This window comes from Mycobacterium sp. ITM-2016-00317, from assembly GCF_002968295.1.
Classification (GTDB): domain Bacteria; phylum Actinomycetota; class Actinomycetes; order Mycobacteriales; family Mycobacteriaceae; genus Mycobacterium.
Map to the genome: position 1 here is coordinate 346,030 of NZ_CP134399.1, position 57,296 is coordinate 403,325.

Sequence of the window (57,296 nt, forward strand, 5' to 3'; positions counted from 1 at the left end):
GCCGCGCCGGGATGCGTCCCGACGACACCGCGTTCACGTTCACCGACTACCTGCTCGACCCGGCCGGGGTCCCCGAGAGCCTGACGTGGTCGCAGCTGGCCCGTCGGACCATGGCCGTGGCCGCGCGGATCCGGCAGCACGGCAACGTCGGTGACCGCGCGGTGATCCTGGCCCCGCAGGGCCTGGAGTACATCCTGGCGTTCCTGGGCGCCATGCAGGCGGGGCTCGTGGCGGTGCCGTTGCCGTTGCCGCCCCGGGGTTCCGGATTGGACCGGCTCGCCCCGATCCTCGCCGACACCGAACCGGCCGTCGTGCTCACCACGTCGGCGGTCGCCGGGGACGTCGAGGACCACCTGGCCCGGTCCCACCTGGACACCACGCCGCAGATGATCGCGATCGACACCCTCGACCTGGACGCGCCGGGCACGGAAACGCTTGCCCCGGTGGATATCCCGGAGATCGCCTACCTGCAGTACAGCTCCGGCTCGACCCGCAGGCCGACCGGCGTGATGATCTCGCACCGCAATCTCACGGTGAACTTCGAACAGCTGATGCGCAGCTTCTTCGCCGAGTCCCCGCTGCCGCCGGAGGCCACGCTGGTGTCGTGGCTGCCCTTCTACCACGACATGGGCCTGGTGCTCGGCGTGTGCGCGCCGATCCTGTGCGGCAGGCGCGCGCAGCTGACCAGCCCGGTCGCGTTCCTGGAGCGGCCCGCTGGGTGCGCGCGCTGGCGGAGAACCCGCACGCGTGGTCGTCGGCGCCGAACTTCGCGTTCGACCTGGCCGCCCGGAAGACCAGCGACGACGATCTGGCCGGACTGGACCTCGGCGAGGTGGTGGGCATCATCAGCGGCGCCGAGCGGGTCGCGCCGGCCACCCTGCATCGCTTCGTGGATCGCTTCGCGCACTTCAACTTCCGCGACCACATGATGCGGCCCGCCTACGGTCTGGCCGAGGCGACGGTGTTCGTCGCGACGAGCACCTGGAACGAGGCCGAGCCTGCGGCCTACTTCGACGCCGCCGAACTGGGGGAGGGCCGGGTCCGGCCCTGCGCACCCGGGCGTGGTGTGGCCGCCGGGACGGTCACCGCGCTGGTCAGGTACCGGGTGCCGGACGCTCCGTCGCTGCGGATCGTCGACACCGCGACCTGCCGGGAGTGCCCGCCCGACGCGATCGGCGAGATCTGGGTGCACGGTGACAACGTCGCCGACGGCTACTGGCGGAAACCGCCTGCCGAGCAGCAGACCTTCGGCGCGACGCTGGCCGAGCCGTCACCCGGCACCGCGACCGGGCCTTGGCTGCGCACCGGGGATCTCGGTTTCGTGCACGACGGCGGGTTGTTCATCGTGGGCCGGATCAAGGACCTGCTGATCATCCGTGGACGCAACCACTACCCCGAGGACATCGAGGCCACCGTGCAGGCGATCACCCGCGGCCGGGTGGCCGCGATCGCGGTCCCGGTGCGCAGCACCGAGGAACTGGTCACGGTGATCGAGCTGAAACCACCGGGCGCCCCGGACGAGCACGCGACGCGCCGGTTCGGCGAGGTCAAGACCGAGGTGACCGCGGCGATATCGAACGCGCACGGCCTCAGCGTCGCCGATCTGGTGCTGGTGCCGTCAGGGTCGATCCCGACCACGACGAGCGGCAAGATCCGCCGCGCCGCCTGCGCAGAGCAGTACCGGCAGGACCAGTTCGTCCGGTTGGACGCCTGAGCCTTCCGGGCGCGGCCGCTACCGGTGCGCGGGTTCGGCTTTCACTCCGGCGGGCGGCCGAACGGGTAAGGTTCGCAGCAGTGCAGTCAAGCGGGCAGGGGAGAGCATGAAGCGGCTGGTCGCATTCGGCACTGCGCTGACGACACTGGGCGCCGCAGGCTGTCTCGGGTTCGGCGTCGCCGCCGCCGACGAGATCTCGCCGCCCGCACCGCCCCCGGCCGACACCGACGGTCCACCGATCGGCACGCCGGGCCGGGCCTACGCCCTCGGCGGCGCGCACGTGCTCGGCATCCCGTACGACGAATACATCATGCGCACCGGCGCGGACTGGTTCCCGGGACTGGACCGGCAGATCGTCGACTACCCGGCCGGGCAGGTACAAGGCCACACCCTGGAGCGGCTGTTCCCGGGCATCGGCAGGCTCGACGACTCGTTCCCCGGGCTCGGCATCGACGGGCCCAGCGTCGGCGAGTCGGTCGACGTCGGCTCCCCCGACACCATCACGGCGATCCGGCAGGGCGGGCCCGGCACCGCGATCGGCCTGTCCGAGGGCGCGATGGTGCTCAACGACGTCCAGGCCCGGCTGGCCTACGACCCGGCCGCCCCGCCGCCGGACCAGCTGAGCTTCGCGATGTACGGCGATCCGGTGGCCCGGCACGCGTTCGGCGAGAGCTTTCTGACCCAGGTGTTCCCGGTCGGCAGCGTGGTCCCGTCGCTGGACTACCGGATCCCGGCGCCGGTCGAAAGCCAGTACGACACCTACCAGTTCGTCTCCGCCTACGACAGCATCGCCGACTGGCCGGACCGGCCGGACAACTGGATCTCGGTCGCCAACGCGATCGTGGGGCTGGCCACCGGCCACACCGCGGTGGCGTTCACCGAGCCGAGCATGGTGCCGCCGCAGAACATCCGGACCACCGTGAACTCCAAGGGCGCGAAGACGACGACGTACCTGATCCCCGAGGAGCACCTTCCGCTGGTGCTGCCGTTCAAGTACCTCGGGGTGCCGCAGGAGACGCTGATCGAGCTCGACCGGGTGCTCAAACCGTATGTGGACGCGGGCTACTCGCGCCACGACGACCCGTTGACCGCGCCGATCACCGTCGACCCGGTGAACGGCTACGACCCGGCCGAGGTCACTGCGCCTGCCACCCAGGCCGCGTTCGGCGGCGACGCGGACCCGGTGTCGCAGTTGCTGTCCGGTTTGCAGTACGTGCTGAACAACCCGCCGTAACCCGATCCGTCACAGCCCGGCGAACCCGACCGTGAGCAGCACGCAGCCCACCGCGGCCAGCAGCAGCGACGCCCCGCGGCGGCCCTGCGCCCGCATCCACTCGTACAGCCCCGACAGCGCCGCGCGGGTGCGGTCCGGGGCCATCAGGTAGCACAGCAGTGGGATCTCCACCAGCGCGAACGCCACCACGTTGAACAGGATCAGCGCGCCGAACTGCACCCCGGCGGCGGCACCGGACGCGACGATCAGCGCCAGCGCGGCCAGGTAGTCCAGCGACGGCAACGCCAGGCCCAGGCCAGCGACGCCCGCCGTCCACAGCGACCGGCCGTCGAGCAGCCGCCGCGCCCGGCCCATCAGCGGGGCGAAGCGCGAGCCGGACACGCCGCCGCCCCCGAACCGGCCCGCGGCGATCAGCGCGGCGTTGAGCAGCACCAGCGCGCCGACCACGATCTGCACCCGCGGCAGCGTGAAGTGCGCCGAACCCAGCGCCGGGCGCAGCACGAACAGCGTCACCAACCCCACCGCCGTGCCCATCGCGAAGCCACCGGTCAGCAGCGCGAGCAGTTGCAGCGCCGGCCGCGGCCGGTTGACCATCAGCACGGTCATCCCGAGGCGAAACGGCTCCAGGCTGACGGCGACGGCCATCGCCAGGAGCGGGATCCACATGATGGGCGAAACGTTACCGCCGCGGCATCCGAAAACGACTTACGTTCACCATGATCGTGACCCCGGCCCGATCCGATCCTCCCGCTGAGCGGACAGAAACCATGGAAGAGCCGGCTGCGGGCCCACCCGGACGTGGCCGCGGTTCCACGGCACGTGCGAGGATGGGCACGATGAGCGGCGCAGAAACCCACGCGGAGGACAAGTTCGGGCCTACCTCGCTACGCGAGGCGTTCGGCCATTTCCCGTCCGGCGTCATCGCGATCGCGGCCGAGGTGGACGGGACCAGGGTCGGTCTAGCGGCCAGCACGTTCGTGCCGGTCTCCCTCGACCCGCCACTGGTGTCGTTCTGCGTGCAGAATTCGTCGACGACCTGGCCGAAGCTCGTGGACCTGCCCTACCTCGGTATCAGCCTGCTGGGTGAGGCCCACGACGCGGCCGCCCGCACGCTGGCCGCTAAGACCGGCGACCGGTTCGCCGGGTTGGAGACGGCGTCCTCGGAGCGCGGCGCGGTGTTCATCCACGGCACCAGCGTCTGGCTGGAGAGCAGCATCGAACAGCTGGTGCCCGCGGGGGATCACACCATCGTGGTGCTGCGCGTCAGTGACATCACGGTGCACCCGGACGTGGCGCCCATCGTCTTCCACCGCAGCACGTTCCGCCGGCTCGGCGCCTGACTCGAGACCGCGCGGGCGTCGTCAGGGACGTGCGGAGAGTTCGTCCCGGTAGCCCGTGACCCGCTGGTCGAGTTCGGCGGCGTCGGCGGACCGGCCCTCCTTGCGGGCCAACTCCGCGCGGACGCTGAGTTCACGGATCGCAGTGCGAATGTCGTTGATGCTGTACGGCTCGCGAAGCGACATCGGAGCTGCCTTTCCTCGTTGGTTGGCTGCTTATCCGAAGCGTACTCCCGGATTCTGGTTACGTACTGTGACTGCGGTGAGATCGTCTGTGCGGCGGCGGATACGCCCGTGCGGGGTGACGACCGCGAGGCCCTCCCTGGCCCAGTACTCGAATCCGCCGAGCAGTTCCCGCACCCGCCGATAGCCCATGTCGCTGAGTGCGTGGGCCGCCTTGGTGGCGCCGTTGCAGCCCGGCCCCCAGCAGTAGACGACGATGTCGGCGTCGAGGTCGGGCAGTTCGGTGCGGGCGCGGTCGCGCAGTTCGGCGTTGGGCAGGTGCCGCGCGGCGGGCAGATGGCCCTGGTCCCAGGCGTCCCTGGACCGGGTGTCCACGACGATCGGCGGGGTCGCGGTGGCGCGCGCCAGCACCAGGTCGGCGGCGTCGATCTCGTAGGCGAGGCGGGCGGCGAAGAATGCGCGGGCGGCCGAGGTGTCCGGGATGGGTGAGGTCTCCGGTGTGGGTGAGGTCTCCGGTGTGGGTGAGGTCATTGCTTCATCGAAGCGCGGCGGCGTCGCCGAGGGAACGGCACATCCACGGCGATTCCGCTGTGGCGCCGATGATCCGATGGAAGTATCGGCGATATGCCTGACGATCAGCGGATCACCTTGGACCGCACCGACGAAGCCATTCTGCAGGCACTGCAGACCGACGGTCGGATCAGCACCGCGGACCTCGCGCGCACGGTGTCGCTGTCGCCGAGCGCGACCGCCGACCGGGTGCGCAGGCTGGTCGATCTCGGCGTGATCACCGGCTATACCGCGACGGTGTCGGCGGGAGCGCTGGGGTACTCGATCACGGCGTTCGTGCGGCTGGCCTATCCGTCGGGCAACTACAAGCCGCTGCACGACCTGCTCGAGGTCACCCCCGAGGTGATCGAGGCACACCACGTGACGGGCAACGACTGCTTCATCCTCAAGGTGCTGGCGCGGTCGATGCCCGACCTGGAACGCATCACCGGCCGGATCGCGACGCTGGGCTCGATCACCACCAGCGTCGTCTACTCGAGCCCGCTCACCGGCCGCAGACTCAGCCCCGCCCAGTGAATCGGGCGCGCCCAGGCACCCTGGGTGTCGCATTCCGCGCCGGATTCACCGGTCAGGCGGCGTGCACGTCGCGCAGACCGACCGCGCCGTGCAGCCCCGAGCAGTTGATGCACCCCACGCAGGCGATGCAGTCCTCGCAGTCGACACATCCCACGCACGCCTTGCACCGCACGCACCCGATACACCCCAGGCACGCGAGGCATTTGGCGCACGCGATCGACAACACCACCAGGATGCAGTTGGCGACGGCCGCGCTGCCCGCCGTTGCGATCGACTGTGCGACGGCCGCGCTGCCCGCCGTCGCGATCGAACCCGCCACGGCGGCGCTACCCGCCGTCGCGATCGATCCTGCGACCGCGGCACTGCCCGCCGTCGCGATCGAACCCGCCACCGCGGCGCTGCCCTGCGTCGCCACCGACCCCGCGACGACGTAACTGTCCTCGGTGCGCAGGGAACGCACCACCGCGCGCGACGGGTCGTCGTCAGGCCCGCTCATGCGGATCACGTCATCGCCGCTTGTTTCCTCTTCGCGCAAGCGCTCATGCCGGTTATCTGCTCTTCGCGCAAGCGCTCATCGCCGGAACAGCTTGTCGCCCAGCCACACCAGCGGGTCGTACTTGCGGTCGGCGGCACGTTCCTTCATCGGGATCAACGCGTTGTCGGTGATCTTGATGTGTTCGGGGCACACCTCGGTGCAGCACTTGTTGATATTGCAGAAGCCCAGGCCGTTGTCCTCCTGCGCCTCCTCGGCGCGGTGGCCGTGCGTGTCGAGCGGATGCATGTCCAACTCGGCCTGGCGCATCAGATAGCGCGGACCGGAGTACGCGGCCTTGTTCTCCTCATGATCGCGGATCACGTGGCACACGTTCTGGCACAGGAAGCACTCGATGCACTTGCGGAACTCCTGCGAGCGGTTCACGTCCTCTTGGGCCATCCGGTACTCGCCCGGCTGCAGGTCCTTCGGCGGCATGAACGCCGGGATCTCCCTGGCCTTCTCGTAGTTGAACGACACGTCGGTCACCAGGTCGCGCATCACCGGGAAGGTGCGCAGAGGCGTGACGGTGACGACCTCGTCCTCGCCGAACGTCGACATCCGGGTCATGCACAGCAGCCGGGGCCTGCCGTTGATCTCCGCCGAACACGATCCGCACTTGCCGGCCTTGCAGTTCCACCGCACCGCCAGATCCGGCGTCTGAGTGGCCTGCAGCCGGTGGATGATGTCCAGCACGACCTCGCCGTCGTTGACCTCGACGGTGAAATCCTGGAGTCCGCCACCGGTGTCGTCGCCGCGCCAGACCCGCAGCTTTCCCTGATAGGCAGCCATTCTCAGCCCTTCCGTTGCGGGTGCTCGGCCAATTCCTCGGCCGTGTAGTACTTCTCCAGCTCGGACAGTTCGAACGTGGCGAGCAGATCGGGCCGCATCGGCGGCTGCGGCTCCACCTCGACCGAGATCTCCGGGATCACCGGGTCGCCCGGCTCGTCTCCACCGCCGACGGTCTTGCAGACCAGCAGCCTGTTGCGCCAGGTGTTGTCCATCTGCGGGTAGTCGTCGCGGGTGTGGCCGCCGCGGCTCTCGGTGCGCTGCAGCGCGGCCTTGGCCACGCACTCGCTGACCAGCAGCATGTTGCGCATGTCGATGGCCAGGTGCCAGCCCGGGTTGAAGATCCGACCGCCCTCGACGACGACGTTCTGGTAGCGCTTCTTCAGCTCGTCGATCTTGACCAGGACTTCCTGGAGTTCGTTCTCCTTGCGGATGATGCCGGCCAGCTCGTTCATCGACTCCTGAAGTTCGGAGTGCAGCGTGTACGGGTTCTCGGCGTTGTCCTTGACCTCGAACGGCGCCAGCGCCAGCTTCTCGGCCCGCTCCAGCGCCGCGTCCGACACCGCGGGGCGCTGCGGCAGCGAGCGCACGTAGTCGGCGGCGCCGAGCCCGGCGCGGCGGCCGAACACCAGCAGGTCGGACAGTGAGTTCCCGCCGAGCCGGTTGGAGCCGTGCATGCCGCCGGAGCACTCACCGGCGGCGAACAGGCCGGGAGTGGCCGCGCCGCCGCTGTCGGGGTCGACCTCGATACCGCCCATCACGTAATGGCAGGTCGGGCCGACCTCCATCTCGTCCTTGGTGATGTCGACCTCGGCCAGCTCGATGAACTGGTGGTACATCGAGGGCAGCCGGCGCTTGATCTCGTCGGCCGGCATCCGGGACGCGATGTCGAGATACACCCCGCCGTGCGGGGTGCCGCGACCGTTCTTCACCTCTTCGTTGATGGCGCGGGCCACCTCGTCGCGGGGCAGCAGGTCGGGGGTGCGGCGCGCGGAGTCGTTGTCCGCCAGCCACTTGTCTGCCTCTTCCTCGGTCTCGGCGTACTGGCCCTTGAAGACGTCGGGGATGTAGTCGAACATGAAGCGCTTGCCCTCGGAGTTCTTCAGCACCCCGCCGTCGCCGCGCACACCCTCGGTGACCAGGATGCCCTTCACCGACAGCGGCCAGACCATGCCGGTCGGGTGGAACTGGATGAACTCCATGTTGATCAGGCCTGAGCCGGCGCGCAGCGCGAGCGCATGCCCGTCGCCGGTGTACTCCCACGAGTTGGACGACACCTTGAACGACTTGCCGATGCCGCCGGTGGCCAGCACGATCGCGGGCGCCTCGAACAGCACGAATTTGCCGGTCTCGCGGTAGTACCCGAACGCACCGGCGACCCGCTCGCCGTCCTTGATGATCTCGGTGATCGAGCACTCGTGGAACACCCGGATCCGGGCGTCGTAGTCGCCGAGTTCCCTCTTGTCCTCCTGCTGCAGCGACACGATCTTCTGCTGCAGGGTGCGGATGATCTCCAGGCCGGTGCGGTCACCGACGTGGGCCAACCGCGGGTAGGTGTGCCCGCCGAAGTTGCGCTGGCTGATGCGGCCGTCCTTGGTGCGGTCGAACAGCGCGCCGTAGGTCTCCAGCTCCCAGACCCGGTCCGGGGCCTCCTGGGCGTGCAGTTCGGCCATCCGCCAGTTGTTGAGGAACTTGCCGCCGCGCATGGTGTCACCGAAGTGCACCTGCCACGAGTCCTTGGTGTTGACGTTGCGCATCGCCGCGGCGCAGCCGCCCTCGGCCATCACGGTGTGCGCCTTGCCGAACAGCGACTTGGTCACCACCGCGACCCGCAGACCCTGTTCCCGCGCCTCGATCACCGCACGCAGTCCTGCGCCACCGGCACCGATCACGACGACGTCGTAGGAATGCCGTTCCACGTCCTGGTCAGACATCAAACCTCGCTTGTCTCTTGATTAAGTTGTCAGCCAATGAATCTGAGGTCAGGGAACCATCCGGCCGACACGGCCATGACGTAGAAGTCCGTGAACATCAGCGTGCCCAGGGTGATCCAGGCATACGTCTTGTGCCGAACGTTGAGCCGGCTGATCTGGGTCCACAGCCAGTACCGCACAGGGTGTTTGGAGAAATGCCGGAGACGGCCGCCGGCGACGTGCCTGCAGGAGTGGCACGACACCGTGTAGGTCCACAACAGGATGACGTTGATCAGCAGCACGAGGTTGCCCAGGCCGAATCCGAATCCGCCGTCGGGCTTGTGGAACGCGATGATCGCGTCGTAGGTGTTGATCACCGAGATGATCGCGGCGATGTAGAAGAAGTAGCGGTGGGTGTTCTGGATGACCAGCGGGAGACGGGTCTCGCCGGTGTACTTGGCGTGCGGCTCGGCCACCGCGCAGGCGGTCGGCGACTGCCACACCGACCGGTAGTAGGCGCCGCGGTAGTAGTAACAGGTCAACCGGAACAGCAACAGGAACGGCAGCGACAGCGCCGCGTACGGCAGGATCGGCCAGTCCGGCAGGAACTGGCCGAAGTGGCTGGCCTCCGGGATGCACCCGGTCGACACGCACGGCGAGTAGAAGGGCGTCAGGTACCCGTATTCCTCGACGTAGTACCACTTCTGCATGAACGCCCGGACGGTCGCGTAGATGATGAACGCGGCGAAGCCCAGGTTGACGATCAGCGGTGACAGCCACCACCGGTCGGTCCGCAGCGTGCGCTGCGCGATCTGGGCACGGCCGGCCGAGAAGACGCCGGTCGCTTTGCGGTCGGCGGTGGGTGCGCTCACGGTTACCTTTCGATGAAGTTGTGCCCCGACGCGCGTGCCGCCCGGAGGCGGCACGCGTGGCTCAGTGGGTTCCGCCGAGGCCTTCGTCGTCGACGCCGCGCCAGAAATCGGTGTCGTACTGGGTGTCTGGGATGGGGATCCGCTCGGCGACGTGATGGTGCCGGCTGACCCCGCGGGCCAGTTCGAGCTCCTCGGCGTCGATGTCCAGGCGGTCGATGTCGTTGAGGATGCGTTCGGCGTCGTTGACGATCCGGCGGGTGGCCGGGCTGTCCCCGTAGCGTGAGGCCAGCGACGTGACGCAACGCCGCAGGCTTCCGATGAGTTCGTGGAGTTGGACCAGTTCGGTGGTGCTTGTGGTGGACAAACGACCTCCTTTGGCTGAAGGGTGTCATGGATCACAGTACGCAACCGATGCTAGCTAAATCACGGATGCTGGGCGTGAGACAAATCACTAATGAGGAGAAGTCGTGACCGATGAGGTGTTGAAAGGGCGGGCCGAGACGCTCCTGGCGCTGCACCGGCCGGGCCACCCGGTGGTGTTGCCGACGGTGTGGGACGCGTGGTCTGCGCGGCTGGCCACCGGCGCCGGCTTCGCGGCGCTGACCGTGGGCAGCCACCCCGTGGCCGACTCGGTCGGCAAGGCCGACAACGAGGGCATGAGCTTCGACGACCTGCTGACGCGCGTCGCCCAGATCACCGCCGCGGTGGACGTGCCGGTGTCGGTCGACATCGAATCCGGCTACGGCGAGCAGCGGCCCGGCTGATCGACGGGCTGCTGTCGGTCGGTGCGGTCGGGCTGAACATCGAGGACACCGTGCACGGCGACGGAGGCCGGCTGCGGTCGTCCGGCGAACACGCCGCACTGGTCGGCGCGCTGCGGGCGGCCGCGGACGACGCCGGGGTGCACGTGGTGGTCAATGCCAGGACCGATCTGTTCCTGCGCCAGGACGGCGACGAGTCCAACCGGGTGGACCGCGCGATCGCCCGGCTGCGGGAGGCCGCCGACGCGGGCGCCGACGTGCTGTACCCGGTGGGGGTCCATCCGCCGGAGGTGATGAAGAAGCTGACGTCGGAGTTGCCGTTGCCGGTGAACGCGATCGCCCGGCCGGAGGCCTCCGATCCGGCGTCGTACGGACCGCTCGGGGTGGCCCGGATCAGCTTCGGCCCGTTCTGGCAGGCGGCGCTGGCCGAGCGGTCCCGGGAGATCCTGGGCCGCTGGACGTAAAGGCCTAGAAGAACTGCCCGGCGACGAACCCGGCGACCAGCACGGCGGTGCCGCCGATCTCGCCGACGATCAGCGCTGCCATCGCGACCCGCAGCGTGCCGTCGATCTGTTCGAACTGGTTGGTGGTGTCGCGCCGAATCCCGTGGACCACATAGGCGGCGATGGCCAGTACGAAGAACGCGACCACCACGGCCGCCGCGGTCAGGTTCACCCACGTCGGCCAGGCGCTGAGTTCGACGAACACCGCCAGCAACATCGTCGCGAACGCGTACAGCAGCGCGGCGCGGTGGGCGATGTCGACGTAGGGATGGGCAAGGTGATCGGCGCTGGTCGCCATCTGCCGGTACTTCCAGACGCCCAGCGCCAGCGCCCACAGGAAGATCAGGCCGGCGGCGAGCACGGTCAGCGCGGTGTCCACGGGCAACGGTGTGCTCATGGAGAAAGCACAGTAGCGGTGGGAACCTGTGGTCCCCACCGCTACCGGTAGTTGTTGTCGTTCAGTTGCTCGCGATGGCGATGCGGTGCGGCTCGGCGCCCTTGTGGGCTCCGGCGACCCGGACCGTCAGCACGCCTGCGTCGTACGCGGCCGACACGGCCTCGCTGGTGACGTGGGCGGGCAGAGCGAACGAACGGCGAAACGATCCGTACCGGACCTCGCTGAACGTGCGCACCACGCCGTCGTCCTCGTGCTCCTCGGTCTTCTGGTCGCGGCGCTCACCGTGGATCACCAGCCGGCCCTTGTGGATCTCGACGTTGACGTCCTTCTCGACGTCGACACCGGGCAGGTCCACGCGGATCACCGCGTCGTCGCCGTCCTTGGTGACCTCGACGGCGGGGTTGACGCCCTTGGCCCACTCACCGGTGGTGACCGGGGCGAAGAACTCCCGGACGAGACGATCGGTGTTCCACGCCGGCCGCCTGCACATAGCTACGCTGCTCATCCTTCATCTCTCCTTGCTCGGGAACCGGTCGATTCCGGTTTCACATGAATAAACTTGAGTGGACCACGCTCATGTTCCCGGCCGGCGTTCGCGGTCGGCGAACGATTGCTCACAGCCGCGAGGCCGTTGCCGTGAGCACTCCGTGATGGCTGCTTCACACGGCGCGACACGACGGCAATATCGGCTTCCTAACGTTGCCGTCATGTCCCCCACCTCGCACGCCGTGGTCGTCGGCCACGGCATGGTCGGCCACCGCTTCGTCGAGGCCCTGCGGTCCCGCGACACCGCGAACACCTGGCGGGTGACTGTGCTGGCCGAGGAACGCGACCCGGCCTACGACCGGGTCGGGCTGACCGGCTACACCGACCATTGGGAGCGGGCCCGGTTGGCGCTGCCGGGCAATGACTACGCCGGCGATCCGCTGGTCGAGGTCCGGCTGGGCTGCCGGGTGACGGCGATCGACCCGGCGGCGCGGGCGGTGTCGACGGCCGACGGCGCCCGGATCTCCTACGACGCGCTGGTCCTGGCGACCGGCTCGTCCGCGTTCGTGCCGCCCGTGCCTGGCCACGAACTGCCCGTCTGCCACGTGTACCGCACCCTCGACGACCTGGACGCGATCCGCGCCGACGCGGGCCGCGCGCTGGCCGCCGCGGGCGCGGACGCCACGGGCGTGGTGATCGGCGGCGGGCTGCTCGGGCTCGAGGCCGCGAATGCGCTGCGCGGGTTCGGGGTGCGCGCGCACGTGGTCGAGATGGCGCCGCGGCTGATGGCCCAGCAACTCGACGAGGCGGGCGGTGCGCTGCTGGAACGGATGATCACCGAGCTGGGCATCGCCGTGCACACCGGGGTGGGCACCGAGCGGATCGACCCGACGCCCAGCGGTGCGCAGGTGACCCTCGGCGACGGCCGGACCATCGAGGCCGGGGTGGTGATCTTCGCCGCCGGTGTGCGCCCGCGCGACGAGCTGGCCCGTGACGCCGGCCTCGCGTTGGCCCCCCGCGGTGGGGTGCTCACCGACACCGCCTGCGCCACAGCCGAACCCGGAATCTATGCGATCGGCGAGGTGGCCGCGATCGAGGGTCGCTGCTACGGGCTGGTCGGGCCGGGCTATACCAGCGCCGAGGTGGTGGCCGACCGTCTGCTGGGCGGGGCCGCTGAGTTCGGCACGGCCGACATGTCGACCAAGCTCAAACTGCTCGGCGTCGACGTCGCCAGCTTCGGCGACGCGATGGGCGCCACGCCGGACTGCCTCGAGGTCGTGGTCAACGACGCGGTGAACCGGACCTACGCCAAGCTCGTCCTGTCCGACGACGCCACGACACTGCTCGGCGGCATCCTGGTCGGCGACGCCTCGGCCTACGGCCTGCTGCGCCCGATGGTCGGCGAACAGCTGCCAGGGGATCCGCTGGCGCTGCTGGCGCCCGCCGGATCAGCCAGCGGCACAGTGCAACTGGGCGTCGGGGCGCTGCCCGCAGGCGCGCAGATCTGCTCCTGCAACAACGTCACCAAGGGCGAGCTCACCGGCGCGATCGCGGGCGGGTGCCGCGACGTGCCCGCGCTGAAGGCCTGCACGCAGGCCGGACCTCGTGCGGCTCCTGCGTACCGCTGCTCAAGCAGCTGCTCGAGGCCGAGGGCGTCGAACAGTCGAAGGCGTTGTGCGAGCACTTCTCCCAGTCGCGCGCCGAACTGTTCGAGATCGTCGGCGCCACCGAGATCCGGACGTTCTCCGGGCTCGTCGCTCGGTTCGGCTCCGGAAAGGGTTGCGACATCTGCAAACCCGTGGTGGCCTCGATCCTGGCGTCGACGGGCTCGACGCACATCCTCGACGGCGAACAGGCCTCCCTGCAGGACACCAACGACCACTTCCTGGCCAACATCCAGCGCAACGGCAGCTACTCGGTGGTGCCGCGGGTGCCGGGTGGCGACATCACCCCCGAGCACCTGATCCTGATCGGCGAGATCGCACGGGATTTCGGCCTCTACACCAAGATCACCGGAGGCCAGCGCATCGACATGTTCGGTGCCCGGGTCGATCAGCTTCCCGACATCTGGCGCCGCCTCGTCGAGGGCGGCATGGAGTCCGGACACGCCTACGGCAAGTCGCTGCGCACGGTGAAGAGCTGCGTGGGCAGCGACTGGTGCCGGTACGGGCAGCAGGACTCGGTGCAGATGGCGATCGACCTGGAGCTGCGATACCGCGGGTTACGCGCCCCGCAGAAGATCAAGATGGGGGTGTCGGGCTGCGCTCGGGAATGCGCGGAGGCCCGCGGCAAGGACGTCGGCGTCATCGCTACCGAGACCGGTTGGAACCTCTACGTCGGCGGCAACGGCGGGATGACCCCGCGGCACGCCGAGCTGCTCGCCGGCGACCTCGACGACGAGACCCTGGTCCGCTACATCGACCGGTTCCTGATGTTCTACCTCCGCACCGCGGATCGGTTGCAGCGCACCGCGCCCTGGGTGGAGCAGGTCGGCCTGGAGCACCTGCGTGAGGTCGTCTGCGACGACTCGCTGGGTCTGGCCGAGGAGTTCGAGGCGGCGATGGCCCGCCACGTCGAGGGCTACGCATGTGAGTGGAAGGGCGTGCTGGAGGATCCGGACAAGCTGTCGCGGTTCGTGTCGTTCGTCAACGCCCCCGACGTGCCCGACCCGACGGTCACGTTCGAGCAGCGTGCCGGGCGGAAGGTGCCGATCGGCATGCCGAAGGTGGGAAGGTAGAGATGACGCTGCTCGATGACGCGCCCGGGCGAACCACGGTCTGGACCACGGCCTGCCGGTATGACTTCCTGATCCCCAACCGCGGCGTCGGCGTGCTGCTGCCAGGGGGCGAGCAGGCCGCGCTGTTCCGCCTCGACGACGGCAGCCTGCACGCGGTCGGCAACATCGACCCGTTCTCCGGCGCCGCGGTGATGTCGCGCGGCATCGTCGGCGACCGCGCCGGGCGCGCCACCGTGCAGTCGCCGATCAAGAAGCAGGCGTTCGCACTCGACGACGGCACCTGCCTCGATGATCCTGACCGCGCGCTGCCCGTCTACGAGACGCGGATCACCCCGGCCGGCGACGTCCAGATCGCCTGCTGAATCCCGCCGAAATTGCATTCCACGCGGCCTTTTCGGGATTCGGCCGCGCAGACCGCAATCTCGGCGTGACCCAACTAGGGACTTTCGGCCCCTGTCCTGCGGGCGCGGGTTTCCTAACCTCGACGGCATGACCTACGTGATCGGCAGCGCGTGTGTGGACATCGTCGACAAGTCCTGTGTGCAGGAGTGCCCGGCGGACTGCATCTACGAGGGCGATCGTGCGATGTACATCAACCCGAACGAGTGCGTGGACTGCGGCGCCTGCCGCATCGCGTGCCGGGTGGACGCCATCTACTACGAGACCGACCTGCCCGACGAGGAGATGGCCTTCCTCGAGGACAACGCCGCGTTCTTCGCGCTGACGCTGCCGGGGCGTGACGCGCCGCTGGGCGATCCCGGCGGCGCGTCCAAGCTCGGCCGGGTCGGCGCCGACACCCCGCTGGTCGCGGCGCTGCCGCCGTCGACCACGCCGCACCCCTGAGTGTCGAACCCGGCCCGCTGGAACCGGTTGGCGATCAACCGCGTCACCCCGGGGTGAGTGCCCAGCGGTTCGGTCACCACGTCGGCGCCGGCGGCGCGCAGCCGGTCCTGGAAAAGCCCGTCCGACAACAGGTATGACGCAACCACCACCCGCCTGCCGGTGTGGCGCGCCGCGGCGACCGCGTCGGTGATGCGGGGTCCCCCGGTCGCGGCGAACGCCAGTTCCACCCGGGTGCCCAGCGTCGCCGACAGCCACGTCGCGGTGGTGTGCAGATCGCGCATCGCCCCCGGATCGGACGTGCCCGCCGCCGCCAGGATCACAGAATCATCAGGGTGCCAACCGGATTCGACGAGCCGGTCCACCACCACCCGGATCAGCGCCGGATCGGGTCCCAACGCCCGGGTGACGACGACGTCGTCGTGACCGCCGGCCGCGACGTGGGCGGGGATGTCGACGCGGACGTGGTAGCCGCACGCCAGGAACGCCGGCACCAGCACGGTCGGCTGCCCGGGCGTGGCGGCGAGCACCTCGGCCGGGGTCGGGCCGAGGACGTCGACGAACGCGACCCGCACCGGCCGCTGCAGCGTCGCCGCCACCTGTGCGGCCAGGTCGGCGATCAGCGCCACCCCGCTCTGCTTGCGGGTGCCGTGGGCGACCAGCACCAGGTTCACGACGCGAACGCCTCGTCGACGGGAAGCCGGTAGCCGCGCTTGACCACGGTGGACACCATCTTCTTGTCGCCCAGCGCGGTACGCAGCCGCAGCACGGCCGTCTCGACGGCGTGGGTGTCGGTGCCGCTGCCCGGCAGTGCCCGCAGCAGGTCGGTGCGCGAGACCACCGCACCCGGCCGCAGCGACAGCGCGCGGATGGTGGCCATCGCCGCCGGCGACAGTGCCCTGACCGTGCCGTCGACCAGCACGCAGGTGCCGCGGATCTCCAGCAGGTGCCCGGCCACCCGCACGGTGCGCGCCTGCAGCAGCGGAAGTTCGTCGGTGATGTGACGGGCCAACGCGCCCAACCGCATCCGCTCCGGCGCCGACGTCGGCACCCCGAGCCGCACCAGCGGTCGCGCGGTGACGGGGCCGACGCACATCGCGTGCACGCCGGTGCGCAGCGCCGAGAGCACCTCGGCCTCCAGGCCCATCTCGGTGGCGCGCAACAACACCGACGCCACCGCCGGGGCCGAGGTGAAGCTGACCGCGTCGAACTTCTGCTCGGCGATGCCGGCCACCAGCTGGTCGAAGTCGCCGTCGCGCGGCGCCGGATGCCAGCGGTACACCCGGATCGGCACCACTTCGGCGCCTGCGGCGCGCAGCTCGTCGAGGAACTCCGGGAACGGGTCCCATTCGGCGGTGGCGCCGTGCAGCTGCACCGCGATCCGGGTGCCGGCGATACCGCCCTCGACCAGGTAGTGCAGCAGCTCGCGGGAGGACTCCGATTCCGGTGACCACTCCTCGGGCAGCCCGGCGGCGCGCAGTGCGCCGGTGGCCTTGGGGCCGCGGGACACGATCCGGGCCTTGCTCAGCGCTGTCGTCAGCTCGGTGGCCATGCCCCAGCCGTCGGCGGCGGCGATCCAGCCGCGCAGGCCGATGCCGGTGGTGGCGATCACGATGTCGGGCGGTGTCTCGATCAGCGCGCGGGTGTGCTGACGCAGTTCGTCGTCGTCGGGCAGCGGCACCATGTCGATCGCGGCGGCGCTGGTGACCGTCGCCCCGCGGCGCCGCAGTAGCGCACTCAACTCGTCGGCGCGCCGTGCGGAGGTGACCGCAACGCGGAAGCCGGTGAGCGGCGCCCAGTCCGGCTGACTCATGCCCGGCTCACTCATGTCCAATGTCTATGCAGGTGGTGTTTCGGCCGGATTAACCGGCTGTTGCGCAATGGTGTCGCGCCCGCTCGTGGGATGAAATTCCGTTCACCGCCGGTCGGGTGCCGCTGTGAGGTCGGCCGGACGTCACCACAGGTCCCCGTTGCGCCAGTCGCAGGCGATCGGCGCGGTGGGGTCCAGCGTCATCGACGGCGGCAGGGTCCCCGCCAGCACGTACAGCGATCCGTCGTCCTCGGGGGTGCGGGTCGGCCCGTCAGGGGCCAGCGCCGACGTCGGCCCGCGCCACGGCACCCAACCCCGGGCGGTGTACAGCGGCTCGCCGAGCTCCGTGGTGCTCAGCGCCCCGAGGTGGTAGGCGCCGCGCACCACCTGTTCGACGCCGTCCATCAGCGCATGACCGAGGCCCTGGCCGCGGTGGTCCTCCCGGACCGCGAGGCCCTCGACGTACCCGCAGCGCAGCGCGTCCTGGCCGACGTAGAGGCGGCGCTGGACGACGGCCGCGTGCCCGATCACCTCGCCGCGCTGGGCGATCACCGCGTGCATGCCGCCGAGCGCATGCTCCCAGTCGTCGTCGGCGAAGTCGCCGTCGAACGCGTCGATGACCATCCGGCGGGCGTCCTCGCGGGTCTCGTCGTCGAGGTCGGAGGTGTGGACCAGGCGTGCGCGCACACCTGTGGTTCTACCAGCGTTGCCGCGGCGGTGTCAGTCCCGCGACGGGCGCCGGGGCCGGGACCAGTGCAGTCGCACGGTCTGCCCGGGGCGCGCCTGGGCGATCTTGTCGATGTCGGTGTCGGTGACGACACCGATCACCGGGTAGCCGCCGGTGACGGGGTGGTCGGGGCCGAGGATCACCGGGAAGCCGTTGGGCGGGACCTGGATGGCGCCGCGGGTGGCGCCCTCGCTGGGCAGCTGACGGTCCGGCCACCGGTACTCCAGCGGCATGCCGACCAGCCGGATGCCGACCCGGTCGCTGCGGTTGGTCACCTGCCAGTTGGTGCGGACCAGCACGTCGGGGTCGACGAACCAGTCGTCGCGCGGGCCCGGCACCACCCGCAGCTCGAGGACGTCGCCGGCGATCGCCGCGACGGGGGCCTGCTCGAGTTCGGGGAAGTCGTCGGTGTGCGCCCCGACCTTCAGCGTGTCGCCGCGGCGCAGCGGCACCGGGCCGATCGTCGACATCACGTCGTAGCTGCGGGAGCCGAGCACGGGTTCGACGTCGATGCCGCCGCGGACCGCCAGATAGGAGCGCAGGCCGGTGCGCGGGGCGGCCAGCGAGATCACCTCGCCGTCGTGGACGTAGTGAATGCTGTTGGAGCCGAACGGGACTCCGTTGGCGGCCGGGTCGGTGTCGGCTCCGGTGACCGCGATCGCGACGCCTTCGCCGTTGCCGCCGTGCACTCGGGCGGTGAACCCGCCCATCGTCACCTCGACCGTCGCGCGGTCGTCGGGGTTGGCCACCAGCCGGTTGGCCAGCGTGTGCGCGCGCCGGTCCGCCGCGCCCGAGCGGGTGACGCCCAGGTGGGACATGCCGGGCCTGCCGAGGTCCTCGACGAGCGCGAGCGGGCCCGGCTGCAGGATCTCCAGGGTCACCGCGCTCATGAAACCGCCTCGAACCGCACCCACATCCCCGGCGTGAGCAGCGCGGGGTTCTCCCGGTCGACGTCCCACAGCACCGCGGAGGTGCGGCCGATCAGCTGCCAGCCGCCGGGGGATTCCCGGGGGTAGACGCCGCTGAACTCGCCGGCGAGCCCGACCGAGCCGACCGGCACCTTGGTGCGCGGTTCCGCCCGGCGGGGCACCGCGAGCCGTTCGTCGCCGCCCACCAGGTAGGCGAAACCGGGGGCGAAGCCGCTGAAGCCGACCCGCCACAGCCGCCCGGTGTGCGCCGCGACGACCTCGTCGCGGCTCAGCCCGGTCAGCCGGGCCACTTCGTCGAGATCTTCACCGTCGTAGACGACGTCGACGACGACGTCGGGGGTGTCCGGTGGCTCCGCCTCGGCCAGCGCCTGGTCGCTGGGCTGCACCGCGGCCAGCCGTTGCCGGGTGGGCGCCTGGTACCGGCCGCCTGCCAGCTTCACCAGCACTGTCCGCGCGGCGGGGACGACGTCCTCCACCCCCGGCAGCTCGGCCGCCCGGATGGCGTCGGTCCATGCCAGAACCTCTGCGCTGCCGTCGAACTCAAGTAGCAGTGCCCGGTCGCCGTAGTCCAGAATTCGGTGTGCGCCGTCGCTGCGCACGGTGTCTGTCGCATCCGCAGTCACGCTCATACGCCAACGTTACCGTCGAGTAGGTTCTGCGAAACCCGCTCGGCGAAGCTCTCTGAACCTTGCCAGAGCGTCCTTACCGAAGACTCAAGATCGGCGACCAAGATCGTCGGCGAAATTGCATTCCACGCGCTCCCTACTCGGACTTTCGCGCGTGGAACGCAATTTCGGCAACGGAACCGGGTCAGGCGCTCAGCGGTTGGTAGGTCGGCTCGCGGCGTTTGATGAACGCGATCGCCCGGTAGGTCACCGGCAGGAGCGCGACCTCGACCAGGGTTTTGTACAGCCAGCCCTGCGCGGTGTAGGTCAGGAAGTCGCTGAACGACGTGATGCCGATGACGCTCGCGGCGATCGCGCAGAACACCACGGTGTCGCCGAGCTGCCCGACGAACGTCGACCCGACCAGCCGCGCCCACAGGTGCTTCTCCTTGGTGCGCTCCTTGATCTGCACCAGGGACCACGCGTTCAGGGTCTGGCCGACCAGGAAGCCGGCCAGCCCGGCGACGATCAGGCCGGTGTAGGCGTGCACGACGTTCTCGAAGTGCTCCTGATTGGGATAGAAGTCGGCGGCGGGAAGATAGATGGTGGCCCAGAACGCCAGGGCAGCAAGGGCGTTCATCGCAAAGCCGGTGTAGATGGCACGCCGCGCGGCCTTGAACCCGTACACCTCGGACAGCACGTCGCCGATCACGTAGGTCAGCGGGAACACGATGAAGCCGCCGTCGGTGATGATCGGGCCGAACTCCACACCCTTGGTGGCCGTGACGTTGGAGATGATCACCAGCGCGGTGAACACCGCGACCAGCACCGGGTAGTAGGCGGACCCGACGCGGGCGAACGAGGCGTGCTGGTCGGCGGGGTCTGTCACAGGCCAATTAGATCAGCCGAGCGCGCCCGCCAGCATCGGCGGCAATCGGTCGGCAAGGACCGGATACGACAGTGTGGACGCGTAGGCGACCGCACCCGCGAGCTCCTTGCCGGTGAACACGTGGCGTCTGGCAGGCAGCGCGGCGATCGCCGGGTCGGCCAGCAGCGCGGCCTGCTCCTGGTCGCTCTCGGTGGTCCAGATCAGCACGTCGGCCGCGCCGAGCACGTCGGCGATCTGATCCCGCGGGATCGACGCGTCGGTCTCCACCACCGTCAGCCCCATCCGGGTCAGGAACTCGCTGCGCCACGCGGGGCGGCTGACCGGCACGCCGTCGCGGACCAGCGCACCGCCGAGCAGCAGCGCCTTCTTGCCGGAGAACTGCGGGTGGCTGTCCTTGACGGCGTCGAACGCGGCGTCCACGCCGGCGATCAGGTTGCTCATGTCGTCGTGCCGGAACACCGCCTGCCCGATGGCGCCCGCGCGGTCGCGCCACGGCTCGAAGAACGCCTGGCTACCGGACTGGGGGATGGTCGGTGCGATCGCCGAGAGCTGGTTGTAGGTCTCCTGGTCCAGGCCGGCGTCGGTGGCGACGATCAGGTCGGGGGTCAGCCCCGCGATCTGCTCGATCTGCACGCCGTCGGCCAGCGACAGCACCACAGGCTGCGCGTCGCCCAGTTGCTGCCGGGCCCACGGCCACACGCCGAACGGTTCGGCGCCGAACCAGTCGGTCACCGCGATCGGCACGACGCCCAGCGCCAGCAGGTCGTCGGCGTCGGTCAGGCCGGCGCTGACCACCCGGGTCGGTGGGGCGGGGATCCGGGTCTCGCCGAACGCGTGCCGGACGGTCACCGAGCCGTCGGAGGCGACCGTGCCGGGTTTCTCGGAGCCGCAGGCGGTCAGCAGCGCCGCAGCGCCGGCTGTCATCGTCAGGAACCGGCGGCGGGACGCCAACGTGGGCACCCGGTCACCTTAACTAGCCGAGCTGGAAGTTCCCGAACAACACGAGCGCCAGGCCGAGCGCGACCACGATGTTGACCACGGTGGCCGAGGCGAACAGCGCGACCGGCCGCCAGCCGGCCTCACGCAGGCCCTTCAGGGAGAACTCCAGGCCGATCGCGACGAACGCGAAGATCAGGAACCAGGTGCGCAGGTCGTTGACGGTGGTGATGGTCGACTTGTCGCCGCCGTTGGCCAGGTACAGGGTGCCGATGATCGATGCGGCGATGAAGCCGAGCACGAACTTCGGGAACCGCTGCCAGAACTCGCCCAGCGACGGCCGGGCCTGGGCGCCGGGTTTCCGTTCCACCTTCAGCGCGAAGTACGCGGTCAGCGCGATCGCGACGATGCCGATCAGCGCGTTCTGGGTGGTCTTGACGATGGTGGCGATCTGCAGAGCGTCCTCACCGGCCAGCGCGCCTGCCGCCGCGACCGCGGCGGTGGTGTCGATGTTGCCGCCGATCCACGCGCCTGCGACCGCGTCGGGCAGCCCGAACAGCCGGGCCAGCCACGGCAGCAGGAAGATCGACGGCAGCGCGAACACGATGACCAGCGATGCCGCGTAGGCCAGTTGCTCGCGTTTGGCCTGCACGGCTCCGGCCGCCGCGATCGCCGCGCTGACCCCGCAGATCGACACCGCCGAGGCCAGCAGCGCACGCAGCTTGTCGTCGAGGCCGAGCCGTCCGCCCAGCCACCAGGTGAACCCGAACACGACGGTGATCAGCAGCAGCGCCTGGACGATCGCGGGTGCGGCAGCGGTGACCAGCAGTTTGAGGTTGATCGACGCGCCGAGTAGCACCAGGCCGGTCTTGATGAAGAACTCGGTGCGGAAGCCCGCCGACAGCGCGTCGCGCAACGCCAGCCGCGACAGCACGGCGTTGCCGATCAGGCCCAGCGCGATGGCGTAGACCGGGAACTCGATCGATTTGGCGAGGCCTTCGAACGCGGTCCCGTCGGCCCACTGCGGTACCTGCTGCTCCAGGAACCGGGTCGCGCCGCCCAGGATCAGGACGGCGAGCACACCGGCCACGGCGTACCAGATGCCGGCCGACCGGACGTCGCGTTCCTGGTCGGGCGCCTGGGTGGTGTCCTCGGTCACGGGATCAGGCTCCCGGGGATGACACCGACGAGCACGAGCGCGAGCAGGGTCAGGCCGACGATGACGGCCAGCCAGTCCTCGTTGAGGCGTCGCGGGGTGGAGTCCTGCGTTTCGGGCATGAGACCGGACCGTAGGGGCGAGCGCCCCGCCGGTCGCGGGTTGTGCTCAGCGAGAGTGAAAAGGGGGGGGCGCTACGGGACCTGTGCCGGCACGGGAATGGGCGGCCACACCGGTGGCGGCGCGGAGGCCGGCGGCGGGGGCGAGCCGGGCGCGATCACGGGCGCGGGCGGCGGGGTGCCATACGGGGTGGGCGGCTGCCAGGTGGCGGGATCCAGCGAGCCGGGGCCCATCGACTGGAAGAACTCGGTCGAGTTGCGCATGTTCCACAGGTCGCGCAGGAAGTCGAACTGTCCGGTGTTGCCGAAGTTCGCGTTCGGCACCGGCGGGATGGCCGGTGGGCCAGGCCGGAGGCGGCGCCGGCGGCGGGACGTCGCCGGGGGTGCCCGGCGTGTACGCGAACACGGGCGCAGGAGCCGGAGCCCCCGCATCGGGCATCGGCGCGGCGGCGGCGATGGGCGGGGCGGGCGGCAGCGCGGGGTCCACCGGAAGGGGCTGAGCGCCGACCTGGGTGGCGGCAGCCAGCGCGGCGCCGCCCAGAAGCGCGTTCACAGCCGCGAATTTGACTACCTGCACAACGGTCACATCGACGAGGCTAGTGCCTGGCGTTACAGCGCGATACTTTTCGGCCGGCTCAGCGCACCACCAGCGACACGGCCAGCACGAGCATCGTCGCGGCGATCGCCCCGTCGAGCAGTCGCCAGGTCTTCGGTGACGCGAACAGGTGGCGCAGGCGGCGGGCGCCGAACCCCAGGCCGCTGAACCAGACGGCGCTGGCGGCCACCGCTCCGGCCCCGAACAACCATTTGCCGTCCTGGTGTTCGTTGGCCAGCGCGCCGAGCAGGATCACCGTGTCCAGATAGACGTGCGGGTTGAGGAACGTCATCGCCAGGCAGGTGGCCAGCACCGCGGCAAGCCGCGCCGGGGCGGCGTCGGCGGGGGTGAGCGCGCCCGGGGTGAGGGCGCGGCGGGCCGCGAACAGCGCGTACCCGATCAGGAACGCGGCGCCGCCGAACTTCGTGACGGTGACGACGTCGGGATGCGCGGCGATCAGTGCGCCGAAGCCCGCGATGCCCGCGCCGATCAGCAGCAGGTCCGACAGCGTGCACACCGCGACGACGGGGAGCACGTGTTCGCCGCGGATGCCTTGGCGCAACACGAACGCGTTCTGCGCGCCGATCGCGGCGATCAGCGCCATGGTGGTGGCGAAGCCGCTGAGGACGACGACGTAGGCAGGGTTCACGCGTTTGACGCTAGGACTCCCGACCAGTGCAGTACAGCTAAAGATTCTTCACTGTGATTAGCAATGCTTAATCAACTTCAGCACCATGCGCGGTCCGATACGACAACTTTGGTGGCTGGCCGCCTGAAGTCTGGTGCTGCGCTCGTTGGGTTGTCTAGGCAGAGACCGACAAAGTGTGCAGACATTTTGCGGCGCAATGCGGCTCGCCGTTGCGGATAGCATCACTTTGCTTCGATTTGTGCGAACCGTCGACGTAGTGGGCGTTCCGCCATGCGGGTTGAGAGGGCTGGTTTGAGCCAGCGCGCGGCAGCGACCCATCTCGGGACGCTGACATTGCGTTGGCGGTGTTCGATTGCGTTCACCAGCCACGCTGCACACTTATCGGCAGTAACGGGGCGACGTAACGGACCTGGCAATGCTGCCAGCACCGCGCTGAAACCTGTTGAAAACGATTGTGTTTGACGCAGCATCGGGGTGTCGATGAGAGACATGTTTGCCAATCCGACGTCGACGTGGTGGTGGGCTAGTTCGATTCGCAATATGGTTGCGAAGTGGTCAACACCGGCCTTGCTCGCGCCGTACGCGGCCATGCCGGGCACTGCCGTGTAGGACGACACCGATCCCACCACCAGGACGTAACCCTTGGAGTCGATGAGCGACGGCAGAGCTGTGCGGACAGTGTTGAAGACTCCAATTAGGTTGGTTTTCGATGACCTCTCGAAAGGCAGCCGGCTCGACGGTGCTCACTGGCGCCCAGTGCTCGATGCCGGCATTGGCGACGACAACGTCGATTGACCGAATTGTGCCTGTGCGGTCTTGGCGGCTGCCTGCATTGCGTTGAAGTCGGTGACGTCACCGCCCCAGGCAAGGACCTCGGTGCCAAGTTCGCCTGCCAGGGTATGAAGGCCGGACTCGTCGATGTCGACCAGCACTAGCCGTGCGCCGCGCTGGTGCAGGAGTCGCGCCACGCTGGCGCCGATTCCGCTCGCGGCGCCGGTGATCATGACAACCTTCCCGTTCAGCATCGACTCATCATCCAGGCTCGTCCTACGGGATCGAGGCGGCAGCGCTTACGTAGCGGTGCGTCCGCCATCTGCGGGCAGGATCGCGCCGTGGATGAAGCTGGCTTGATCGCTCGCCAAGTAGGCGATCGATTCGGCGATTTCATCGGGAGTGGCCACGCGCCGTGCGGGGGCTTGGCGCATCATTTTGTTGAGTCCGTCTTCACCGAACACGGCTTTGGCGTTGTCGGTCAATGTCGGGCCCGGCGCGACTGCGTTGACCCGAATGCCTTGGGGCCCATATTCGGCGGCCCAACATTTGGTCAAGTGATTGAGCGCGGCCTTACTCGATGCGTAAACCGCTGAGCCGGCGGTACCGAAGGACGCCACCATCGTGGTGACATTCACGATGACACCGTGGCCACGCGAAACCATGGCTGGTGCGAGCGCACCGACCAAGTAGAACGGTGCTTTGACGTTAAGCGCGTAGCAGTCGTCGAAGTCGGCCTCCGGGATGGCTGCGGTGGCACCGAAGGTGGCGATAGCAGCGTTATTGATCAGAATGTCGACGTGGCCGGTGAGATCCAGCGCTTTTGCTGCCAGGGCTTGGCAGCTCTCAGCGTCGAGCAACGAGGCCGCCATGAAGTCAGCAGTACCCCCGGCTGTGCGGATGTCTTCGACGACGCGATTCCCGCGCTCCTCGTCGCGGCCGCTGACAAGCACGCGGGCCCCGCGCTGGGCCAACAGCATTGCCGTGGCCTCGCCGATCCCTCTCGTAGCACCGGTGACCAAAGCGACCTCGCCCACGAAAGACACGCCATTGAGCATAAGCGATGAGCAAATCCTTGTGCTGTCTCGTTTTTGGACACCACGAGACAGCGGTCAGGGGGCATCGGCTCAATCTTGCTCATATACCGGGGTACTCGGCGTGGAGGTCGCCGTCGAACAGTCTCCAGTAGAAGGCGTTCATCGCCGCGGCGGCGGGTGCGTGCCGGGCCAAGATCGCGGCGACCGCCGGTGGCACGTCATCGGGTATGCGACCAGCGGCGCACTGTTGCACGTACCTGTTGCGGGCGACGGGGCCGCCACCGGGCGGGTCCGGCACCTCGCCGGCACTGGTCACCAGCCAGTTCACCAGTCGCATCGCGGCGTAGCCGGCGTCATGCGTGACGTGTTGCTCAGTGAAGTCACGTTCGTCGGCGGACAGGTCGACTACGTGTAGCCGAGCTTCGGCAGCGCGGGGTGGCGTGGTCACGGATCGCCGCGGCGCTCGGCATCACACGGCAGCCGACGTGGGAGCGCTTCACTCGCTCCGGCCCGCCCAGGTGACTGGATTTTCTTGACCTCAGATCTCTAGAAAGCGAGACACCAGGGGCGCATCGCTACGATGGTGTCGACGCGACTGGCGCAGGTGGGACACCACCAGGAAGCAAAACGCGGAAGCATCGAACGCCTGGGTGCTCCTCTCAACTGAGGAGAACTTCGTGAGCGCCGACGTTATCGACGGCATCGCCGTTGCACACCGAATCCTGGCCGACACTGCTGTCCGTGCCACACAGTTCGCCGATATCACGGGCCGAAAGCCGCGCCTCGCGACCGTCCTGGTGGGCGATGACCCCGCCTCGCACACCTACGTGCGGATGAAGACAAACCGATGCCGAACCGTCGGCCTGGACTCCCAAGCACATCGGCTCCCCGAGGCCGCCGCCACTGCGGATGTAGTTGCACTTGTGGCGCAGCTCGCAACCGACAACACCGTGGACGGCATCTTGGTTCAGCACCCTATGCCGCCCCAGATCGACGAACGGCAGGTATGCGAAGCCATCCCCCCACCAAGGACGTCGACGGCGTGACTGGCGCATCGTTCGCAGCAATGGCACTGGGAGACAGGGGATTCGCTTCCTGCACTCCCGCAGGGATCATGCACCTACTCGACGCCTATGACGTCGATCCCGCCGGGCAACGCGCCGTCGTAGTGGCCGCAGCCCCATCCTTGGCAAACCGGTCGGGATGCTGCTCCTGGCACGCCACGCCGGTGACCTACTGCCACTCCAAAACCATCGATCTCGCCAGCGTGGTCAGTGAAGCCGACATTGTCGTCGCCGCAGTCGGCCGGCCCGAACTCATCAAGGGCAACTGGATCAAGTGCGGCGCCGTCGTCATCGACGCCGGCTACAACCCCGGGAACGTCGGCGACGTCGAGTACACCGCGGCCACCCAACGTGCCCGACTCATCACCCCCGTTCCCGGCGGCGTAGGGCCGACCACTATCGCGGTCCTGCTCGCCCAAACCGTCGAGGCTGCAGAGTCCGCTCACAGCGTCGAGTAGAAGCCCGGGACTGCCCCCAGTTTGGTTGACTCCTGACCTGTGAGGGGTCGTCCTTGCTGGGTGGGTCTTGCGCTTGTCGACGCTCAACAAAAAGAACACTGGCTCATTTGCTCGCAGTTATCGTGCTGCGCAGCCCGCGCCTCGCCGTTGCGGCTGAGCATCGGAATGCGGCTAGGAGTCACCAGTCGCCGCCAGTCCCGAGCTGAACAACCGTACGGTAACAGGATTCGACATTTGAATGGCAAGTATCCTTCTGACATCGCTGTGGCACAACGGGAAACCCGCAGCTAGAGCCATAGCAATATGACACGGAGTTTGGCAATCTACATTTTGGCTGTAGGTCGCCATTCTCCGTGTCGTTTTGCCAACTGGAGTGTCGCACGATGTCGTGAACGACATCTTGGATGGCAAAAGGGTGTGACCATTCCGCAGGAGTGTCGGTAGCCGGCTGAGAGACGGCGGTATGGCGCGGCACCGAGCGACAGGACGATGGCGGCGGCCGCAACGAGACGTCTGAGCACTTCTCGAGCGTCGCTGCCTCACCGGTCTGTCGACATCGGCCCGCAGGCGAGTCCGCGGGTCTGAGGGCGGACTCCACTCCGACCTCGGTCGCAGTCGCGGCCTTCTACGGCATGGCGAAATTCAGGGCGCCAGCGCGCTGAGCACCGCGTGCGCGGCGGTGACGCGGGCGGGGATCGGAAAGTTCTTGTTGGCCAGCATCACGATGCCGATGCGCCGGTCCGGCACGAAAGCGGCGTAGGCGCCGAAGCCGTCGGTCGACCCCGTCTTGTTGAACAATCCCGCTGGGCGAATCGATTGCGAGGGAACCGGCGCCGCGGGTTGTGGACCCATCGCCATCTTCGTTGAATTGCCGGCCAGCAACACCTCGACAGGCACCGGGTACGGGTATTGCTCCCAGCCGAGGCCCTGCACCATGGGGCCGACTTCGAAGTAGCCGATCTGGGTGCCCTTCACGGCCTGACGCATCATGGGCTCGAGTTCGTCGGGGTCGATGTTGCGCTCGATGAAGCGGATCATGTCCGCGGCCGTCGACTTGACGCCATACGCCTCGGCGTCGAGAACTCCCGGGTTCACCCGAACCGGCTCGTTGTTCTTGTCGTAACCCCACGCGTAGGAGTTCATCGCTTCTTCCGGCACATTCACGAAGCTGCGGGCGAGGCCGAGACCGGGCATGATCTGCGATTGCAGCAGGTGGGTGAAATCGCCCTGTAGGGCGAGTGCTGCGATGTGGCCCAACAGTCCGATGCTGGGATTCGAGTACTGTCGCAGCTCGCCGGGTGCCGCCCTAGGCTTGAACTGCTGGAAATACGCGACCATTTGTTCGTCGTCGGTGACGGACTCGGGGAACTGTAGCGGTAGGCCGCCCGCGGTGTAGGTGCCCAGATTTGTGAGCCGGGCGTCGTCGAGGGGTGTGCCTGCGCCAATGCCGGCACGTGCTGGCTGGGACGTTCGCCCAGGCTCAACGCTCCTTGCGCCACGGCGTAGCCGGCCAATGTCGCGGTGAATGTCTTGCTCACCGAGCCGATCTCGAACAGGGTGTCCCTGGTGACCGGTGCCTGTGTCTGCTTGGATACGACGCCGAACTCGAAGAAATGCTGGCGGCGATCGACCGTGACGGCCACCGAGATACCCGGCACGTCATAACGGTCGAGCAGCGGTGCGTACGCGCGCCCGACGGCGTCGGCGACCGCATCGGCGACCGCATCGGCTGACGCGGTCGGGGCAGTGCCGATGCTTGCCCCTAACAGGGCCAATACGAAGCAGACCCTGCCGATGATCGACGGTTTTCTGGTCGCTGCAGGGGACACCCCACGATGGTATCGACCGTGGGCAGTCAACCCAACGAGCACACGGTGGAAGTTCGGGGGTTCTGAGGAAGCTGGAGACTGGCGCGCATTCAACCGGGGTCGATACGTTCGACATGGACGTGCCGCTGGCGTCCGCTCACGAGCGCGCGCCGGGACCTCGAAATCGATGGATTGGAACGCAATCTGGGATCCGAAGTGTCCCGTCGGGCGACCGCCGTCCTCAGCTTCACGGCTTACCTGCTCGGCGTCATCGGTGCCGTCATCGCACACAACACGAACGACTCACTTCCACTATGGATCGGTACCGCACTCGCGGTGACCGCCGCCGCGGGACTGTGCGTCTTTCTCGGTTCGATCGTTCACTCCGCCCGCCAAGCGGCGAAGACCGAGGTTGATGAAGACGTGGCCCACGCGTTGATCACCACGTGTGTTGTCGCGACAGTCGCAGACCTGAGTTGGTCTCTACTGGAGGCGTTCGCCGGGGTGCCGCGCCCCACTGGCGCGTGAACGTCTGCCGCCATCATCGGCACGTTTGTCCTGTGCTGGCATGGATTCGACTGGTCGCTACTGCTAACGTCCGCCCGCGCTCACGGATGCGGTAATCGCCGACGCCACCTAAACGATGTGTGCAACCGATTATGTCGAAATAGTTTGTGTGCCGGGTAACTCTGAGTGTCTGCTCACTCACCGCGTCGGATCGATGAGGATCTTGGCGTGGTGCTCGGGATCGCTGAGGTCGTTGAATGCCCGTGCGACGCCGTCGAGGCCCACCGTCGCGGTGTGCAGGGGTGACGGGTCGACCTCACCGGAGGCGATCATGCCGAGGGTTTGACTGAATTCCGCTGGGTCGTAACCGAAGACAAAGCGCAGGTCGATCTCTTTGCTCAGGGCCACAGCTGGTCGGAACGTGTCGACTTCGGTGCACATGCCGACCACTGTCACCAGCGAGCGTAGTGGCGCATTGGCAATGATGTGATCGATCATTCCGGGGACGCCGGCACATTCGAATACCACTGGGCCGCTGGGAGATTTCCCGAGTTGATCGGCACCGAAAAGCGCCCTCTCCACCGATAGCCACGGGATGCGGCGCACGGCTTTGGTCATCTTGAGTGCGAACGCGAGGAGCTCTGGCGTCGAGTTCACCGGATCGGTGATCGTGAGAGCGTCCCAGGGCGATTGAACCTTGGGGTCGACGACCACGTCGGCACCGCACTGCGCTGCGAGCTTGCGCCGCCCGGGCGAAAGGTCGGAGGCGATGACCTCCCTGACACCGGCGGCTTTGAGCATCAGGATCGTTGCCAGGCCGATCGGGCCGCAGCCGATGACGACGGCGGGGCGTTTCTTGCTGATTCCCGATCGGCGGACGGCATGCCGTGCGATGGTGAGCGGCTCGGTGAACGCGGCTCTGTCGGGCGAGACGCCGTCGGGAACGGGGAACGTCAGCGCCTCCTCCACGAGGGTGTATTCGGCATAGCCGCCCGCTGCGTGAATGTCGAAGCCCGTCAGATGCATTCCGGCGTCGGTGTGCAGTATGGGCAGCGCTGTCACCGTCGTACCGGCGGCCCAGCGGCCTCGGGTCTTCGGGCCGTAGGACACCACCTCGCCGAGGAGTTCGTGGCCGAGAATGACCTCCTGGTGCGGAAGGATCGCCGTCGTATAACCCGACTCGAGCATCAACGAGTGCAACTCGGTGGCGTCCTTGGCGGCGTGTAGATCCGATCCACAGATTCCGGTCCGCAGTACTTTGATCAGGATTTGGCCCGGACCCGGTTCGGGTGTCTTCACCTCGCGAACGCTGAGCTCGCCTTCCATGCAGACGATGGCCTTCATCGGGTCGTTCTCCTAAGCATCGATAGCAATGGAGCCTTGAGCGCGAGAGACGCACAGGATCATGTGGTCGGCGCGTTCGTCGTCGGTCAACACGTTGTCGCGGTGCTCAACTTGACCGCCGAGCACCCGCACCTTGCACGTGCCGCAGAATCCCTGCTGGCAGGAGTAGGCCTGTCCTGGTTTGGTGCGCCGGATTGCCGTGAGCGCTGACTCGTCGGACTTGACCAGTACCTCCACGCCCGACGTTGCGAGTTGGACGGTGAACGCCTCCCCGCCGAGGACCGGTGGCGGACTGAACCGTTCGTAGTGAAGTGTGTCGATGTGTGGATCCGGGATCTGTGCACGGATGGCCTCGATCATCGGTATCGGTCCGCATGTGTAGAGCGCGGCACCGGTTGGAGCGAGGGCGATGATCTTGCCGGCGTCAGGTGCGCCGTACTCGTCGTCGGGCCAGATGTGGACGTCGTGGTGGCCCGCGATTTCAGCGATCTCGTCGAGAAAGGGCATGGACGCGCGGTCGCGGCCGGTGTAGATGAGGACATACGGGTCGCCGCGTCGGGCCACATCGCGCAGCATCGGCAGGATCGGTGTGATGCCGATGCCGCCGGCGACGAACAGGTAGCCATGGGGCGAGTTGATGAACGGGAACGCGTTGCGCGGTCCCTTCAACGTCAGCGCCTGCCCGACCTCAAGGGCGTGGACCTCTGCCGAACCGCCACCGCCACCGCGGGTTTCGTCGATCCGGCGAACCGCGATGCGATACGTGCGCAGATCGTCGGGGTCGCCGTTGAGGCTGTACTGGCGCGTCCGGCCGCTGGGAAGCACGACGTCGACATGCGCGCCGGGATCCCAGGCTGGAAACAGTTCGTTGTCGGTGCGGGTGAACCACACCGCCCGGACGTCGTTAGCCTCCTCGCTGACGCGCGCAACCCGAACACGTAGATCACGATCGACGGCGGCCACGGGGAAACGGCCGCGGGCCGAACGCTGTGCGGCTTTGATCCACCATTTCCCGGTTACTGCCTCGAAGAGTCGGAGGATGAAGGCGTCCGGAATTTCGGTCCCGGGTGTGTCGCCAATGGGCTGATCGGCGTTTCGACCTCGATTCGTTTGGTGTGCACTTGCTCTCATGAGGCCTGGGCGTTCGCAAGAGCATCTGCACGCATCGCCGCAGGCGACTTCGCCAGATAGGCGACGGCCTGCGACGTCGAGCCCTCGTGGGACGGGTGATAGGTCGGCAGGAAGTACTTCCACGAGGCTTTCACAAACGTCCCGAGGCCGGGAACGACGTGACGGGCCTCGGCGCTGATGAGCTTGAAGATGCTGGCGCGGGAACGTTTCGCCGAGGCCGGGACGGTGGGGTCGTTCTCCATCATGAACTTTGCCCCGCGCCACCACAGGGAGAAGAGCAGGAGGCCGCCCACCGCATACGTGCGGATCCGGCGCCAGTACCTACCGTCGATGTGCTTGTACACGTCGTAGGCGACGGTGCGATGTTCGACTTCCTCCGCGCCATGCCACCGGAGCAGGTCCAACATCGTCTCGTTCGATTTGAGTGCATCGAGCTTGGGGCAGTTGAGGCTCCAATTGCCCAGCACCGCAGTGAGATGCTCCACTCCGGCTATCATCGCGGCGCGCTCGATCAACCATTCCTCTCGGGCCTGGCCCTCCAGGTCGCGGTCCCCGAGGATCTTGCGGAACAGGGCCTCGATCTCGGCGACGTACGGCCGGACATCGAGGCCGTTCGCGGTGAAGTAGTCCTGGACCCCTTGATGGGAGGCGGCGTGGACGCCTTCCTGGCCGATGAATCCGACGAGGTCCTCGTGTAGCTGGTCGTCCTGAATCATCGGCAGAATCTCGCTGAACACCTTCACGAACCAGCGTTCGCCTTCGGGCAGCAGTAGATGAAGGACGTTGATGTAGTGCGAGGAGAAGCGCTCGCCCGGGATCCACTCGAACGGCAAACCGGCCCAATCGAACTTCACATTGCGGGCGTGAAGTGCGACCCTGCTGGGGTCGCTGTGGCGCGAGGGTGCCGTCATCTCGCATCTCCGTTCGGGTCCTTGAAATCGGTGTTGATGAACTCGGTGACGAGGGTGGTGATCAGCGTGGGGTTCTGCTCCACCACCCAATGGTTGCCCGGGATTTCTCGGGTGTGCAGCCTGTCGACGAACGGTTGTGGTGCTTCGAGACCGAGCGGCACCGTGACGTGGGCGTCGTCCGTCGGGGCAAGCACCTGCACCGGACACACAACGCGATCTGGCCGGGGTCGCAGCAGGTGGCGAAAGTTGGCGCGGTACAGCTCGATTCCATTCACCGCGTCGCGGTGCCGCCGTCGAGCCGGAGGTCGCCGGTCGGCAGGCACGCCGATGCTCTCAGATCGGGAGACCATTTTCTCGACCACGCCGCGGCGTACCAAGGCCTCTGGGAGGAACGGTACTTGGAAGGCGAAGATGTACCAGGAACGGGCGAGTTGACGGAGGAAGTTCCGTGGGTGGCGGTGCCCTTGTCGCAACCAAATGCCGGCGATGTCCAGGCTCGGACCGGAGATGGATGTGAAAGACGCGAGTCTGTCGGCGAACGATGGATCGGTGGCCGCGGACCAGCTCTGGATCGATCCCCAGTCGTGAGCGATCAGGTGGACAGGTGCTTCGGGGCTGGTCGCAGAGATCACGGCGGCGAGATCGTCGCGCAGCTGGGACATCGCGTAGCCGTTTCGGTTGGCGGGTTGCCCGGATGCCCCGGTACCGCGCACGTCGTAGGTGACCACGTGGTAGTCGCTGACTGCCAGAGCGATCACTGGTTCCCAGACGGTGTGGTCGTCGGGAAATCCATGGACGAACAGGGCAGTGGGCCGATCACGGCTGCCGTACTCGTAGATCGCGAGTTTGACGCCGTCGGTGGCATCCGCGAATCGGGTTGGTTCTGCTGGCCGGGTGGCGTTGTTGGCGATGAGTACCGGCGTGGCCTCAGGTGTGGTCGATGCTGTCAGCACGAGGCGATCGGCATGATCCGATGCGGCGGCTGGATCGGAAGCAGGGGTTCTGGGCATGTCGATTTCCGTAGTTCGGCGCTGGTGTGACATTGCGTGCAAGCGTTACAAGCAGGACCCGCAGAAACTTGTCTTCAGGCGACATAGATTTGTCATTTGGCGACAACGACCGTTCCGGTGACCGCGCAGCAGAGGAGTCAGCCTGGTGCGCCCTCCGGATGGATCGGATCCTCCGGGCGGCTGCCACGGCGCCGTCTCAGCAGTGCCCGCGGCGATTCGCCGTACCAACGCCGGCAGGCGCGGGTGAAGCTGCTCTGCTCGGCGTAACCCAGAGCGGAGGCGATCTGGGCCGCCTGCAAGCCAGTGGCGGCGAGCTCCCAGGCTGTCGCCCGTCGGACCTGGTCGAGAATCTGCTCGAAGGTGGTGCCCTCGGCGGCGAGGGCGCGTTGCAGCGTCCGCTCGTGCAGCGACACCGCTCGAGCCACCTGGCTGAGACCAGCCTCGCCGACCAGGAGCAGACGCCGCGTCACGTCGCGGACATGCTCAGCCAATGCCACACCGGAGTGAACGCGGGCCAGGTACTCCTGGGCCAGCGCGAGTGCAGCTTCGTCGCGATCCTCGATGACGCGGCGCAGATGTGCCGGCGGCAGGTGAATGGTGTTCTGGCTCTGTCCGAACTCGGCCGGACAGTCGAACACGTCCAGGTAGGACTCCAGGGGCGCGAGCCGCTCGTGCTGGAACGTGACCTTTATCGGCCGCACTTGCTGGCCGATCATGACGGTGATGGCGTTCATGGCCAGTGCCTGGTTCTTCTCCACCATCTGGCGCCGGTCGAAGTCGTTGAGGAGGATCGTCGAGTACGAGTAGACGGCAGATCCGGGTGACGTGGTCAACCGCGCGGTGTCGGCCGGCGCCAGGTTTCCGACGAAGCGGCAGAAATGCGTGATTGCTTCCCCTACTGTCTCCGCATTACGGAGTATCACGCTCAGCGGTCCCAACGATGCAATGCTTTGCATACCGCCCAGGCGCAATCCGAAGTCGGGACAGTCCAATTCGCGAGCCGCGTGACCAAGGACAGCGGCCGCGTCGTCGTAACGGACATAGCGATCGAAGTCGCCGACCGCGACTGGATCTATGCCATGGGCCCTAAGGAGGGCGTCGGCGTCACCGCCGAGTTCGGTGATGAGCTCGTCTGCCCGCGAGATCAGCGAACCCCGGGTCAAGACGGCCATGCGCACAGTGTCGGGGCAGTGTCGCGCAAAGACAAGTCACGCGAAGTACGGCTGTGCTGGGCGGCCGACTGGCCGGGCGCGAGCCGCAGGCCGGCGGCGAGGTTGACCGCGATCAGATGTGTCAGCCGCAAAGTGCTGGCGCAGGATCGCGGCCTACGCGGTTAACGGCCTTGCAACGAGGGGTGACGGCCTGTGCGCCGCAGGGGGACCCGGGCGGTGCATCGGTGCGCTCGCCTTCTCGGAGAAGTTCGGTGGCGGAGTCCCACAGGTGGCTGTTCGAGTCGGTGCGTTGACAGATCGTAAGGCAAACGTGGGTGAACAGATGACAAATTGCCATCTCGCGCTGCGCCCGTCACGAGAACACACTTCAGGGGCGTGTGCACGGTCGAATGTCCGTCGCTCAGAAAACCTTTGGCGCACGTTCCAGTGCCTTCAACCCTTCAAGGAGTTAATGTGCCGCGATCGTCACCGAGCAAATGGGCAATACTCGCCATTGCCTACCTGGTGCTGCTGGCAGCGTACGTTCCGTTCCTCGGATGGACGCCCAAGCTCACCAGCGTCATGGAAGACCTGTCGTTGAATTACACGCAGGCAGGCGCCCTCTCCTCGGTGGCGGGACTTGCTGCCGGAATCGCCCTGCTCTCCGGTGGCGTGATCACGTCGAAGTGGGGGCCCAAGAACGTCCTCCTGTGGGGCCTGGCCGGTGGGGTGATCGGTCTACTGCTGTTCGCGTACGCGGACAGTTACACGGTCGCCATGATTGCTCGTGTCATCAGCGGCGCCGCAGCCGGATTCCTTTTCGTCGGAACGTACACCGTCGCGGTCAACTGGTTTCAGCAGTCCAAAGAGACCGGTAGGGCACTCGGCATCATGGCAACCGGTGATGGAACAGGGCTGTTGTTCGCGCTGTACATCTTCGCGTCGGTGCTGACCCTGTTGGGTTGGCGTATCGGACTTGTGGCCGGCGCAATCGGTCTCGTCGTGGTGTTTGTGGTCGTTCTCTTCGTCGTCCCAGGGGGCGTGCGGTCGGAAGCCGGCGTGCAGGCCGAAGAGGCTGTGTCGACCGGGACGTCCCCGCGTCCAGGGCTGTTTGCCTCGGTTATGCGCCGCGGCGTGATAATCGCGGCAATTTTCGCCATCGGAACCACGGGCCTGTTCACTCTCCTCGCGGCCTGGATGCCTGCCGTCCTGGTGGAGGGCGCCGGCTGGTCGGAGTCAACCGCGGGTCTGGTTGCATCCTCGTTCGCCGTAGTCGGTATCAGCACCGCGCTACTGGGAGGCTTCGTCTCCGACCGTATTGGTCGCAAACCGGTGTTGGTCGCGGGCGGGTTCGCAGGCAGCCTGGGAGTGGCAGGTACTGCCGTAGCTCTGGTCGCCGGGAACTACTCGATGGTCGCAGTCTGCATTCCGATCATCGGCCTGGGCATCTATCTGGCTTTCCCGGTGGCCGTGGCGCTCGCCGTCGAGTCCACCGAGCCGGAGTACGTCGGCGCCGCCAACGGGCTGGTGTTGGGTTCCGGATACATCGTGGGTGGCTTCATCTACCCGCTCGCGCTGGGCAGTATCAAGGACGCCACCGGCGACTACACCGTCGGGTTCTACTCGCTCACTGTCGCGACATTCATCCTTTGCGCAGTAGCACCCTTGTTCAGCACGAAGAAGGGACAGCCAGAGCAGCCGGCTGCGGGCGACCTGCGCAGCACGGATCGACACGATCTCGAGCCACAGCCGTAACACTCGTGCGCCGGACCGAACCGAAAGCGCGGAACCCACAGCGGTTTCCACTCTGAAAAGACAGGTGCATCATGCAGAAGTTCGAGCTCAACTGGACGCCCTTCGAGCCCGTCGCGCCGGAACGGGTGACGGGGGGACATCCCACTACGCGACTGGCCGAAGGCGTAGCCGGTGACACCCTGAAATCCGGGTTCTGGGAGGTGACACCGGGCCGATTCACCACGGCTCCCAAGGGTTTCGACGAGGTGATTCACATCGTCAGCGGCAAGGGGGTATTGCGGTCCGAGGATGGTAGTTCGGTCGACCTGTCGCCGGGAGTTTCGTTCCTGATGGAGGACGGCTTCGTCGGTGAATGGGAGATCGTTGAGCCGCTTCGGAAGTTCTATGCGAAGGTGCCGACCGCCGACGTCGACTAGAGGGACCGACCACCGACGTCGGCGACGGCGTGGTGAGATGACAACACGAAGACCTCCGGGTGAAGTGCGAGCTGATCAGGAACGCACACTGACTTCACTCGGAGGTCTTCGCTGTCCCACTCGTATGCTCACCTGTCCGAAACTGGTTGCGTAGCTGGTTGAACAACGCGCAGCACCGCTGTGGTGCCGACGAGTGGGGAGGGCCGACCGAGCCGGTGGCATCCCTGCCGGCGCCCTGACCATGGATGATGTCAGACTGCTACTTGCCGGCCCGGATCGCCTCGAACACGCTGGGGTCGACCAGCGTGGAGGTGTCGCCGAGCTCGCGGCCCTCGGCGACGTCGCGGAGCAGCCGGCGCATGATCTTGCCGCTGCGGGTCTTCGGCAGTTCGGGCACGACGTGGATCTCGCGCGGTTTGGCGATCGGGGAGATCTCGCGGGCCACCTCGGCGCGCAGCTCGTCGATCATGTCCTTCTCGCCGCCGTGGGCGCTGGACTTGAGGATCACGAACGCGCAGATGGCCTGGCCGGTGTGCTCGTCGGTGGCGCCGACCACGGCGGCCTCGGCCACCCCGGAATGGCCGACCAGGGCCGATTCGACCTCGGCGGTGGAGATCCGGTGCCCGGAGATGTTCATGACGTCGTCGATGCGGCCCAGCACCCAGATCTCGCCGTCGCTGCCGTACCGTGCGCCGTCGCCGGCGAAGTACCAGCCCTGCTTGGCGAACCGGGCCCAGTAGGTCTCCGTGAACCGCTCGGGGTCGTTCCAGATGCCGCGCAGCATCGCCGGCCACGGCTGGTCGAGGACCAGGTAGCCGGTGGTGTGCTCCCCGTGATCGGGCGACGGTTCGAGCTCGTTGCCGTCGTCGTCGACGATCTTGGCCGAGATGCCCGGCAGCGCGCGCATCGCCGAACCGGGCTTGCACACGGTGACCCCGGGCAGTGGGGAGATCATGATCGCGCCGGTCTCGGTCTGCCACCAGGTGTCCACGATCGGGATCTTGTCGGCGCCGAACACCTTGCGGTACCAGCGCCACGCCTCGGGGTTGATCGGCTCGCCCACGCTGCCGAGCAGCCGCAGGCTCGACAGGTCGTGCTCGGCGGCGATTTGGCGGCCCCACTTCATGAACGTGCGCACCAGCGTCGGCGCGGTGTAATAGATGGTGACGCCGTACTTTTCGATGGTCTGGTAGTGGCGGTGCTCGTCGGGCGAGGCCGGGGTGCCCTCGTAGACGACCTGGGTGGCGCCGTTGGCCAGCGGCCCGTACACGATGTAGGTGTGGCCGGTCACCCAGCCGATGTCGGCGGTGCACCAGTACACGTCGGTCTCGGGTTTGAGGTCGAAGACGTAGTAGTGGGTGTAGGCGGCCTGGGTCAGGTAGCCGCCCGAGGTGTGCATGATGCCCTTGGGCTTGCCGGTGGTGCCGGAGGTGTAGAGCAGGAACAGCGGATGCTCGGAGTCGAACGCCTCGGGGGTGTGCTCGGTGGAGGCCTGGGGGACGACCTCGTCCCACCACAGGTCGCGCCCCTCGGTCCACGGGGTGTCGATACCGGTGCGGCGCACCACGACCACGTGGTCGACCGGGCTGTCGTCACCCAGACCGTCGATGGCCTCGTCGACCCCGGTTTTGAGCGAGACCGCGGACCCGCGGCGGAACTGCCCGTCGGTGGTGATGACGAGCTTGGCCTGCGCGTCGTCGATGCGCGCCTTGAGCGCACTCGCGGAGAACCCGGCGAACACGACCGAGTGCATGGCGCCCAGCCGGGCACACGCCAGCATCGCCACGATGGCCTCGGGCACCATCGGCATGTAGATGGCCACCCGGTCGCCGGCCTTGAGGCCGAGCTCGGTGAACGCGTTGGCCGCCTGGCTCACCTCGTCCTTGAGCTGGGCGTAGGTGATGTCGCGGGCGTCCCCGACGGGTTCGCCCTCCCAGTGGATGGCCACCCGGTCGCCGTTGCCGGCCTCGACGTGCCGGTCCACGCAGTTGTAGGCCACGTTGAGCCGCCCGCCGACGAACCACTTCGCGAACGGCGCGCCCGACCAGTCCAGCACCTCGTCGAAGGGCGTGTCCCAGGACAGCCGGTTGGCCTGCTCGGCCCAGAAGGCCAGGCGGTCGGCGTCGGCCTCGTCATACAACGCCGCGGTGGCCTTGGCGTTGGCCGCGAAGTCAGCCGGCGGGGGATAGGCGTGCTGAATGCCTGCCGCTGCCACGGGGTTGTCGTTGGGCACCGATCTACCTCGCTCTGGACTGGTCGTGGAATGGGTGGCGTGCGTCACGTGGTGGCCGCCGGTGCGGCACGAGTATGCCGCACCGGGGGCCGGGTCACGCGGGCGGGACCAGGTACTTTACGTACTGTCGACGGCAGAGTTGCGCGTACTTGACACTTCGCATGTGTGCGTGTGAACGAAGATCTAGCACTGTGTGACCACACGGCAGTGTCGCCGCTAGGTCGGGTCGATCGGACACACCGCCCGGCCCCGGGGAGTCTGGCGCCGCCGAGGAATCGAGCTGGATGCGTTCGCCTCGGAGACCGCCCCGATGGGGGCGGAATCAGGGACAAGAGCTGCGTTGCGCCGACACAACAGAGTTTCCAGAGGAAGGTGATCACGGTGATGGATCCGCGGCACGCGATCTTGTTCGAACCCATTAAAATTGGCCCGAAGGTTCTGCCGAACCGCTTCTATCAGGTCCCGCATTGCACGAGTTTTGGCGTCGTCCGGCCGCGTGCGCAGGCCGCCTTCCGCGGAATGAAGGCCGAGGGCGGATGGGGCGCCGTATGCACCGAAGAATGCTCGATCCACCCAGAGGCCGATCAGATGCCGATGGTGCTGGCTCGTCTGTGGGACGACGATGATGCGGCCAACCTGTCGCTCATGAGCGATGCTGTGCGTGAGCAGGGCGCCCTCGCGGGCATCGAACTCTGGTACGGCGGCATCCACGGGCTGAGCATGGAGTCCAGGGCGGTGCAGCGGGCGCCGTCGCAGATCGCCAGCGACCTGGTGCCGATGTCGCCCTGCCGTGAGATGGACCTCGCCGACATCAAGGCGGTACAGGGGTTCTACGTGGACGCGGCGTTGCGCGCCCGCGATGCCGGCTTCGACATCATCTGCATCTACGGCGGCCACGAAGGCCTGCTGGAGCAGTTCCTGTCACCGCACTACAACAAGCGCACCGACGGGTACGGCGGTTCGCTGGCCAATCGCACCCGGATGTGGCGGGAAGTCGTCGAGAAGATCTCGGCCGCTGTGGGATCGGATTGCGCGGTGTCCGTGCGGTTGTCGGCCGATACCATGCGCGGTGAAGAGGGCGTGCTCCTCGAACGCGACGTCCTGCCGTTCGTCGGGATGTGTGACGGCGTGGTCGACCTGTGGGACGTGCACATCGGCGGCAGCGACTGGGGAGACGACGCAACGCCGTCACGATTCTTCAAGAGTGCGCGTGCGATGGACTGGGTGAAATCGGTCAAGCAAGCGACGCGCAAACCGGTTGTCGCCGTTGGTCGTTTCACCGATCCCAACGAGATGGCCCGGGTCATCAACGAAGGCGTGCTCGACATCATCGGGGCCGCCCGGCCGTCGATCGCCGATCCGTTCCTGCCCGCGAAGATCAGGGAAGGCCGGCTCGAAGACATCCGCGAGTGCATCGGCTGCAACATCTGTGTCTCGCGGTTCGAGCACGGTGGCCCGCCGATCGTGTGCACCCAGAACGCGACGTCCGGGGAGGAGTACCGCCGCGGGTGGCATCCGGAGCGATTCTCCAAGGCCGCCAACGCCGACAACGACGTGCTGATCGTCGGGGCCGGCCCCGCGGGCATGGAATGTGCGCGCGTGCTCGGTGAGCGTGGCATGCGCAACGTGCATCTGGTCGAGGCCGATGCCGAACTCGGTGGGTACCTGAAGTGGATGGCCGACCTGCCGGGGCTGCGCGAATGGAGCCGGGTCATCGACTACCGGCTGACCCAGTTCGACAAACTCGACAACGTCACGGTGATCCCGAACACCAGGATGACCGCACAGGATGTCGTCGACTACGGCGCCGGCCTGGTCGTCATCGCCTCCGGGGCCCATTGGTCTGACTGCGGGCTCGGACCCGTTACGCGCAACGGGATCCCGGGCGCGGACGCCGGGCTGCCCTACGTTCTCACCCCCGAACAGATCATGGTGGAGAACAAGCCGGTGCCCGGTGAGCGCGTCGTGATCATCGAAGCCGAGGGCTACCACGTCGGTGCGGCGCTGGCGGACCGGCTCTCGGCCGAGGGTAAGTCGGTGACGGTGCTGACGCACTTCGGGGAGGTCGCGCCCTATACCGACTACACGCTGGAAGCGACCCATTTCCGCAAGAAGCTGCACGCCCAGGGAGTCACCGTGGCGGCGTCCATGATCCCCACCAGGGTCACCCCAGAGGGCGTGTGGGCGCACTACGCCTACGCCGACGCCGACGATGCGAAGCTCATCGAGGCGGACGCGGTCGTCCTGGTGACGCAACGGGTGTCGGACACGACTCTGTATCGCGGTGTCGTCGACGGCTTCGGGTCGGACAAGCTTGCTGCAGAAGGCATCACCGGCGTGTACCGGATCGGGGACTGCGTGGCACCGCGGATCGTCGCGGAGTCGGTCTTCGATGGGCACCGGTTGGCACGCGAAATCGATTCCGCGGACCCGTCGATGCCGCTGCCCTACTTGCGGGAACGTCCCATCGCCAGGGAACTGCCGATCCTGAGCCTGCAGCGAGGTTGACGAAACGCCTCGGTCGACGCCACAAAAGCTGACACGCAGGGGCTGTCCGGATCTGGTTACACGGGGTGAGATTGGTTGCGCAACAAGCACAGCGGAGCCAGCCACGATGCGCCCGCAATCAACATCGAGAGGTAATGCCACATGGATCCGAACGCCTTGGGTGAGCAGCAGTACGACGAGACGCGTGAGGTCGACGCAGTCGTCATCGGCGCAGGCATGGGCGGGCTGTATGCCGTCCGCCGGCTTGCCGCCGACGGGTTGAGTGTTGTCGGTTTCGACAGCGCCACCGACGTCGGGGGCGTTTGGTTGCACAACGGCTATCCGGGGGCACGGGTCGACATCGAGGCGTACTACTACTGCTTCTTCGACCCGGAGATCTACGGGCAGTGGCAGTGGTCGCAGCGGTTCCCGCCGCAGTCGGAGCTGTTGGCTTATCTGCGGCACTATGCAGAGCACTACGGATTGCGGCGGTACTTCCACTTCTCCACCCGGGTCGACGAGCTGCACTGGCAGCCCGAGGTCAAGCGCTGGCGGGTGCGCACAGATACCGGTGCCACCGTGTACGCGCGGCACGTGGTGCTGGCCACGGGTCAGCTGTCGAAGGGGCGTCAGTTGCCCTTCGACGGTGTCGAGGACTTCGCCGGTCAGTGGCTGGAGACGTCGCAGTGGCCCACCGAGCCGGTGGACCTGGCGGGCAAACGGGTCGCCGTGATCGGGACGGGATCTTCGGGTGCGCAGGTGATCTCGACGATCGCCGAACAGGTCGAGACCCTGCACGTGTTCCAGCGCACCCCGAACTATGTGGTGCCGTCCCAGAACGCTCCGATGGATCAGGACCGTTACCGGCAGTACAGCCAGAATCTCGGCGAGCTGTGGGATCAGGTGATGCGAACGGGGGTGGCCTACCTGGCGCCTACGAGCGATGTCCCGGCCTCGTCGATGGATGCCGAACAGCAGCGTCAGCGGCTGGAAGACCAGTGGAAGTTCGGTGGCCTGGCGATGACCTTCACGTTTCCCGACCAGAGGACCGATTGGAAGACCGCAGAGTTGGTGTCCGACTTCGTCCGCGCAAAGATCCGCGACGCCGTCAAGGATCCTGCGTTGGCTGATGTCCTTGAACCGCGCGACTACCCGATCGGCACGCGGCGGCTGGTGGTGTGCAACGGCTATTACGAAGCGTTCAACCGGGACAACGTCAACCTCGTCAACCTGCGGAAAGAGTCGATCACGCGGATCACGCCGCAGGGCATACAGACCGATAATGGGTTCTACGAAGTCGATGTGATCATCTCGGCGCTCGGATTCGATGCCTTCAGCGGTGCGATGGACGCGATCGACATCCGTAATGCCGACGGTCGGGGACCGACCGAGGACTGGGCTCGGGGTCCGCAGGCACACCTCGGTCTGATGGTGCACGGATTCCCGAACATGTACGTGCTCACCGGCCCGGGCTCTCCGTCGGTGTTGGTGAACTTCAACGTGCACAATGTGTTTCACGTCGACTACGTGGCGGATCTGATCTCTTATATGAGCAGCCACGGCTACGATGCGGTGCAACCGACCGCCGAGGCACAGCAACGCTGGCATATCGAGACCCAGCGTGTCGCGGACGGACTGCTGCGCAAAGAGGTGAAGAACTACATGGTTCACGTCAACGACGACGGGTCCCGTGTCTTCATTCCCTATGCGGGCGGGTGGTCGACGTACGTCGATACGGTCACTCGCATCGCCGGCGAGGGCTACCCGGGCTTCGCGTTCTCGGAGCTCGGAACGTCGACGTATCGTGCCGTAGAACATGAGGACACCGTCGTCCCCCTCTGAGCGGCAACTGTCGATCCACAATGCCCGCCGGCGTCCGGACGCCGGCGGGCATTCCGCTGTCCAGGGGGATTGATCAGCCCGTGTCGACGACATGTCGATGTGGACACTGTGTCGACCCCCGAGTCGGCATTGCCGACGTTTCGCCCTTCGACGCCGCGACGCGGGTCGACCAGACTGGGGCTATGAGTTCGCCACTGATAGATGCCACTCTGGCCTCCTCCCGCACCCCGAACGCTGCGGATCTCATGGCCGCGGATTCGCGGCACGTCATCCACGGCTTCAGTCCGTTCGGTGACCGGACGCCCGGCCCCGTTTTCGCGTCCGGACGCGGGATCACGCTGACCGATGTGGACGGTCAGGACTGGATCGACGCCTGCGCCGGCCAGGCCAACGTCAGCCTGGGATACGGCCGCACCGACCTGGCCGACGTGGTCGCCGACGCGCTGCGCGAGTTGACCTTCGGCACGCACTTCTACCAGCGGCGCAGCCATGTCGGCGCCGCTCGGCTGGCCGAACGGCTGGCCGAGGTGACCCCGGCCGGACTCGATCAGTTCGTGTTCATGCTCGGTGGCTCCGACGCGGTGGACACCGCGATCAAGATCGCGCGGTTCGCGAACATCGCCGCGGGCCTGCCCGAGAAGATCCACATCATCGGCCGGTGGAACAGCTACCACGGCGTCACCTATGGCGGGGCCAGCCTCACCGGCGATCCGGCCATGTGGCGCAATATCGGGCCCCGGCTGGAAGGTTTCTCCCACATCGATCAGCCGGAGGCCGACTCCGTGGGCGCCGCGCGCCTGCTGGAGGACGAGATCCTGCGCATCGGTGCGGACAAGGTCGCTGCTTTCATGGCCGAGCCGATCTCGACTCCGAACGGGATCGTCGTGCCGCCGGATGACTACTGGCCTCAGATCCGCGAGATCTGTGATCGCTACGACATTCTGCTGATCAGTGACGAGGTGCTGACCGGATTCGGTCGCACCGGAAGAATGTTCGCGGTGGAGAACTGGGATCTGCGCCCCGACATCCTGACCATGTCCAAGGCGATCACCGCCGGATTCTTCCCGCTGGCGGTCGTGGCGATCAGTGCAGAACTGCGGGACCGCTTGTCGGCCAGCGACGACGCCTTCGTCCACGGCGTGACCGCCGGTGGCCACCCCGCCGCCTGCGCCGCCGCGCTGGCCACCCTGGACATCTACGAACGCGAGAATGTCCTGGCTCACTGCATCACGGCCGGGCAGTACCTCTCGACGCGGCTGCATGCCCTCGCTGATGCTTACCCTGTACTCGACAAGAGCAGCGTCCGGGGTATCGGGATGATGCACGCAGTCGACCTCGACGCCGACACCGTCGATCCGGGCTATGGCGCGGCCCTGCACGCCGAGTTCATCAGGCAGCGGGTCTTCGTGCGGACCTACCGCAACAACCAGACCATCGGGTTGCTGCCGTCGTTGACGCTGAGCACCGAGGATGTCGACGCCATCACCGGGCGCATGGCGGCCGCGCTGGACGTCACCCGACCGTAGACCGGTAGGGCCGACCGACCTCCCCGACTGAGCACGTTTCATACGGCAAACGGAAAGAAAGAACATGACGGAAACCACCAAAAGCTCACTCATCGAACGCGTTCCGAGCCTGGAGCGCCTGACGCGGCCATTCATCGACGGCGACTACGTCGACGCCCGCTCGTCCGGCACGTTCGAGAACATCAGCCCCGTCAACGGCGACCGGCTGCCCGATGTGGCCTCGGGTGATGCCGCTGATATCGATGCTGCGGTGGCTTCGGCCCGCAAGAGCTTCGAACTGGGCGACTGGCGGCGGCGCACGCCGCGCGAGCGCAAGCTCGTGCTGCAACGGTTCGGCCGTATCCTCCGCGACAACACCGAGGAACTCGCCGCGCTGCTGGCTGTCGAGATGGGCAAGCCGATCAAGGACGGCCGGTGGGAGACCGACTTCAGCGCCACCGTCCTGGAGTGGTTCGGTGAGGCTGTCGACCATCTGTACGACGAGGTCGCGCCCATCGGTGAGGTCGGTCACGCCACGATCACCAGGGTCCCCGTGGGTGTCGCCGGCGCCATCATTCCGTGGAACTACCCATTGCTGATGGCTGCGGTGAAGATCGCACCGGCGCTGGCTTCGGGCAACTCCGTGGTCCTCAAGCCCGCCGAGCAGACGCCGGCGATCGCGTTGCGGGTGGCAGAACTGGCGCTGGAGGCGGGCGTGCCCGCGGGTGTGCTCAATGTCGTTCCCGGACTGGGCCACACGGCAGGAAAGGCCCTCGCCGAACATCTGGATGTCGACGCGATCGGCTTCACCGGATCGACCAGCGTGGGCCGCTTGGTCATGAAGGCGGCCGCCGAGTCCAATCTGAAGAAGGTCTCGCTTGAGCTCGGCGGCAAGTCGCCGGCGCTGGTCCTCGCCGACGCCGCCGACATGCTCGACCTGGTTGCCGCGAAAACCGCGGAGTCCATTTTCGGGAACGCCGGGCAGATGTGTGACTCCAGTTCGCGGCTGATCATCCACGAATCTCTCGTCGACGAGGTTGTCGATCGTTTGGGTGCGGTGGCAGCCGACTGGCAGCCCGGCGACCCCTTCGACGATGCCACCACCATGGGTGCCATCATCGAGGCCCGGCAGCTGGAGCGGATCATGGGCTTCATCGCCGGCGCTGAGCCCGGTGGCGCGTCAATCGCCCACGGTGGCAAGCAAGTTCGCCAGGAGACCGGCGGGTTCTATGTGGAGCCGACGGTCATCCGGGGAGTCACCAACGACATGGCGATTGCACGGGACGAGATCTTCGGGCCGGTGCTCTCGGTCATCACCTTCTCCGATGACGAAGAGGGTCTGCGGATCGCCAACGACACTTCTTACGGGCTGGCCGCGAAGATGTGGACCGGCGACTTGAAGAAGGCCCACCGGATCTCCCGGGAGCTGCGCGCGGGCGCGGTGTTGGTCAACGGTGATGAACTCTTCGACGTCACGTTGCCGCACGGGGGCTTCAAGATGTCCGGTATCGGCCGCGACTACTCGCATCACGCCTTCGACAACTGGACCCAGCTGAAGTCGACCTACATCAACCTGTTGTGAGAATCTGAATCGTCTGCCGCCGTGGGTATCTGCCCGCGGCGGCAGACGTCGTTCCGGGGTCCGGTGTCAGATCTGACCGGTGGGGATGTGGCTGAGCACCCGCAGCGCGAGGTGCAATCCCAGTCGGACGTCCGAGTCGTCCAGATCGACGCCGAGCAGCGACTGGATCCGCTCCACGCGGTTGTAGAGCGACTGCCGCTCCAGGTGCAGCGCCCGCGCGGTCTCGGCCTTCTGGCCGTGCTGCTCCAGCAGCACCTGCAGGGTCTTGACCAGTTGAGTGCGTCGCTGCGCGTCGTAGGCGACCAGACGTTCCAGTCGCAGCCGGGCGAAACGTTCCAGGTCGGGGTTGTCGCGCAGACTCCAGATCAGACGATCCAGATCGAGGTCGGTGGCGTCGTGCCACGCGCGCGGCGGGCTGTGCAACGCGCCGTCCAGCGCCTCCACCGCCACGGCCAGCCCCTCGATTGCGGCCTGCCAGGTGTGCACCGCGGGACCGACCGACAGTACCGCCGAATGCGGCTCGCCGAGGTGGCGCTTGGCGGCGTCCTGGATGACCTGGGCGACTCTGTCGGCGATGCGGCCGCGGTTGCCGACATCTTCGACACCGATCATCATCAGCGTCGGGTTGGCCGTGGAGGCTTCATCGATCAGTGCGGGTATGCCGATGCCCTCCAGCTCGGCTTTGACGTCGCGCCAGACCTGGCGCCACTGATGGTCCTCGGACGCGATGGTTGCGGCCCGATGATGGCGCGCGGGCCGGACTGCGAGGGAGATGAGCACCGGGGACGTGAAGCCGAGGGCGACCGCACGCGCCTCGGCGGCCAACGGATCGATCGAGCCGGCAAGAAGCGAGGTCAGGACGCCGCCGTGGCGGCCGTGGTCGGCGAACACGGCGTCTCGTCGGCGGTTGCCGATCACGATCAGACTCACCACCTGCGCGGCGCGTTCCAACGCGACGGTCGCCGCCTCGTCGAACTCGCCGCTGATGCCCAGAGCGACCAGCCGGCCGTCCCTGGCTCCGTCGATGGTCAGATGCCTTTCGATCCACGGCGGCGCGGTATCGACAGCACGTGCCATCAGCTCCCAACTCGCGGTGACATCGCGATCGGTCATCCCGTTGAGCGCTCGATAGACGAATCCACCGTCGGCGCGTTCGTAGACGACGGGGTTCCCGACGGCAGCAGCCACGGCATCAAGGACTTCGGCGATACCGCCACCGCCGAGGACGAGGTCCGTCAGATGTTGCTGAAGTTCTTGCGCCTGATCCAGCAGGGTGATCTTGTGGTTGACGATCTGCGTGTGAATCGCCTCGGTGACGTCGATGAAGGCAACCGGCAAATGCAAGGCAATGAGCGTGAAATCACGCTTGTGGCATTCATCGATGATATGCCGGGGCACGCTACGGAAGTGGGAGCCGAGCTCAAGCACCATCGCGGCGACACCGCGTTCGGACAGCTCCGCGATGAGACGGCGATCGGCGGATTCCGGACCGGCAAACATGCGGCCTTCGGTGAGCACCAGCTCACCGCCACGGAGAACCGACGCGATGTCGCGAACCTCGACGACGTGCACCCAACGGACCGGGCGATCGAGGTCGGCGTGGCCCGCCACCACCTCGGGCGCGCCCCCCCGAAGCGCGGGCAACGCCAGTGCTTCACGAACGGTGAGAGATTCCGACACAGAACCATTGTGTCTGAACCATCCGTTGTGGCCGCAGTCCCAACCTGAGCTTCTGACACTCTGTCGTGCAGCAGTGCGAGATGCATGACAGCGCGGGGGTGCGCCGGGCACGACTTCTGCCGCACCATTACGGGGCTTACGTCTGTCCGAGCGGTACGCCTGTCGTTGCAATGTGTAAGGAGCCTGGTGATGAGCATGCCGATCGTCGGGTATACCGATCGCCTCACAGTTGAACCCGGCCAGACGGTCGACTTCAAGATCAGTTGTGACGCCCCGACTTTCACCGCGTCGCTGGTGCGCCTGATCCACGGCGACGTCAATCCGGCGGGCCCCGGCTTCAAAGCCCAGCCCATCGCATCCAGCATCGACGGCATCCATCCCGGTCAACACCAGTCGCTGTCTGCAGGGTCGTATGTGCGAGTCCCGTATCGAAGCGGGTTGACTCCAGTCGGTAACTTCACCGTCCAGCTCTGGATCTGGCCGACCCTGCCGACAGGCGGTCACCAGACCCTTCTCTCCCAAGGCTGCCTGAGTGACGGCGGCTACGCGTTACGGATCGAGGAGGGGCAGGTCACCTTTCGCGTGGGCAGCCACGTGCTCACCGTGCCGCACGCGCTCGTTGCGCGCAGGTGGTACTCGGTGGCCGCAGTGGTCGACGTCACGGCAGGCGAGGTGCGACTCGATGTGGTGCCGAAGGCGATCAACCACGCAGCCGAGCATCATCGGGTGGTTGGTCCGGTCGGCCTGTCACCGGCCGGGGAGGCCGACGTGGTCATCGGTGCCGAACAAGTCGAGTCTGCGGTGATCGGCAACTACTACAACGGCAAGATCGACGCGCCGCGCATCTATGACTCCGCGTTGAGCGAGTCCGCGCTGGAGGCGATCAGTCGGGACTCCGCACTGGAAGTTCAAGTCTCCCCGTTGGCGGCCTGGGACTTCGCCAGGGACATCAGCAACTGGACAGTGACCGACACCGTCGGCGACTTCCACGGGCATACGGTCAACAAGCCGATGCGGGGCGCCACCGGGCATAACTGGGACGGCACGGAGACGGCATGGCCACACGCGCCGGCGCAATACGGCGCCATCCACTTTCACGACGACGACCTCGCCGACGCGGGTTGGGCGACGACGTTTCAGTGGACGGTTCCCGAGGATCTACCGAGTGCGGTCTATGCGGCACATGTGCAGACCGGCGACGCCGAGGACTACATCCCGGTTTTCGTGCGGCCGCGCCGTGGTGCACCCACAGCAAAGATCGCCTTGCTCATCCCGACATTCAGCTACCTCGCCTACGCCAACGAGCAACTCCTCAACAACCCGCTGCTGACGGACAAGGGCGACTACCCCTCGCAGGTCCAGGATCGCTACATCGTCGAGAACGGGCTGCTCAGTCTCTACGACAAGCACAGCGACGGAACCGGAGTCTGTTACTCGTCGCGCCTGCGACCGGTGGTCAACATGCGCCCCAAGTGCAACATGGCCTGGCTCGACGGTGGGAAGGGGTCGCCGCACCAGTTCAACGCCGACCTGCACATCGTCGACTGGCTGCACGAACACGGCTATGACGTCGACATCTACACCGATGAGGATCTGCACCGGGAAGGCAGTGCGCTGCTCGCGCCGTACAACGTCGTGCTGACAGGCACCCATGCCGAGTACTGGTCAGCCGAGATGCTCGATGCCACGCAAGACTATCTGCGCGAGGGCGGCCGGCTGATGTCGTTGTCCGGCAACGGAATGTACTGGGTGACCCAACTGGACCCGGAGACGGGCACAAGCATCGAGATCCGTCGCCGCGGACCGGCAACCCGCATGTGGGAACCCGAACCCGGTGAGGCGCACCTGAGTAGCACCGGTGAGCTCGGAGGTCTCTGGCGTTTTCGGGGACGCGGACCGCACACGTGGATCGGAGCCGGGCACACCGCTGAAACAGCGGGAACCGGACGGCCCTACCGGCGCACGGAGCAGAGCTATGACCCAGAATTCTCTTTCGTGTTCGACGGCGTCGACGGCGACACAATCGGTGACATTCCCTGTCTGGTCAATTCACACGGCGCGGCCGGTTTCGAGTTCGATCGAGCCGACACGGCCGTCGGGTCCCCGGTGGAGACCGTAATCCTGGCCACCGCCGACGGATTCGACGATGACGCGCAGGGCACCATCGAGGATGTCCTGCTGTCCGATTCGATGCAGGGCGGTACGCAAAGCCCGCTGGTCCGGGCGGACATGACGCTGTTGACGTATCCCGCAGGCGGGGCTGTCTTCGCCGTGAGCTCGATCGCATGGAGCGGGTGTCTCTCCTACAACGGATACGACAACGACGTGTCACGGATCACGCGCAATGTGCTTGAGGCGTACGCCGCCGACAGGGCCTAGATCGAGCGGCGAGTGCCGCGATCGTCCTCCGTTGCATGGCTGCCGCGGCACATTCTCCTGCACCCAACCTGTACGAACTGAGAGGCTCATCACCCATGGTCAACGTCGAAACGACAAACCCGGCAACAGAACAGCTACTCGGCAGCTATGCGGCCATGACGGACGCCGAGATCGACGCCGCAGTACACCGCGCCGAGCGGGCTTACCGGGAATGGGCGACGTGGACCATCGATCGGCGGGCCACCGTCATCGCTGCCGCCGCACAACTGTTGCGCAGCGAGATCGAGGAACTCGCGTTGCTGATCACCCGGGAGATGGGTAAACCTCTCGCCGAGTCGCGAGCCGAGATCGGCAAATGCGCGCTCGGACTGGACTACTACGCCGAGAACGCGTCACGCCTGCTTGCCGATTCCGTCTACGAGACAGCCGCGGACCGGAGTTGGGTGTCATACGAGCCCCTTGGTGTCGTGCTCGCTGTCATGCCGTGGAACTTCCCGCTGTGGCAGGTGTTCCGCTTTGCGGGACCGGCATTGATGGCCGGTAACGCCGCTGTGTTGAAGCATTCCCCGAACACCACGGGGGCAGCACTGGCGGCAGAGCGCATCATCGAGGCGGCGGGTGCCCCAACCGGACTGCTGACTGCGCTGATCGTGGCCGAGAGCGACGTCGCCGATGTCACCGCACGGCTGATCGACGATGACCGAATCGCCGCGGTCACCCTGACCGGCAGCGAGCGCGCAGGCGCCGCGGTCGGTTCGTGCGCCGGCCGGTCCATCAAGAAGTCGGTGCTGGAGCTGGGCGGCTCTGACCCCTTCATCGTCCTCGCCGACGCCGACATCGAGACAGTAGTTGCCCATGCCGTGAAGGCCCGCTTCCTCAATGCTGGTCAAAGTTGCATCTCGCCAAAGCGATTCATCGTCGACGCGCGGGTTGCTGATGACTTCGTCGCAGGAATGCAGCGGTCGCTGTCGGCGCTCACGGTGGGGGATCCGGAGGACCCCGCAACCGACATCGGGCCGATGGCCAGACGTGATCTGCGCGACCTCGTCGCCGGGCAGTTGGCTGAAACGCTGTGCGCGGGTGCGGACCTGATCGCCGGCGGTGCGCCGGTACCTGATCGCATCGGGTGGTTCTTCCAGCCCACCCTCATCGCCGACGTGCGCCCGGGCAGCCCGGCTTACGAGGAGGAGATCTTCGGCCCCGTGGCCGCGGTCCTGACCTTCGACAGTGATGACGAAGCAGTGCGTATCGCGAACGCCACTCGATACGGCCTGGGAGCCAGCGTGTGGGGTGCGGATCTCGACAAGGCGGCCCATATCGGACGCCAGGTGGTGTCGGGAGCCTGTTTCATCAACGCCCCGGTCGCCTCGGACGTTCGCATACCGTTCGGAGGCGCCAAGCGCAGCGGGTTCGGTCGTGAGCTGGCAGACGCGGGAATCCGCGAGTTCGTCAACGCCCGCACCTGGTGGATCAACGACGACGCCTAGGCCCGAAAGGGCGGTGGCCCTGCGCGGTTGACGCAGTGTGGGCCGCGCGGCTTGGTTCAGTTGACATTTACGTGTGGTGACCTCCTTCACCCTGGTGGCGAGGATGTGATGCGAAGTGACTCGTCGTACTTACGTCATCAGTTCTCCTGAAGGAGCCTGCACGTGTCCGTGATCGACCACGAAAACTACTTCACCAGCCTGCCGCGCGACTACTACCTCGACGACGGCCGGTTCGCCGACGAACTGACCCGGGTGTGGAACACGCAGTAGGTCTGCGCACGGCATGTCTCGCAGATCCCCGGGCGGGGCGACTATTTCACCTTCGACATCGGCCCCGAAAGCGTCCTCGTGGTACGCGACGAGGATGCCCTTCGCGCCGTCCACAATGTCTGCCGGACCGGGGACTCCGGCTCTGCGATCAACCGACTGGCCGGGTCGGCCGCAGGATCGTCTGTCCGTACCACTCGTGGAGCTACGGCCTGGACGGCAAACTGCTGAAGGCGACAAGGCAAGCCGACGGTGAGTTCTTCGACTATCGCGACTTCGGCCTGTTCACCGTTCATGTGGATGTCTGGCAAGGCTTCATCTTCGTGAGTCTCGCTGACGAGGCGCCGGCTCCGGTGGCGTCGATGATCGATGACAAGGCCACCGCGGATATGGCGCTGCTGGATCCGACGCGGCTCAAGATCGCCCACGAGATCACCTACTACGCCGATGCGAACTGGAAGCTGCTACTCGAGAACGGTGTCGAGTGCTACCACTGTCCCTCGGTGCATCCGGAGTTCTGCGTTTCGCTTGACTCCCAGGAGTAGGCGACCTGGTCCAGGGTTTGGTCATCCCGGTCAAGCACGAGCTGGAATCGCTGTCGATGACCGGTAGCTACGTGTCGAAGAAGTTGCTCGGTGAGTTCGGCTGTGGTGCAACCGTTCCCGATGACTTCGGAGCCGGATTCATGACGCAACCGGGATACGCATGGGGCGGTTTTCATCCCGACTACGGGATGGTCGCCAGCACCCTGCCGATCTCGCCGACCAGGTCCAAGATGATCTTGTTGGTGGTTTGTGCACGAGGACGCCGAGGAAGGCGTCGACTACGACGTCGATGAGCTCGTCAAGCTCTGGGACATCACCAACATTCAGGACCTGCACATCCAGGAGCGCCAGCAACGCGGACTGTCCTCGCAGCGCTATCTTCCCGGACCCAATTCGCCGTCGCAGGAGCCCGGTATCCGGGCCGCGCTGCGCAAGTACCTGGAAATGATGGGAGAACCGAACTGACCACGCAGAGCGCACGTCCGGGACGCCTCACCGGGAAGGCCGCTGTCGTCACCGGCGCCACCAGCGGTCTCGGGCTGGCCGTCGCACAGGCGATGGCGGCCGAAGGAGCCTCGGTGGTCGCCGTCGGGCGCAACGCCGACCGCGGGTACGAGGTCGTGGAGTCGATGGCGATGGCCGGCCACAATGCGCTCTTCGTCCGCGCTGATGTGGCTGTCGAGGCGGATATCGCTCGGGCGATCCGGGTGTGCCGGTCCGAATTCGGCTCGCTGGACATCATGCACAACAATGCCGCGTTTTTCGTGACAGCCGAACTGCATCAGACGACGGCCGAGGATTGGGACCGCTCGTTGCGGACCAACTTGAGTTCGGTGTTCTGGGGAAGCAAGCACGCGGTGTCGGCAATGCGCGAGCAGGGCCGTGGTGGATCGATCATCAACACCGCGTCGGTGGCCGCGTTCACCGCGACCGCCGACACCGCAGCGTACGTTGCGACCAAGTCCGGAGTCATGGGGCTCACCCGGGCGATCGCCCTCGCCTACGCCGCCGACGGAATCCGGTGCAATGCGCTGTGTCCCGGCGACTTCGAGTCACCGATGTTCGATGCCTTCCTGGCAAGCGCGAGCGATCCCGCTGTCGCTCGGAAAGAGTTCGAGGCGCTGTACCCGACGAAGCGCATCCTCAAGCCCGGCGATGTGGCCAACGCCGCGGTCTTCCTTGCCTCCGACGAATCGACCGGCGTGAACGGGACTTCGCTGGTGGTCGACGACGGACTGCTGGCGAAAACCTACTGATCCCGATCACATGGTCTGCAGCTCTACTCCTTGCTGTAATCGGCCGAGTTCCACACCGCGGGACGCATCGTGATCAACACGGCCTTGTCGGTGTAGTTGGCGTCCAGGTACTCCGGCATCTCCTCATCGGAGACGTAGCGGCGGACGATGGGCAGCACTCCCTCGCGAGGAATGTCCTCCCGGATCGACGCGGGACCGCCGACGGAGACGTAGCGGTACGGTGTGGTCTCCTCCTGCACCGCGAGGGAGAAGCGACCGGCGGTGCGGATGAGCCGCTCCTTCATCGATCCCAGCTCGGTCCAGATCTCGATATCGCCTGCCTCGTCGACGCGGTACCAGATGGGCACGGTCAGCGGCGGCTTGTCCTCCCTCTCGACGGCGATTATCGCGACATGATTACCGGCCAGGAACTCTGTCCGTTCGGCTGCTGTCATCTTGAGATTCGTCATGGTCACTCCTGTTCGTTGGGGTAGCGGCGGGGCTAGAACTTGACGATGCCCGGTACGTCGGCGAGCACACACCCGGGTGTCGAGTCGGCCACCCGCAGCAGGAAGTTGAGCTTCTCGATGCGCTCGCCCGAGCGCGGTGCGCCGTTCTTCTGAAACGGCACAGACAGACCCACCGACAGGTCCATCACCACATCGTCGATGACACCACCGGAGCGTCCGGACGGAATGGTGAAGAGATCGTGGTCGACCGCGTAGCGATAGCAGTCGAGCGCTTCGGTGATCGTGCCGACCTGGTTGGGCTTCAGGATGAAACCGCCTACCGCGGAGGATTCCACCGCGCGCTGCAGTCGATCCCGGTTGGTGACGACCAGGTCGTCCCCCAGGATGATCGACTTCTCGATTCGCGCGACGGCGTTCGGGTATCCGTCCCAGTCGTCCTCGTCGAGCAGATCCTCGATGAAGACGAACGGAAACTCGTCGCTGAGCAGGCGGGCGTAGTCGATCAGATCGTCGGAGGTGACGCGTTCGCCGTTGAGTTCGTAGGTGCCGGTGGCAGCGTCGAACATCTCGCTGGATGCACAGTCCAGCGCGAAAGCCATCGTGTCAGCCACGCCGGCGCGCTCCACCGCGGTCGTCAACAGCTTCAACACTTCCCGCGGGTCCGAGGACGGGCTGGCGAAACCGTAGGAAGACGCCACCTGTGGTTTGCGTCCCAGATACTCGGTGAGTACCTCTTCGAGCGCACCGAACAGTCTCACGCTCTTCTCGACGGCATCCTGAATCGAGGAAGCCTTGTAGGGCATGACGATGAACTCGTTGAACGGTTGTACGACACTGCCATACCGTCCGCCGTTGATCATGTTGAAGCTCGGTACGGGGACCTGGCTGACGGGCCCGGGGCCGAAGTGCTCGGCGATCCACGAGTAGGTGGGCACACCGGCAGCGGCGGCCGTCGCCCGCAGCAGGGCGATGGAGGTCGAGTAGATCGCGTTACCACCGAGGCGGCTCTTGTTGGGCGTGCCGTCGAGGTCGATCATGAGCCGGTCGTTGGCTTCGAGGTCCAGTTGCGTGCCGACCAGGGCCGGAGCGATCTCATTGTTGACCGCGTGAACTGCCCGGTGAACGCTCAGACCGTTGTACTCGGCGGGGTCGCCGTCGCGCAGGATGAATGCCTCATGAGCGCCGACGGAACTACCCGTCGGCGCGGCGCCCCGGCCGACGTACCCGTCGGCCGTCGTGATCTCGACTTCGACCAATGGTCTTGTTTTGCAGTCGAGTAGCTGGCGTGCGGTCACTGATGTGATCTTCATGTCGTCTTTCGATTCGGTGGTGTCAAGCCGGTCGCGCGGGGATGTAGAGAATGTTCAGGTCGCACAGGTTCGTCCCGGTGTTGCCGGTGTAGACGGCATCCCCGATGGCCGACAGTGCTTCGTGGGTGGCGTGGGTACGCAGTGCCTCGTGCAGGTTCACGCCGCACTGGTCGGCTCGGGCCAGGCTGGTCGAATCGCACAATCCGCCGGCGGCTGTGGTGGTCCCGTCGGTGCCCTCTGAGTCGAGAGAGATCATCGCTGCGCCATGAGTTTTTGCCGCAGTCAGCGCGAATGCAGTGACCAGTTCATGACCCGGCCCGCCATGGCCACCGATGATGCTGCTGTCCGGGATGTGAGTGGTGGTCTCACCGGCAGCGACCAGCACGCACGGCGGTGCGATGGGGTTTCCGCTGGCTTGGGCTTCGCGTGCGATGGAAGCGAAGAACATCCCGGCGTCGCTGCTCTCACCTTCCAGGAAGGAGCTCACGATCATTGCCGGCAGGCCCATCTGTTCGGCGGCTTCCTTGGCATAGAGGCAGGAGTCGGGAAGGGTATTGAGTAGGAAATAGGTGTTGTCCGGGAAAGCCTTCGGTGTCTCGCCCTCCTCGCCCACCGACTCGAGATAATCGACGATCGACCGGGGAAGTCGGTCGGCGAGGTCGTAGTTTGCGATGACGGCCCGCGCGTCGGCGAGGGTGGTCTTGTCCGGGCCGATCGGTGTGGACGCATAGTCGGCGTACGGACGGGTGATGTCCCCGGACGGCGGATTGCCCACCGCGTCGGAGATGCCGAAGCCGATCAGTTCGGCACCGGACCTGCCGATGCGCTGTGCGAGGCGGCCACCGTTGGTTTGAGAGATGTGCCTGCGGATGGCGTTGATCTCGTAGATTCCTGCGCCGCTCTTGAGGAGAACGTCGGTGGCGTCCATCTCGTCTTGAAGCGTGATTCCCTCGATGGGACAGCTCATCAGCGCTGACGAGCCGCCGGAGATGACGGCGATGAACAGGTCCTCGGGACCCGCTTGGTCAGCGAGTGACAGGATTTCCAACGCGGCCCGATGGCCGGCCTCGTCCGGAATCGGATGCCCTCCGACGTGGACCTCGGTGCGATGG

The 57,296-nt window shown here is 66.8% G+C and carries 54 protein-coding genes and 6 pseudogenes (2 of these 60 only partly in view); 24 read left to right on the forward strand and 36 right to left on the reverse strand.

Annotated elements, in window-relative coordinates; all coding sequences use genetic code 11:
* Window positions 1–1,714: pseudogene (locus C6A87_RS01585) on the forward strand (AMP-binding protein) (it extends 10 nt beyond the left edge of the window).
* Between the two features lie 106 nt (window positions 1,715–1,820).
* Window positions 1,821–2,948 carry an acyltransferase PE gene (gene pe, locus C6A87_RS01590; RefSeq protein WP_311115671.1) on the forward strand — a complete coding sequence of 376 codons (1,128 nt, stop codon included), beginning with the start codon at window positions 1,821–1,823 and terminating at the stop codon, window positions 2,946–2,948.
* A 9-nt stretch (window positions 2,949–2,957) separates the two neighbouring features.
* Here the strand turns inward: pe and C6A87_RS01595 are convergent, their stop codons facing one another.
* Entirely contained in the window at window positions 2,958–3,614 is a 657-nt protein-coding gene (locus C6A87_RS01595; RefSeq protein ID WP_311115672.1) for a GAP family protein, read from the reverse strand.
* Window positions 3,615–3,784: 170 nt separating this feature from the next.
* Here C6A87_RS01595 and C6A87_RS01600 point away from each other — a divergent pair, with 170 nt between their 5' ends.
* Window positions 3,785–4,288: a flavin reductase family protein gene (locus C6A87_RS01600; protein ID WP_003933894.1), complete on the forward strand. Its 504-nt coding sequence runs from the start codon at window positions 3,785–3,787 to the stop codon at window positions 4,286–4,288.
* 21 nt (window positions 4,289–4,309) lie between these two features.
* Here C6A87_RS01600 and C6A87_RS01605 read toward each other — a convergent pair whose 3' ends face one another.
* Window positions 4,310–4,471, reverse strand: coding sequence for a hypothetical protein (locus tag C6A87_RS01605; RefSeq protein WP_311115673.1), 162 nt, complete (start codon window positions 4,469–4,471; stop codon window positions 4,310–4,312).
* Window positions 4,472–4,501: 30 nt separating this feature from the next.
* Window positions 4,502–4,999 carry a rhodanese-like domain-containing protein gene (locus tag C6A87_RS01610; RefSeq protein ID WP_311115674.1) on the reverse strand — a complete coding sequence of 166 codons (498 nt, stop codon included), beginning with the start codon at window positions 4,997–4,999 and terminating at the stop codon, window positions 4,502–4,504.
* A gap of 93 nt (window positions 5,000–5,092) precedes the next feature.
* Here C6A87_RS01610 and C6A87_RS01615 point away from each other — a divergent pair, with 93 nt between their 5' ends.
* Window positions 5,093–5,554 carry an Lrp/AsnC family transcriptional regulator gene (locus C6A87_RS01615; protein WP_311115675.1) on the forward strand — a complete coding sequence of 154 codons (462 nt, stop codon included), beginning with the start codon at window positions 5,093–5,095 and terminating at the stop codon, window positions 5,552–5,554.
* 52 nt (window positions 5,555–5,606) lie between these two features.
* Here the strand turns inward: C6A87_RS01615 and C6A87_RS01620 are convergent, their stop codons facing one another.
* The 5 genes from C6A87_RS01620 to C6A87_RS01640 form a co-directional block, all read right to left on the reverse strand.
* The gene (locus C6A87_RS01620) at window positions 5,607–6,050 is read right to left on the reverse strand and encodes a hypothetical protein (RefSeq protein ID WP_311115676.1); all 444 of its coding nucleotides are present in this window, start codon (window positions 6,048–6,050) and stop codon (window positions 5,607–5,609) included.
* 75 nt (window positions 6,051–6,125) lie between these two features.
* Window positions 6,126–6,878, reverse strand: coding sequence for a succinate dehydrogenase/fumarate reductase iron-sulfur subunit (locus tag C6A87_RS01625; RefSeq protein ID WP_311115677.1), 753 nt, complete (start codon window positions 6,876–6,878; stop codon window positions 6,126–6,128).
* Between the two features lie 2 nt (window positions 6,879–6,880).
* Window positions 6,881–8,809, reverse strand: coding sequence for a fumarate reductase/succinate dehydrogenase flavoprotein subunit (locus C6A87_RS01630; RefSeq protein ID WP_311115678.1), 1,929 nt, complete (start codon window positions 8,807–8,809; stop codon window positions 6,881–6,883).
* Window positions 8,810–8,838: 29 nt separating this feature from the next.
* On the reverse strand, window positions 8,839–9,660 hold the full coding sequence (locus C6A87_RS01635; RefSeq protein WP_311115679.1) for a hypothetical protein: 822 nt from the start codon (window positions 9,658–9,660) through the stop codon (window positions 8,839–8,841).
* A 61-nt stretch (window positions 9,661–9,721) separates the two neighbouring features.
* A complete protein-coding gene (locus C6A87_RS01640; protein WP_311115680.1) occupies window positions 9,722–10,024 on the reverse strand; it encodes a hypothetical protein in 303 nt (100 codons plus the stop codon).
* Between the two features lie 103 nt (window positions 10,025–10,127).
* On the opposite strand from C6A87_RS01640, the pseudogene C6A87_RS01645 reads away from it, so the two are divergent.
* Window positions 10,128–10,885, forward strand: a pseudogene (locus C6A87_RS01645) (isocitrate lyase/phosphoenolpyruvate mutase family protein).
* Between the two features lie 4 nt (window positions 10,886–10,889).
* Here the strand turns inward: C6A87_RS01645 and C6A87_RS01650 are convergent.
* Both C6A87_RS01650 and C6A87_RS01655 read right to left on the reverse strand, forming a co-directional pair.
* A complete protein-coding gene (locus C6A87_RS01650; RefSeq protein WP_311115681.1) occupies window positions 10,890–11,321 on the reverse strand; it encodes a hypothetical protein in 432 nt (143 codons plus the stop codon).
* Between the two features lie 61 nt (window positions 11,322–11,382).
* Entirely contained in the window at window positions 11,383–11,826 is a 444-nt protein-coding gene (locus tag C6A87_RS01655) for an Hsp20/alpha crystallin family protein (protein ID WP_311115682.1), read from the reverse strand.
* Between the two features lie 202 nt (window positions 11,827–12,028).
* Between C6A87_RS01655 and nirB the strand changes: the two are divergent.
* The 3 genes and pseudogenes from nirB (at window position 12,029) to fdxA (ending at window position 15,387) form a co-directional block, all read left to right on the forward strand.
* A pseudogene (gene nirB / locus C6A87_RS01660) lies at window positions 12,029–14,544 on the forward strand (nitrite reductase large subunit NirB).
* Between the two features lie 2 nt (window positions 14,545–14,546).
* A complete protein-coding gene (gene nirD, locus C6A87_RS01665) occupies window positions 14,547–14,906 on the forward strand; it encodes a nitrite reductase small subunit NirD (protein ID WP_311115683.1) in 360 nt (119 codons plus the stop codon).
* A gap of 127 nt (window positions 14,907–15,033) precedes the next feature.
* A complete protein-coding gene (gene fdxA / locus C6A87_RS01670; protein ID WP_311115684.1) occupies window positions 15,034–15,387 on the forward strand; it encodes a ferredoxin in 354 nt (117 codons plus the stop codon).
* Between the two features lie 5 nt (window positions 15,388–15,392).
* Here the strand turns inward: fdxA and C6A87_RS01675 are convergent.
* From C6A87_RS01675 to C6A87_RS01720, 10 genes and pseudogenes are all read right to left on the reverse strand, one after another.
* A pseudogene (locus C6A87_RS01675) lies at window positions 15,393–16,058 on the reverse strand (sirohydrochlorin chelatase); the annotation flags it as partial.
* Window positions 16,055–17,197, reverse strand: a complete 1,143-nt coding sequence (locus C6A87_RS01680) for a uroporphyrinogen-III synthase (RefSeq protein ID WP_311118149.1) — start codon at window positions 17,195–17,197, stop codon at window positions 16,055–16,057. The pseudogene C6A87_RS01675 and the gene C6A87_RS01680, both read right to left, overlap by 4 nt.
* Window positions 17,198–17,338: 141 nt before the next feature.
* Window positions 17,339–17,881: a GNAT family N-acetyltransferase gene (locus C6A87_RS01685; protein ID WP_311115685.1), complete on the reverse strand. Its 543-nt coding sequence runs from the start codon at window positions 17,879–17,881 to the stop codon at window positions 17,339–17,341.
* A gap of 33 nt (window positions 17,882–17,914) precedes the next feature.
* Window positions 17,915–18,811 (reverse strand): 5-oxoprolinase/urea amidolyase family protein, encoded by an 897-nt coding sequence (locus tag C6A87_RS01690; RefSeq protein ID WP_311115686.1) that lies wholly within the window; start codon window positions 18,809–18,811, stop codon window positions 17,915–17,917.
* A complete protein-coding gene (locus tag C6A87_RS01695) occupies window positions 18,808–19,479 on the reverse strand; it encodes an allophanate hydrolase subunit 1 (protein ID WP_311115687.1) in 672 nt (223 codons plus the stop codon). The genes C6A87_RS01690 and C6A87_RS01695 overlap by 4 nt, the downstream gene beginning before the upstream one ends.
* Window positions 19,480–19,660: 181 nt before the next feature.
* Entirely contained in the window at window positions 19,661–20,344 is a 684-nt protein-coding gene (locus C6A87_RS01700) for a queuosine precursor transporter (RefSeq protein ID WP_311115688.1), read from the reverse strand.
* A 12-nt stretch (window positions 20,345–20,356) separates the two neighbouring features.
* On the reverse strand, window positions 20,357–21,304 hold the full coding sequence (locus C6A87_RS01705; RefSeq protein WP_311115689.1) for an ABC transporter substrate-binding protein: 948 nt from the start codon (window positions 21,302–21,304) through the stop codon (window positions 20,357–20,359).
* Window positions 21,305–21,317: 13 nt separating this feature from the next.
* Window positions 21,318–22,439: a putative sulfate exporter family transporter gene (locus C6A87_RS01710; RefSeq protein ID WP_311115690.1), complete on the reverse strand. Its 1,122-nt coding sequence runs from the start codon at window positions 22,437–22,439 to the stop codon at window positions 21,318–21,320.
* The gene (locus C6A87_RS01715) at window positions 22,436–22,558 is read right to left on the reverse strand and encodes a hypothetical protein (RefSeq protein ID WP_311115691.1); all 123 of its coding nucleotides are present in this window, start codon (window positions 22,556–22,558) and stop codon (window positions 22,436–22,438) included. The genes C6A87_RS01710 and C6A87_RS01715 overlap by 4 nt, the downstream gene beginning before the upstream one ends.
* 72 nt (window positions 22,559–22,630) lie before the next feature.
* Window positions 22,631–22,879 (reverse strand): hypothetical protein, encoded by a 249-nt coding sequence (locus C6A87_RS01720; RefSeq protein WP_311115692.1) that lies wholly within the window; start codon window positions 22,877–22,879, stop codon window positions 22,631–22,633.
* A 14-nt stretch (window positions 22,880–22,893) separates the two neighbouring features.
* On the opposite strand from C6A87_RS01720, the gene C6A87_RS01725 reads away from it, so the two are divergent.
* Window positions 22,894–23,055 carry a hypothetical protein gene (locus C6A87_RS01725; protein WP_311115693.1) on the forward strand — a complete coding sequence of 54 codons (162 nt, stop codon included), beginning with the start codon at window positions 22,894–22,896 and terminating at the stop codon, window positions 23,053–23,055.
* A 135-nt stretch (window positions 23,056–23,190) separates the two neighbouring features.
* Here C6A87_RS01725 and lysE read toward each other — a convergent pair whose 3' ends face one another.
* The 5 genes from lysE to C6A87_RS01750 form a co-directional block, all read right to left on the reverse strand.
* Window positions 23,191–23,799, reverse strand: a complete 609-nt coding sequence (gene lysE / locus C6A87_RS01730; protein WP_311115694.1) for an L-lysine exporter — start codon at window positions 23,797–23,799, stop codon at window positions 23,191–23,193.
* 221 nt (window positions 23,800–24,020) lie between these two features.
* A complete protein-coding gene (locus C6A87_RS01735; protein WP_311118150.1) occupies window positions 24,021–24,527 on the reverse strand; it encodes an SDR family NAD(P)-dependent oxidoreductase in 507 nt (168 codons plus the stop codon).
* 15 nt (window positions 24,528–24,542) lie between these two features.
* Window positions 24,543–24,824, reverse strand: a complete 282-nt coding sequence (locus C6A87_RS01740; RefSeq protein WP_311115695.1) for an SDR family NAD(P)-dependent oxidoreductase — start codon at window positions 24,822–24,824, stop codon at window positions 24,543–24,545.
* Between the two features lie 45 nt (window positions 24,825–24,869).
* The gene (locus C6A87_RS01745; RefSeq protein WP_311115696.1) at window positions 24,870–25,616 is read right to left on the reverse strand and encodes an SDR family oxidoreductase; all 747 of its coding nucleotides are present in this window, start codon (window positions 25,614–25,616) and stop codon (window positions 24,870–24,872) included.
* Between the two features lie 91 nt (window positions 25,617–25,707).
* Window positions 25,708–26,055, reverse strand: a complete 348-nt coding sequence (locus C6A87_RS01750; RefSeq protein WP_311115697.1) for a hypothetical protein — start codon at window positions 26,053–26,055, stop codon at window positions 25,708–25,710.
* A 229-nt stretch (window positions 26,056–26,284) separates the two neighbouring features.
* Between C6A87_RS01750 and C6A87_RS01755 the strand changes: the two genes are divergently transcribed.
* Both C6A87_RS01755 and C6A87_RS01760 read left to right on the forward strand, forming a co-directional pair.
* Window positions 26,285–26,653: a tetrahydrofolate dehydrogenase/cyclohydrolase catalytic domain-containing protein gene (locus C6A87_RS01755; RefSeq protein ID WP_311115698.1), complete on the forward strand. Its 369-nt coding sequence runs from the start codon at window positions 26,285–26,287 to the stop codon at window positions 26,651–26,653.
* 20 nt (window positions 26,654–26,673) lie between these two features.
* Window positions 26,674–27,129 (forward strand): hypothetical protein, encoded by a 456-nt coding sequence (locus C6A87_RS01760; RefSeq protein WP_311115699.1) that lies wholly within the window; start codon window positions 26,674–26,676, stop codon window positions 27,127–27,129.
* A 642-nt stretch (window positions 27,130–27,771) separates the two neighbouring features.
* Here C6A87_RS01760 and ampC read toward each other — a convergent pair.
* Window positions 27,772–28,928: pseudogene (ampC, locus tag C6A87_RS01765) on the reverse strand (class C beta-lactamase).
* A gap of 201 nt (window positions 28,929–29,129) precedes the next feature.
* Between ampC and C6A87_RS01770 the strand changes: the two are divergent.
* Entirely contained in the window at window positions 29,130–29,465 is a 336-nt protein-coding gene (locus C6A87_RS01770; protein WP_311115700.1) for a hypothetical protein, read from the forward strand.
* A 177-nt stretch (window positions 29,466–29,642) separates the two neighbouring features.
* Here the strand turns inward: C6A87_RS01770 and C6A87_RS01775 are convergent, their stop codons facing one another.
* The 5 genes from C6A87_RS01775 to C6A87_RS01795 form a co-directional block, all read right to left on the reverse strand.
* Entirely contained in the window at window positions 29,643–30,788 is a 1,146-nt protein-coding gene (locus C6A87_RS01775) for a zinc-binding dehydrogenase (protein WP_311115701.1), read from the reverse strand.
* Window positions 30,789–30,800: 12 nt separating this feature from the next.
* Complete coding sequence (locus C6A87_RS01780) at window positions 30,801–31,751, reverse strand: PDR/VanB family oxidoreductase (RefSeq protein ID WP_311115702.1); 951 nt, start codon at window positions 31,749–31,751, stop codon at window positions 30,801–30,803.
* Between the two features lie 164 nt (window positions 31,752–31,915).
* Window positions 31,916–32,830, reverse strand: coding sequence for a metal-dependent hydrolase (locus tag C6A87_RS01785; protein WP_311115703.1), 915 nt, complete (start codon window positions 32,828–32,830; stop codon window positions 31,916–31,918).
* On the reverse strand, window positions 32,827–33,840 hold the full coding sequence (locus tag C6A87_RS01790) for an alpha/beta fold hydrolase (protein WP_311115704.1): 1,014 nt from the start codon (window positions 33,838–33,840) through the stop codon (window positions 32,827–32,829). The genes C6A87_RS01785 and C6A87_RS01790 overlap by 4 nt, the downstream gene beginning before the upstream one ends.
* 137 nt (window positions 33,841–33,977) lie before the next feature.
* The gene (locus C6A87_RS01795; protein WP_311115705.1) at window positions 33,978–35,012 is read right to left on the reverse strand and encodes an AraC family transcriptional regulator; all 1,035 of its coding nucleotides are present in this window, start codon (window positions 35,010–35,012) and stop codon (window positions 33,978–33,980) included.
* Window positions 35,013–35,465: 453 nt separating this feature from the next.
* Between C6A87_RS01795 and C6A87_RS01800 the strand changes: the two genes are divergently transcribed.
* The gene (locus tag C6A87_RS01800; protein ID WP_311115706.1) at window positions 35,466–36,746 is read left to right on the forward strand and encodes an MFS transporter; all 1,281 of its coding nucleotides are present in this window, start codon (window positions 35,466–35,468) and stop codon (window positions 36,744–36,746) included.
* Window positions 36,747–36,817: 71 nt separating this feature from the next.
* A complete protein-coding gene (locus C6A87_RS01805) occupies window positions 36,818–37,162 on the forward strand; it encodes a cupin domain-containing protein (protein WP_311115707.1) in 345 nt (114 codons plus the stop codon).
* A gap of 259 nt (window positions 37,163–37,421) precedes the next feature.
* On the opposite strand, the gene acs is transcribed toward C6A87_RS01805, so the two are convergent.
* On the reverse strand, window positions 37,422–39,395 hold the full coding sequence (gene acs / locus C6A87_RS01810; protein ID WP_311115708.1) for an acetate--CoA ligase: 1,974 nt from the start codon (window positions 39,393–39,395) through the stop codon (window positions 37,422–37,424).
* Window positions 39,396–39,779: 384 nt separating this feature from the next.
* Here acs and C6A87_RS01815 point away from each other — a divergent pair, with 384 nt between their 5' ends.
* The 4 genes from C6A87_RS01815 (at window position 39,780) to C6A87_RS01830 (ending at window position 46,811) form a co-directional block, all read left to right on the forward strand.
* On the forward strand, window positions 39,780–41,903 hold the full coding sequence (locus C6A87_RS01815) for an FAD-dependent oxidoreductase (RefSeq protein WP_311118151.1): 2,124 nt from the start codon (window positions 39,780–39,782) through the stop codon (window positions 41,901–41,903).
* A gap of 141 nt (window positions 41,904–42,044) precedes the next feature.
* Window positions 42,045–43,724 carry an NAD(P)/FAD-dependent oxidoreductase gene (locus C6A87_RS01820; protein WP_311115709.1) on the forward strand — a complete coding sequence of 560 codons (1,680 nt, stop codon included), beginning with the start codon at window positions 42,045–42,047 and terminating at the stop codon, window positions 43,722–43,724.
* A gap of 182 nt (window positions 43,725–43,906) precedes the next feature.
* Entirely contained in the window at window positions 43,907–45,250 is a 1,344-nt protein-coding gene (locus C6A87_RS01825) for an aminotransferase class III-fold pyridoxal phosphate-dependent enzyme (protein WP_311115710.1), read from the forward strand.
* 64 nt (window positions 45,251–45,314) lie between these two features.
* A complete protein-coding gene (locus tag C6A87_RS01830) occupies window positions 45,315–46,811 on the forward strand; it encodes an aldehyde dehydrogenase family protein (protein WP_311115711.1) in 1,497 nt (498 codons plus the stop codon).
* A gap of 66 nt (window positions 46,812–46,877) precedes the next feature.
* On the opposite strand, the gene C6A87_RS01835 is transcribed toward C6A87_RS01830, so the two are convergent.
* Window positions 46,878–48,800, reverse strand: coding sequence for a PucR family transcriptional regulator (locus C6A87_RS01835; protein WP_311115712.1), 1,923 nt, complete (start codon window positions 48,798–48,800; stop codon window positions 46,878–46,880).
* Between C6A87_RS01835 and C6A87_RS01840 the strand changes: the two genes are divergently transcribed.
* From C6A87_RS01840 to C6A87_RS01860, 6 genes and pseudogenes are all read left to right on the forward strand, one after another.
* Window positions 48,687–50,870 carry a N,N-dimethylformamidase beta subunit family domain-containing protein gene (locus C6A87_RS01840; RefSeq protein WP_311115713.1) on the forward strand — a complete coding sequence of 728 codons (2,184 nt, stop codon included), beginning with the start codon at window positions 48,687–48,689 and terminating at the stop codon, window positions 50,868–50,870. The genes C6A87_RS01835 and C6A87_RS01840 overlap by 114 nt on opposite strands.
* Before the next feature lie 95 nt (window positions 50,871–50,965).
* Window positions 50,966–52,357, forward strand: coding sequence for an NAD-dependent succinate-semialdehyde dehydrogenase (locus C6A87_RS01845; protein WP_311115714.1), 1,392 nt, complete (start codon window positions 50,966–50,968; stop codon window positions 52,355–52,357).
* A gap of 389 nt (window positions 52,358–52,746) precedes the next feature.
* Window positions 52,747–52,860: pseudogene (locus C6A87_RS29135) on the forward strand (Rieske 2Fe-2S domain-containing protein); the annotation flags it as partial.
* 87 nt (window positions 52,861–52,947) lie between these two features.
* Window positions 52,948–53,169 (forward strand): SRPBCC family protein, encoded by a 222-nt coding sequence (locus tag C6A87_RS01850; protein ID WP_311115715.1) that lies wholly within the window; start codon window positions 52,948–52,950, stop codon window positions 53,167–53,169.
* Window positions 53,170–53,418: 249 nt separating this feature from the next.
* Window positions 53,419–53,634, forward strand: a complete 216-nt coding sequence (locus C6A87_RS01855) for an SRPBCC family protein (RefSeq protein ID WP_311115716.1) — start codon at window positions 53,419–53,421, stop codon at window positions 53,632–53,634.
* Window positions 53,635–53,708: 74 nt separating this feature from the next.
* A complete protein-coding gene (locus tag C6A87_RS01860; RefSeq protein WP_396837145.1) occupies window positions 53,709–54,425 on the forward strand; it encodes an SDR family NAD(P)-dependent oxidoreductase in 717 nt (238 codons plus the stop codon).
* A gap of 23 nt (window positions 54,426–54,448) precedes the next feature.
* On the opposite strand, the gene C6A87_RS01865 is transcribed toward C6A87_RS01860, so the two are convergent.
* The 3 genes in view from C6A87_RS01865 to C6A87_RS01875 are tightly spaced (at most 32 nt apart) and all read right to left on the reverse strand, a layout consistent with a single transcriptional unit that may run on beyond the window.
* On the reverse strand, window positions 54,449–54,874 hold the full coding sequence (locus C6A87_RS01865) for a pyridoxamine 5'-phosphate oxidase family protein (protein ID WP_311115717.1): 426 nt from the start codon (window positions 54,872–54,874) through the stop codon (window positions 54,449–54,451).
* A 32-nt stretch (window positions 54,875–54,906) separates the two neighbouring features.
* On the reverse strand, window positions 54,907–56,184 hold the full coding sequence (locus C6A87_RS01870) for an enolase (RefSeq protein WP_311115718.1): 1,278 nt from the start codon (window positions 56,182–56,184) through the stop codon (window positions 54,907–54,909).
* Between the two features lie 22 nt (window positions 56,185–56,206).
* Window positions 56,207–57,296, reverse strand: partial view of a DUF4147 domain-containing protein gene (locus tag C6A87_RS01875; protein ID WP_311115719.1) — the 3' portion only. It continues 314 nt past the right edge of the window; the window shows 1,090 of its 1,404 coding nt (coding positions 315–1,404); its start codon lies beyond the right edge, outside the window — the gene reads right to left on this strand; it ends in the stop codon at window positions 56,207–56,209.

Coding starts and splice junctions, on each gene's coding strand:
- pe (WP_311115671.1), top strand. CDS start 1,821: ATGAAGCGGCTGGTCGCATTCGGCACTGCGCTGACGACACTGGGCGCC.
- C6A87_RS01595 (WP_311115672.1), bottom strand. CDS start 3,614: ATGTGGATCCCGCTCCTGGCGATGGCCGTCGCCGTCAGCCTGGAGCCG.
- C6A87_RS01600 (WP_003933894.1), top strand. CDS start 3,785: ATGAGCGGCGCAGAAACCCACGCGGAGGACAAGTTCGGGCCTACCTCG.
- C6A87_RS01605 (WP_311115673.1), bottom strand. CDS start 4,471: ATGTCGCTTCGCGAGCCGTACAGCATCAACGACATTCGCACTGCGATC.
- C6A87_RS01610 (WP_311115674.1), bottom strand. CDS start 4,999: ATGACCTCACCCACACCGGAGACCTCACCCACACCGGAGACCTCACCC.
- C6A87_RS01615 (WP_311115675.1), top strand. CDS start 5,093: ATGCCTGACGATCAGCGGATCACCTTGGACCGCACCGACGAAGCCATT.
- C6A87_RS01620 (WP_311115676.1), bottom strand. CDS start 6,050: ATGAGCGGGCCTGACGACGACCCGTCGCGCGCGGTGGTGCGTTCCCTG.
- C6A87_RS01625 (WP_311115677.1), bottom strand. CDS start 6,878: ATGGCTGCCTATCAGGGAAAGCTGCGGGTCTGGCGCGGCGACGACACC.
- C6A87_RS01630 (WP_311115678.1), bottom strand. CDS start 8,809: ATGTCTGACCAGGACGTGGAACGGCATTCCTACGACGTCGTCGTGATC.
- C6A87_RS01650 (WP_311115681.1), bottom strand. CDS start 11,321: ATGAGCACACCGTTGCCCGTGGACACCGCGCTGACCGTGCTCGCCGCC.
- C6A87_RS01655 (WP_311115682.1), bottom strand. CDS start 11,826: ATGAGCAGCGTAGCTATGTGCAGGCGGCCGGCGTGGAACACCGATCGT.
- nirD (WP_311115683.1), top strand. CDS start 14,547: ATGACGCTGCTCGATGACGCGCCCGGGCGAACCACGGTCTGGACCACG.
- fdxA (WP_311115684.1), top strand. CDS start 15,034: ATGACCTACGTGATCGGCAGCGCGTGTGTGGACATCGTCGACAAGTCC.
- C6A87_RS01680 (WP_311118149.1), bottom strand. CDS start 17,197: ATGAGTCAGCCGGACTGGGCGCCGCTCACCGGCTTCCGCGTTGCGGTC.
- C6A87_RS01690 (WP_311115686.1), bottom strand. CDS start 18,811: ATGAGCGCGGTGACCCTGGAGATCCTGCAGCCGGGCCCGCTCGCGCTC.
- C6A87_RS01695 (WP_311115687.1), bottom strand. CDS start 19,479: ATGAGCGTGACTGCGGATGCGACAGACACCGTGCGCAGCGACGGCGCA.
- C6A87_RS01715 (WP_311115691.1), bottom strand. CDS start 22,558: ATGCCCGAAACGCAGGACTCCACCCCGCGACGCCTCAACGAGGACTGG.
- C6A87_RS01740 (WP_311115695.1), bottom strand. CDS start 24,824: ATGCTGAACGGGAAGGTTGTCATGATCACCGGCGCCGCGAGCGGAATC.
- C6A87_RS01760 (WP_311115699.1), top strand. CDS start 26,674: ATGGCACTGGGAGACAGGGGATTCGCTTCCTGCACTCCCGCAGGGATC.
- C6A87_RS01775 (WP_311115701.1), bottom strand. CDS start 30,788: ATGAAGGCCATCGTCTGCATGGAAGGCGAGCTCAGCGTTCGCGAGGTG.
- C6A87_RS01785 (WP_311115703.1), bottom strand. CDS start 32,830: ATGACGGCACCCTCGCGCCACAGCGACCCCAGCAGGGTCGCACTTCAC.
- C6A87_RS01790 (WP_311115704.1), bottom strand. CDS start 33,840: ATGCCCAGAACCCCTGCTTCCGATCCAGCCGCCGCATCGGATCATGCC.
- C6A87_RS01795 (WP_311115705.1), bottom strand. CDS start 35,012: ATGGCCGTCTTGACCCGGGGTTCGCTGATCTCGCGGGCAGACGAGCTC.
- C6A87_RS01805 (WP_311115707.1), top strand. CDS start 36,818: ATGCAGAAGTTCGAGCTCAACTGGACGCCCTTCGAGCCCGTCGCGCCG.
- C6A87_RS01815 (WP_311118151.1), top strand. CDS start 39,780: ATGGATCCGCGGCACGCGATCTTGTTCGAACCCATTAAAATTGGCCCG.
- C6A87_RS01820 (WP_311115709.1), top strand. CDS start 42,045: ATGGATCCGAACGCCTTGGGTGAGCAGCAGTACGACGAGACGCGTGAG.
- C6A87_RS01825 (WP_311115710.1), top strand. CDS start 43,907: ATGAGTTCGCCACTGATAGATGCCACTCTGGCCTCCTCCCGCACCCCG.
- C6A87_RS01830 (WP_311115711.1), top strand. CDS start 45,315: ATGACGGAAACCACCAAAAGCTCACTCATCGAACGCGTTCCGAGCCTG.
- C6A87_RS01840 (WP_311115713.1), top strand. CDS start 48,687: ATGCCGATCGTCGGGTATACCGATCGCCTCACAGTTGAACCCGGCCAG.
- C6A87_RS01845 (WP_311115714.1), top strand. CDS start 50,966: ATGGTCAACGTCGAAACGACAAACCCGGCAACAGAACAGCTACTCGGC.
- C6A87_RS01865 (WP_311115717.1), bottom strand. CDS start 54,874: ATGACGAATCTCAAGATGACAGCAGCCGAACGGACAGAGTTCCTGGCC.
- C6A87_RS01870 (WP_311115718.1), bottom strand. CDS start 56,184: ATGAAGATCACATCAGTGACCGCACGCCAGCTACTCGACTGCAAAACA.